This is a genomic window from Shewanella sp. MF05956, from assembly GCF_059758055.1.
The window spans coordinates 288,357-346,027 of the sequence record NZ_JCAYNV010000001.1; the positions used below are offsets into that span (position 1 = coordinate 288,357).

General features: G+C 42.9%; 46 protein-coding genes (2 of these 46 cut by a window edge). 15 read left to right on the forward strand and 31 right to left on the reverse strand.

Annotated features, from left to right (window positions below):
* The 4 genes from cysQ to AC19MX_RS01195 all read right to left on the reverse strand — a co-directional run.
* Positions 1-52 carry the beginning of a 3'(2'),5'-bisphosphate nucleotidase CysQ gene (gene cysQ / locus AC19MX_RS01180; RefSeq protein WP_432401392.1) on the reverse strand. It extends 749 nt beyond the left edge of the window, so the window shows 52 of its 801 coding nt (coding positions 1-52); the start codon lies at positions 50-52; its stop codon lies off the left edge, out of view.
* 310 nt (positions 53-362) lie between these two features.
* Positions 363-1,433, reverse strand: coding sequence for a glycoside hydrolase family 16 protein (locus tag AC19MX_RS01185; RefSeq protein WP_498296302.1), 1,071 nt, complete (start codon positions 1,431-1,433; stop codon positions 363-365).
* Between the two features lie 87 nt (positions 1,434-1,520).
* Positions 1,521-4,166: a glycoside hydrolase family 3 protein gene (locus AC19MX_RS01190; RefSeq protein WP_432401396.1), complete on the reverse strand. Its 2,646-nt coding sequence runs from the start codon at positions 4,164-4,166 to the stop codon at positions 1,521-1,523.
* Positions 4,167-4,175: 9 nt separating this feature from the next.
* Positions 4,176-5,489, reverse strand: coding sequence for a sugar MFS transporter (locus AC19MX_RS01195; RefSeq protein WP_432401398.1), 1,314 nt, complete (start codon positions 5,487-5,489; stop codon positions 4,176-4,178).
* A gap of 374 nt (positions 5,490-5,863) precedes the next feature.
* Here AC19MX_RS01195 and AC19MX_RS01200 point away from each other — a divergent pair, with 374 nt between their 5' ends.
* The 9 genes from AC19MX_RS01200 to AC19MX_RS01240 all read left to right on the forward strand — a co-directional run bounded on the left by AC19MX_RS01200 (position 5,864) and on the right by AC19MX_RS01240 (position 19,401).
* Positions 5,864-7,195 (forward strand): GH1 family beta-glucosidase, encoded by a 1,332-nt coding sequence (locus tag AC19MX_RS01200; protein WP_432401400.1) that lies wholly within the window; start codon positions 5,864-5,866, stop codon positions 7,193-7,195.
* A gap of 88 nt (positions 7,196-7,283) precedes the next feature.
* Positions 7,284-8,612: a glycoside-pentoside-hexuronide (GPH):cation symporter gene (locus AC19MX_RS01205; protein ID WP_432401402.1), complete on the forward strand. Its 1,329-nt coding sequence runs from the start codon at positions 7,284-7,286 to the stop codon at positions 8,610-8,612.
* Positions 8,613-8,678: 66 nt separating this feature from the next.
* A complete protein-coding gene (locus AC19MX_RS01210) occupies positions 8,679-9,680 on the forward strand; it encodes a LacI family DNA-binding transcriptional regulator (RefSeq protein ID WP_432401404.1) in 1,002 nt (333 codons plus the stop codon).
* A gap of 764 nt (positions 9,681-10,444) precedes the next feature.
* Entirely contained in the window at positions 10,445-13,351 is a 2,907-nt protein-coding gene (locus AC19MX_RS01215; RefSeq protein ID WP_432401406.1) for a TonB-dependent receptor, read from the forward strand.
* A gap of 310 nt (positions 13,352-13,661) precedes the next feature.
* A complete protein-coding gene (locus AC19MX_RS01220; protein WP_432401408.1) occupies positions 13,662-15,263 on the forward strand; it encodes a tryptophan halogenase family protein in 1,602 nt (533 codons plus the stop codon).
* A gap of 81 nt (positions 15,264-15,344) precedes the next feature.
* The gene (locus AC19MX_RS01225) at positions 15,345-16,067 is read left to right on the forward strand and encodes a SapC family protein (RefSeq protein WP_432401410.1); all 723 of its coding nucleotides are present in this window, start codon (positions 15,345-15,347) and stop codon (positions 16,065-16,067) included.
* Positions 16,068-16,139: 72 nt separating this feature from the next.
* Complete coding sequence (locus tag AC19MX_RS01230; protein ID WP_432401550.1) at positions 16,140-17,099, forward strand: cupin-like domain-containing protein; 960 nt, start codon at positions 16,140-16,142, stop codon at positions 17,097-17,099.
* A 44-nt stretch (positions 17,100-17,143) separates the two neighbouring features.
* The gene (locus AC19MX_RS01235) at positions 17,144-18,658 is read left to right on the forward strand and encodes a tryptophan halogenase family protein (protein ID WP_432401412.1); all 1,515 of its coding nucleotides are present in this window, start codon (positions 17,144-17,146) and stop codon (positions 18,656-18,658) included.
* Between the two features lie 2 nt (positions 18,659-18,660).
* Positions 18,661-19,401, forward strand: coding sequence for a DUF6445 family protein (locus tag AC19MX_RS01240; RefSeq protein ID WP_432401414.1), 741 nt, complete (start codon positions 18,661-18,663; stop codon positions 19,399-19,401).
* On the opposite strand, the gene AC19MX_RS01245 is transcribed toward AC19MX_RS01240, so the two are convergent.
* Positions 19,388-19,891, reverse strand: coding sequence for a DTW domain-containing protein (locus tag AC19MX_RS01245; RefSeq protein ID WP_432401416.1), 504 nt, complete (start codon positions 19,889-19,891; stop codon positions 19,388-19,390). The two genes, AC19MX_RS01240 and AC19MX_RS01245, sit on opposite strands and share 14 nt — an antisense overlap.
* Positions 19,892-20,093: 202 nt before the next feature.
* Between AC19MX_RS01245 and AC19MX_RS01250 the strand changes: the two genes are divergently transcribed.
* A complete protein-coding gene (locus AC19MX_RS01250) occupies positions 20,094-20,708 on the forward strand; it encodes a LysE family translocator (protein ID WP_432401418.1) in 615 nt (204 codons plus the stop codon).
* 8 nt (positions 20,709-20,716) lie between these two features.
* The gene (locus tag AC19MX_RS01255; protein WP_432401420.1) at positions 20,717-21,715 is read left to right on the forward strand and encodes an NADH:flavin oxidoreductase; all 999 of its coding nucleotides are present in this window, start codon (positions 20,717-20,719) and stop codon (positions 21,713-21,715) included.
* Here AC19MX_RS01255 and AC19MX_RS01260 read toward each other — a convergent pair.
* The 10 genes from AC19MX_RS01260 to AC19MX_RS01305 form a co-directional block, all read right to left on the reverse strand.
* Complete coding sequence (locus AC19MX_RS01260) at positions 21,712-22,059, reverse strand: hypothetical protein (RefSeq protein WP_432401422.1); 348 nt, start codon at positions 22,057-22,059, stop codon at positions 21,712-21,714. The genes AC19MX_RS01255 and AC19MX_RS01260 overlap by 4 nt on opposite strands.
* A 93-nt stretch (positions 22,060-22,152) precedes the next feature.
* Positions 22,153-25,359 carry a DEAD/DEAH box helicase gene (locus AC19MX_RS01265; RefSeq protein ID WP_432401424.1) on the reverse strand — a complete coding sequence of 1,069 codons (3,207 nt, stop codon included), beginning with the start codon at positions 25,357-25,359 and terminating at the stop codon, positions 22,153-22,155.
* A 424-nt stretch (positions 25,360-25,783) separates the two neighbouring features.
* Positions 25,784-26,122 carry a hypothetical protein gene (locus AC19MX_RS01270; RefSeq protein WP_432401426.1) on the reverse strand — a complete coding sequence of 113 codons (339 nt, stop codon included), beginning with the start codon at positions 26,120-26,122 and terminating at the stop codon, positions 25,784-25,786.
* A 186-nt stretch (positions 26,123-26,308) separates the two neighbouring features.
* Positions 26,309-27,412 (reverse strand): HupE/UreJ family protein, encoded by a 1,104-nt coding sequence (locus tag AC19MX_RS01275; protein ID WP_432401552.1) that lies wholly within the window; start codon positions 27,410-27,412, stop codon positions 26,309-26,311.
* Positions 27,413-27,460: 48 nt separating this feature from the next.
* Positions 27,461-28,561, reverse strand: coding sequence for a tetratricopeptide repeat protein (locus tag AC19MX_RS01280; protein ID WP_432401428.1), 1,101 nt, complete (start codon positions 28,559-28,561; stop codon positions 27,461-27,463).
* Positions 28,562-28,619: 58 nt separating this feature from the next.
* A complete protein-coding gene (locus AC19MX_RS01285; protein WP_432401430.1) occupies positions 28,620-29,135 on the reverse strand; it encodes an Ig-like domain-containing protein in 516 nt (171 codons plus the stop codon).
* A 10-nt stretch (positions 29,136-29,145) separates the two neighbouring features.
* Positions 29,146-30,735, reverse strand: coding sequence for a DUF4331 domain-containing protein (locus tag AC19MX_RS01290; RefSeq protein ID WP_432401432.1), 1,590 nt, complete (start codon positions 30,733-30,735; stop codon positions 29,146-29,148).
* 439 nt (positions 30,736-31,174) lie between these two features.
* Entirely contained in the window at positions 31,175-31,939 is a 765-nt protein-coding gene (locus tag AC19MX_RS01295; protein ID WP_432401434.1) for an anti-sigma factor, read from the reverse strand.
* The gene (locus tag AC19MX_RS01300) at positions 31,936-32,484 is read right to left on the reverse strand and encodes a sigma-70 family RNA polymerase sigma factor (protein ID WP_432401554.1); all 549 of its coding nucleotides are present in this window, start codon (positions 32,482-32,484) and stop codon (positions 31,936-31,938) included. Before AC19MX_RS01300 ends, AC19MX_RS01295 begins: the two co-directional genes overlap by 4 nt.
* Before the next feature lie 566 nt (positions 32,485-33,050).
* Complete coding sequence (locus tag AC19MX_RS01305) at positions 33,051-35,003, reverse strand: monovalent cation:proton antiporter family protein (protein ID WP_432401436.1); 1,953 nt, start codon at positions 35,001-35,003, stop codon at positions 33,051-33,053.
* 161 nt (positions 35,004-35,164) lie between these two features.
* Between AC19MX_RS01305 and dgcS the strand changes: the two genes are divergently transcribed.
* On the forward strand, positions 35,165-36,058 hold the full coding sequence (dgcS, locus tag AC19MX_RS01310; RefSeq protein ID WP_432401438.1) for a diguanylate cyclase DgcS: 894 nt from the start codon (positions 35,165-35,167) through the stop codon (positions 36,056-36,058).
* Between the two features lie 107 nt (positions 36,059-36,165).
* Here the strand turns inward: dgcS and AC19MX_RS01315 are convergent, their stop codons facing one another.
* Positions 36,166-37,620: a RimK family ATP-grasp domain-containing protein gene (locus tag AC19MX_RS01315; protein WP_432401440.1), complete on the reverse strand. Its 1,455-nt coding sequence runs from the start codon at positions 37,618-37,620 to the stop codon at positions 36,166-36,168.
* A gap of 73 nt (positions 37,621-37,693) precedes the next feature.
* On the opposite strand from AC19MX_RS01315, the gene AC19MX_RS01320 reads away from it, so the two are divergent.
* Positions 37,694-38,788: a peptidase C39 family protein gene (locus tag AC19MX_RS01320; protein ID WP_432401442.1), complete on the forward strand. Its 1,095-nt coding sequence runs from the start codon at positions 37,694-37,696 to the stop codon at positions 38,786-38,788.
* A gap of 167 nt (positions 38,789-38,955) precedes the next feature.
* Here the strand turns inward: AC19MX_RS01320 and AC19MX_RS01325 are convergent, their stop codons facing one another.
* The 3 genes from AC19MX_RS01325 to AC19MX_RS01335 all read right to left on the reverse strand — a co-directional run bounded on the left by AC19MX_RS01325 (position 38,956) and on the right by AC19MX_RS01335 (position 40,892).
* Positions 38,956-39,354: a hypothetical protein gene (locus AC19MX_RS01325; RefSeq protein ID WP_432401444.1), complete on the reverse strand. Its 399-nt coding sequence runs from the start codon at positions 39,352-39,354 to the stop codon at positions 38,956-38,958.
* A 579-nt stretch (positions 39,355-39,933) separates the two neighbouring features.
* Positions 39,934-40,125, reverse strand: coding sequence for a hypothetical protein (locus AC19MX_RS01330; protein ID WP_432401446.1), 192 nt, complete (start codon positions 40,123-40,125; stop codon positions 39,934-39,936).
* Positions 40,126-40,463: 338 nt separating this feature from the next.
* The gene (locus AC19MX_RS01335; protein ID WP_432401448.1) at positions 40,464-40,892 is read right to left on the reverse strand and encodes a LysM peptidoglycan-binding domain-containing protein; all 429 of its coding nucleotides are present in this window, start codon (positions 40,890-40,892) and stop codon (positions 40,464-40,466) included.
* Positions 40,893-41,807: 915 nt separating this feature from the next.
* Here AC19MX_RS01335 and AC19MX_RS01340 point away from each other — a divergent pair.
* Positions 41,808-41,951, forward strand: coding sequence for a hypothetical protein (locus AC19MX_RS01340; protein WP_432401450.1), 144 nt, complete (start codon positions 41,808-41,810; stop codon positions 41,949-41,951).
* Between the two features lie 248 nt (positions 41,952-42,199).
* Here AC19MX_RS01340 and AC19MX_RS01345 read toward each other — a convergent pair whose 3' ends face one another.
* Entirely contained in the window at positions 42,200-42,703 is a 504-nt protein-coding gene (locus tag AC19MX_RS01345; RefSeq protein WP_432401452.1) for a hypothetical protein, read from the reverse strand.
* A 12-nt stretch (positions 42,704-42,715) separates the two neighbouring features.
* Positions 42,716-43,804, reverse strand: coding sequence for a GmrSD restriction endonuclease domain-containing protein (locus tag AC19MX_RS01350; protein WP_432401454.1), 1,089 nt, complete (start codon positions 43,802-43,804; stop codon positions 42,716-42,718).
* A gap of 1,375 nt (positions 43,805-45,179) precedes the next feature.
* On the opposite strand from AC19MX_RS01350, the gene AC19MX_RS01355 reads away from it, so the two are divergent.
* The gene (locus AC19MX_RS01355; protein WP_432401456.1) at positions 45,180-46,013 is read left to right on the forward strand and encodes a methyltransferase domain-containing protein; all 834 of its coding nucleotides are present in this window, start codon (positions 45,180-45,182) and stop codon (positions 46,011-46,013) included.
* Between the two features lie 91 nt (positions 46,014-46,104).
* On the opposite strand, the gene AC19MX_RS01360 is transcribed toward AC19MX_RS01355, so the two are convergent.
* The 10 genes from AC19MX_RS01360 to bamA all read right to left on the reverse strand — a co-directional run.
* On the reverse strand, positions 46,105-47,694 hold the full coding sequence (locus AC19MX_RS01360) for a M28 family metallopeptidase (protein ID WP_432401458.1): 1,590 nt from the start codon (positions 47,692-47,694) through the stop codon (positions 46,105-46,107).
* A gap of 146 nt (positions 47,695-47,840) precedes the next feature.
* Complete coding sequence (gene tilS, locus AC19MX_RS01365; RefSeq protein WP_432401460.1) at positions 47,841-49,340, reverse strand: tRNA lysidine(34) synthetase TilS; 1,500 nt, start codon at positions 49,338-49,340, stop codon at positions 47,841-47,843.
* A 9-nt stretch (positions 49,341-49,349) separates the two neighbouring features.
* Positions 49,350-52,826, reverse strand: a complete 3,477-nt coding sequence (gene dnaE / locus AC19MX_RS01370; RefSeq protein WP_432401462.1) for a DNA polymerase III subunit alpha — start codon at positions 52,824-52,826, stop codon at positions 49,350-49,352.
* Between the two features lie 103 nt (positions 52,827-52,929).
* Positions 52,930-53,571, reverse strand: coding sequence for a ribonuclease HII (gene rnhB / locus AC19MX_RS01375; protein ID WP_432401464.1), 642 nt, complete (start codon positions 53,569-53,571; stop codon positions 52,930-52,932).
* Between the two features lie 5 nt (positions 53,572-53,576).
* The gene (gene lpxB, locus AC19MX_RS01380; RefSeq protein ID WP_432401466.1) at positions 53,577-54,725 is read right to left on the reverse strand and encodes a lipid-A-disaccharide synthase; all 1,149 of its coding nucleotides are present in this window, start codon (positions 54,723-54,725) and stop codon (positions 53,577-53,579) included.
* Positions 54,726-54,733: 8 nt separating this feature from the next.
* The gene (lpxA, locus tag AC19MX_RS01385; RefSeq protein ID WP_432401468.1) at positions 54,734-55,504 is read right to left on the reverse strand and encodes an acyl-ACP--UDP-N-acetylglucosamine O-acyltransferase; all 771 of its coding nucleotides are present in this window, start codon (positions 55,502-55,504) and stop codon (positions 54,734-54,736) included.
* Complete coding sequence (gene fabZ, locus AC19MX_RS01390) at positions 55,501-55,962, reverse strand: 3-hydroxyacyl-ACP dehydratase FabZ (protein ID WP_432401470.1); 462 nt, start codon at positions 55,960-55,962, stop codon at positions 55,501-55,503. The genes lpxA and fabZ overlap by 4 nt, the downstream gene beginning before the upstream one ends.
* A 30-nt stretch (positions 55,963-55,992) precedes the next feature.
* On the reverse strand, positions 55,993-57,018 hold the full coding sequence (gene lpxD, locus AC19MX_RS01395; RefSeq protein ID WP_432401473.1) for a UDP-3-O-(3-hydroxymyristoyl)glucosamine N-acyltransferase: 1,026 nt from the start codon (positions 57,016-57,018) through the stop codon (positions 55,993-55,995).
* A gap of 5 nt (positions 57,019-57,023) precedes the next feature.
* Complete coding sequence (locus AC19MX_RS01400; RefSeq protein ID WP_160053907.1) at positions 57,024-57,521, reverse strand: OmpH/Skp family outer membrane protein; 498 nt, start codon at positions 57,519-57,521, stop codon at positions 57,024-57,026.
* 64 nt (positions 57,522-57,585) lie between these two features.
* On the reverse strand, positions 57,586-57,671 hold the 3' end of the coding sequence (bamA, locus tag AC19MX_RS01405) for an outer membrane protein assembly factor BamA (RefSeq protein ID WP_432401475.1). The gene runs 2,398 nt beyond the window's last position; only the last 86 of its 2,484 coding nucleotides appear in the window; its start codon lies off the right edge, out of view; its stop codon occupies positions 57,586-57,588.

Consider the following 57,671-nt stretch of genomic DNA (forward strand, 5'->3'; position numbering starts at 1 on the left):
CAAGCACAACGATTTTTTGTAAATCTGCGGCTGTAAATGTAATGTTCGACAAATCAATTCCTTAAAAATTTATAGCGGTTCGATACCATTGATATACATTATGCCATCGTTCGCACTGTAAATTGATATATTCATTTCATCGTAGTTAATCCTAAAATTATTAACGCTTCTCTAGCCACTACAGCTCACTGATAGAACAAACTGTTACAACAATCTGTTACGAGAGTCTGTTACAACAATCTGATAACACTTTTTGGGTCTGCTGATACTAAGCTAAGCGCCACAAGCCTCAAAGCAAACAGTGCATCTTTGCATTCGTATTCAATGCTTTCTAAGAGAATGCTGCACATTGAAAAAGACGACTATTGCGTACTTTCAGTTAAGGTTTTACTGCTAACAATAACGGCATTTTTATTCATGGTTTCACATCCAGCGCCTGTGCTTGGCGATTGAGTACATTCATATACTCTGACGTAATCGACTAACATCGCTTGCGGAAACACCGCAGGGTCAATGCCTTTGTTATGCACATTCGCTGCCCAATCACCACCGACAGCAAGGTTTAATAACATGTAAAACCGCTGATTGAAGGGCGCATCATCTGGGGCGTTAACAAACTCGCCATTTTCATCGGCATATTGGCTATACCAGCCTGAGGATTGTTGCGTAGCAAAATGAACATCATCGACATACCAACGTATTTCACCTTGTTGCCATTCAATTGCATATACATGAAAGTCATCGGCTGGATTAATGCCATTAGGTAAGTGATATTCTTGCCCTGTATAGACATTATTAGGCCATTGTTTACCGTAGTGTAAGGTGCCATGAATAGCAGAAACAGGCGCTTCACCGTTGGCAACCACCTTGAGATTTACCGCTTCCATAATATCGATTTCGCCAGAACCCGCCCAGGGACCGTATACCCAATCGGTAGGAAGCATCCAAATAGCTGGCCAAGTTCCTTGCCCTTGAGGCAACTTCGCGCGAATTTCAAAACGGCCGTATTTCCAATCGCCTTTGTTTTTTGACACCAAACGTGCCGAGGTATAATCCAGTGTTTTCGATGTGTCATTGACATCATAACTCGGGTCAGCGCCATTGACCGCAGGGCCAGAAAAACGTTCTTTAATTGCTGTGATTGTCAGTAAGCCATCGGCCACAGAAGCGTTTTCAGTTCGGGCGGTATAACATTGTGCTTCATTATTTCCACCACCATAACAATCAACTGCAAAACTCCATTTATCAGCATTGACGTCATGTCCCTCAAACTCATCTTGCCATACCATTTTCCAGGCAGAAGAACCCAGACGGGTTGCACTATGAGTTTGGTTTTCAGTATCAACTGAATGACAACCCGAGAGAAAAAACGAGGCCAACGTTAAAGCCGTTACGCCTTGTAAAATTGAATGGTTGTTAGCAAAACGCTTCATTAGTTTACTCATGATGTTCAATACTTAACATAAGTTGAGCCAGACCGTACCTGTATATTTGAGGTCTGGTCTGGCTCTCTACACAGTTCACTTTTTACATTGAACCGTGTTTTCACTTGGCTGAGTATGGATCACCACATCACTGAAACTCACATCAACTTTATCGCTGGTCGCGAGATAGAACGGCATGGTGATTTTGCCAAAGTCCATTGGCTCGCTAGCAAAACACGCCAATGACACACTAACACTCTGCCACTCACCTAACTTGCTATTCACTTGCTGAGCAATATCGACCTGTTTACGGCAATCACCTTCACACGCCATGCCTAACCAAAGTGGCTTTTGCAATGATGATGTCGTCTTAATGCTTAACGTCAACGCTGAATCGCTGTTGCTGTAGGCTCTAAAGTCGCGTGGAAAGTTACTGATTAATCCAACGATCCCCTGCTCACTACCATTAAATGACACAAATCGAGCGTCTTCTTGTACGACACGGTCCATGGTGCGAATCGTTAACGCACTGTTTTGTGCGACGCTGCTCGACAAACCTTGGCGCTCTGCGCTATTGGCAATGTACATTGACCATGGTGACTTAACTGCACGCTCAAATAAGGCAAGATCAGAAGTGGTTTGTTCAGCAGATAAATTATCTTCAGACAAATTATCTAATGCCACTGCGCTACTGATATCAGATTGATAATTAAGGCCATAACCAAATGGGATAAGCGGTTTGTATTGTGCTTTAGCTTCAGCGGAGGCACTTGCTAACGGCACATTGACGGTTGTTTGCTGCGGTGTCGCAGGCCATGAAAATGATAATTTACCACCAAAGTCATGTTTGATTTTACCGTCTGCATCAGTGAATAACACATCTGCAATACCTTGACCTTCTGAACCAGGTAACCATGCTGCGACAAAGGCGTCCGATGCATTAAACTCGGCATTCACCCACATTGGGCGACCACTGATAAATACCGATACCACTGGAATACCTTGCGCTTTAAGCTGCTTTAGCAAGGCTAAATCGCGCTTGTCACCACGTTGATATTCAAGGTTATCAATATCACCATTGCCTTCTGCGTAAGGCTCTTCACCAAACACCACAATGGCCACATCTGGCTTTTGCTGTTCGGTCAATTCACCTGTTGCACTTAATATAGCCTGACCACCCGCCTGCTTAACCACTTGCTCAATACCTGAGTAAATTGACGTTGCGCCTGGGAAGTCGGCATTTTTATTGTCTGTACCCTGCCAGGTAATTGTCCAACCGCCAGACTGCTTACCGATATTGTCGGCTGCATCACCCGCAACCAAAACCGTTAACTTAGGTGAAAGCGGTAATACATTTTGATTGTTTTTCAATAACACCAATGATTCACGCACCGCTTGACGAGCAACATCTCGATGACTTGCTTGACCAATAAGCTCTGTTTTGCCCGATAACGGACGGTTAGCAGGGCTTGGCTTATCAAATAAACCGGCTCTTAATTTAACCCTTAAGATACGTGACACAGCATCGTCTAATCGAGCCTGGCTAATTTCGCCACTATTAACTTGCGCCACAGTGTTTTCAAATAATGGTTTCCACGCAGCCGTCGGCACCATAAAAATATCTAAGCCCGCATTCGCCGCCTGTGCGCACGACTCATTGGTACAACCTGGAATTTGTCCATGGCCATTCCAATCGCCCACCACAAAACCGTCAAAGCCCATGCGATCTTTTAATACATCAGTCAGTAAGTATTTATTGCCATGGTTTTTTTCACCGTGCCAGCTATTAAACGAGGCCATCACACTCTGTGCGCCTGCATTTAACCCACCAACATACCCTTGGGCATGCACATCAACGAGTGATTGCTCACTGGCGATGTTGTCGCCCTGGTCAATACCTTTTTCTGTGCCACCATCACCGATAAAATGCTTAACGGTTGACAGAACCCGTTGATCAGACAAAAAGTCGCCATTGACTGCGCCTTGTAAACCCTCAACAATAGCAAAAGCATAATCTCTTACAATACTTGGGTCTTCTGAATACCCCTCATAACTGCGGCCCCAGCGGTCATCCTGAACAACCGCAACGGTTGGTGCAAACACCCAATCAATGCCTGTTACCATGACTTCTTTGGCTGTAATCGCCGCAATCTGCTCAATTAATTTAGGATTATTGGCCGCACCCAACCCAATATTATGTGGAAATAACGTTGCCCCAATGACATTGTTGTGGCCATGCACTGCGTCAGTCCCCCACATCGTCGGGATATTGCTACCATCAACAGAGTCATCAACAGAGGCTTGATATAAGGTTTCAGCTAAAGCTATCCAGTCCGCTGGCGTGGCGTGCTTATCGTTATTAGGGTAAGACCCGCCACCATTAAGGTATGATCCAAAACCGTACTTGCGCATATCTTCAACGGTGATGTCGCGAATTTCAGGCTGGATCATCTGCGCCACTTTTTGCTCTACCGTCATCTTGCTCACCAAGGTGGCAATTTTAGCTTCGAGCTCAACATCTTTGGCAATAGCAGGTGTCAGTGCTGGCCATAAATCAATACCAGACTTAGCGACAACTTCAGCGGGTTTAGTGTCGACAACCGCTTTTACATCTTTGCTTTGTTCAACTTGTTTTGCATCACTGCACCCGCTTAGCGATAACAATACCGCCAAACTTAGCGTGCTTAATTTTGTCGTCATGGTTGTCGATTTAAAAGCGACAATCGGGTTATTCGTGTTCATGTAATTTCCTTATCCTTGCTGCTGTGCATTAAATGTTGGACGCGTTGCATTGCAGCCCACTAAACCGTAATAACCAATGAAACCATAACAAACTAGCGGCACAATAAATGCTAACTGAATGCCTAAACTGTCGGCTAAAACACCTTGTAAAAGCGGTAGTACAGCGCCGCCGACAATCGCTAAGCATAAAATACCTGAGCCTTGACTAGTATGTTGTTTTAAATCTTGTAACGCTAAACTGAAAATGGTTGGGAACATAATTGAGTTACATAACCCCACCAGCAATAATGCCCACATTGCCACACTGCCAACATTAAACATGGCGGCGACAATCAACACGCAAGCACACAGCGCGTTAAAGGCTAACACTTTACCCGCTTTAATTTTTTGCATAACACCCGCGCCAATAAAGCGGCCAACCATAGCACCACCAAAATAATAGGCGATATAATGCGCGGCTTGTGATTCAGATAAACCACCGATATCGTCTTGGGTTAAAAAGCTAATGAGAAAACTGCCAATGCCTACTTCGGCGCCGACATACACAAAAATCCCCACTGCGCCCAATACTAAATGCGGATACTTCCACGCGCTGCCGCCAGAATCTTTTTCAGTGCTTATCACTTTTTTGCCCAGTAACGGCAACTTTAACAACATAAAAATAAGCGCTAATACAAATAACGCACCAGCTAAAATTAAGTAAGGGGTTTGTACTGCACTGGCTTGTTGCTGCACCGATAACTGGCCAATGACCTCACCCACTTCGGTGATTTTCGCGTCATGTTCAACCGTCGATAAAATTAACCAGCTACCAAAGAAAGGAGCAACGGTTGTGCCCAATGAGTTAAATGCTTGAGTTAACGTTAAGCGAGAAGATGCCGTTTCAGCAGGGCCAAGAACACTCACATAAGGGTTAGCTGATACTTGTAAAATCGTAATACCAGATGCCAACACAAAAAAGGCGAACAAGAACATATTGTACGAGCCATAACTGGCTGACGGATAAAATAATAAACAGCCGACACAGGCAATAACCAGACCGGTAATAATCCCCTTTTGATAACCAATCTTACCCACTAATGCGCCCGCAGGAATCGACACAATAAAGTAAGCACCAAAAAAGCAAAACTGCACTAACATTGCTTGAGCATAATTAAGCTCAAACATATTTTTTAAGTAAGGAATTAAAATATCATTGAGGCAAGTTAAAAAGCCCCACATAAAAAACAACGAGGTTAACGCGACCAACGCAAAGCGAAAGTCTCCTAATTGATGAGTAGAATCACCGCCAGTGAATTCTGTTTGCTGTTGTGAAGTCGCCATGACATTCCCTATGTTATAAATCGTTATATTGGGTTGTTATCAATCGATATTATTGATTGCTACCACGCGGTAGCGACAAAATATGCCCATAAATCATTACCTCAGACCCTGGCCCAGTTAATGACTTCCCCTACAGACCTATTGTGAATAATTTGCAAAATCAATTATTGACCTTTGGATAATTAATCACTAATCTCAATGTAAGCGCTTTCATTTTTAACATATCGATAACTGATGTCAACGATTTTTAGCCAAACGAATAGAATTTTTCATCCTAGAGTCAATCGACATTAACCTGTTATCACGGGTGTTACAGCGCAAAAAACTTTCAATGATAAAGACTCAAACTCAATTAATGCGAAGTGAATAATTATATGAAAATAATGTTACCAACCAACTCGAAGATGCAGTCAACAGCATTCACCTATGGTGTAGCGACAGCTTCGTTTCAAATCGAAGGTGCAGCAGAGTCACGTTTAGCCTGTATTTGGGACACTTTTTGCGCCACGCCAGGCAAAGTACGTGATGGTTCAAATGGCGAGCAAGCTTGCGAGCACGTAAAGCTGTGGCGTGAAGATATTGATTTGATTGAGTCATTAGGCGTAGACGCTTATCGTCTGTCTATTTCATGGCCACGTGTACTGCACAAAGATGGCAGTTTAAATGCTCAAGGTGTGCAGTTTTATACTGATTTGTTAGACGAGTTAAATCGTCGCGGCATTAAACCGTTTGTGACCTTATACCACTGGGATTTACCACAACACATTGAAGACAATGGCGGCTGGTTAAACCGTGAAACAGCTTACCTATTTGCAGACTATGCCGACAAAATCACTCAAGCATTTGGCGACCGAGTATATTCTTATGCGACATTCAATGAGCCTTTTTGCAGTTCGTATCTAGGTTATGAAATTGGCGTACATGCACCTGGGTTAGCCAAAAAATCTTATGGTCGTCAATCGGCGCATCATTTATTGTTAGCCCATGGTTTGGCCATGAAAGTATTGCAAAAAAACAGTCCAAACACTGAAAACGGCATCGTACTTAATTTTACCCCTTGTTACAGTGCCACAGAGTCTGCCGAAGATGTACAAGCAGCCAGTAAAGCCGACCAGTATTTTAATCAGTGGTACATCAAACCATTGTTTGATCGCTGCTATCCAGAGATTATTAACGATTTTGCCCCTGAGGATATGCCAATAATCGAACAAGGCGACTTTGATATTATTGCGCAGCCTATCGACTTTTTAGGCATTAACTTTTATACCCGCGCCGTCTACAAAGCAGATGCAGTAACAGGCTTTAGCCAAATTGATATGGTTGATAATCCTAAAACCGATATTGGTTGGGAAATTTACCCACAATCATTCACTGATTTATTAGTCTCTTTGCATGCACTTTATCCATTACCGCCGATGTACATTACCGAAAATGGCGCCGCCATGGACGATAAATTGATTGACGGTAAGGTGGATGATCAAGACAGACTCGCTTATTATGATGCCCACTTAAATGCTGTGAATAACGCCATCGAACAAGGTGTTAATATTGTGGGTTACTTTGCCTGGAGCCTCATGGATAACTTTGAATGGGCCGAAGGTTATTTAAAACGTTTTGGCATTGTCTATGTTGATTATGACACCCAAAAGCGTACGCTAAAGTCGAGTGCGCATGCCTATAAAGACTTATTAGCTAACAGAAAATAACCTCCGACTGTTTAAGCCGTTCCTATGAACGGCTTTATTTTATTCAACGCATCATATTAAAAATATAACAACAATTATTGAGGCACGTATGATCAGTATTAAAGAGAAAATCGCTTACGGACTTGGGGACACAGCAAGTAACATCGTCTTCCAAACGGTGATGCTGTTTTTAACCTTTTTCTATACCGATATTTTCGGTATTTCACCTGCATTTGTCGGCACGATGTTTTTAGCCGTGCGTTTAATCGATGCGGTAACCGACCCACTCATGGGCGCACTCGCCGATAGAACCAATACCCGTTGGGGTAAATTCAGGCCGTATCTATTGTGGTTTGCCCTGCCCTTTGGCTTTATCAGTGTGCTGGCATTCACCACCCCTGATTTAACTGAAGACGGCAAAATGATTTATGCCTTTGTAACTTATACGGCATTAATGATGGTCTACACCGCGATTAACATTCCTTACTGTGCATTAGGCGGCGTATTAACGGCCGATCCTAAAGAGCGCGTATCGGTGCAGTCATACCGTTTTGTATTTGCTATGTTGGGCGGCTTACTGGTGTCTGGTTTAACCTTACCCCTGGTCGAATTTTTAGGGGAAGGAGACCAAGCTAAAGGTTACCAGCTAACCATTACCGCCATGAGCATTTTAGGCGTGGCGATGTTTTTAGTGTGTTTTTGGGGCACTAAAGAGCGTCTTCACCCACCCATCGATCAGCAATCGAGTTTTAAGAAAGACTTTGGCGACATGCTCAAAAATGATCAATGGCGCGTGCTTGCGGTTGCTTCCGTGTGTTTATTATCAGGCATGGTATTGCGCACTAGCTTGGCTATTTATTACGTTAAATATTACCTCAACATGCCAGATTCAATCACCTTATTTATCACCTTAGGTATGGTTGGTAACATCTTTGGCTGTATTTTGGCAGAGCCTTTGGCGAAACGTTTTTGTAAGGTCAAAGCTTATATCACCTTACAACTCCTTGCTGCAGCCATGTGTATCGTGAGTTACTTTGTCCCTAGCGATCAAGTCGTGCTCGCTTTCGGCATGTTTATTATTTGGGGCTTTACCTTCAACATGGCAACCCCATTATTGTGGGCAAAAATGGCCGACGTTGTCGATTATGGCCAATACAAAAACGGCGTGCGCATTACCGGGATGATTTATTCTTCGGTGATATTTTTCATCAAACTGGGTGTCGCCATTGGTGGTGCTGCTGCAGGCTGGTTGCTTGCCGGTTATGGCTATCAAGCCGATACCGTTCAAACTGAAGCAACGCAACAAGGTATTTTAATATCATTCACGCTTTTCCCTGCCATTGGCTCAATTTTGGTCGCCTTAGTGATGCGCTGGTATGTGTTAGACAATAAAAGAGTTGATGAAATCCATTTAGAATTAAATAGAGAAGTAAAATAAAAGCATGTTAGTCTTGGCGCACTATGCTCCAAGGCTAATTTGAATTCTTTAACGTGAAATGACGATATGGCAACGATTTACGATGTATCTGTAATGGCAGGTGTTTCTCTGGCGACAGTGTCGCGAGTGATGAACAACAACACCAAAGTCAGTGACAAAACCAAACAGAAAGTATTAGATGCAATGCAAAGCTTAGGCTATCGTCCCAATACGATTGCCCAGTCTTTAGCGTCTAATTGTTCCAATAGCGTTGGCGTGTTGGTATCGCAACTCGACGGTCCATTTTACGGTCCGATGATGACCGAAATTGAAACCGTGCTTCGTAGCGCCAACAAACACGTGATTATCGCCGCAGGCCACAGCGATGAAGCGCAAGAAAAAGACAGTGTTGAGTTTTTAATGAGTCGCGGCTGTGATGCACTGATTTTAGACATTGAAGCCGTGTCGGACGAATACCTCATTGAACTGAGTAAAGGTTCAACGCCCATCGTGTTTATTAACCGCTATATTGACTCCATTAAAGAGCGCTGCGTTTATCTTGAAAATGAACAAGGTGGCTTTATGGCGACCAATCATATTTTGTCACTTGGCCATAAAGACATTGCTTATATTTCAGGCCCGCTGTTTAAGCTCGACGTAAGAGATCGTTTAAAAGGTCATCAACGCGCGCTTAAGCAATACAACATTGATTTTGATGACAGTCTCTGCATTGAAAGCGATTTTAAAGAAGCCGGCGGCAGCGAGGCTATGGAACATTTGTTGTCGCTAAACAAACCCATTACCGCTGTTGTATGCGCAAACGATCAGATGGCATCTGGGGCGATATCGGTTTGCTTAGAACAGGGATTGCGTGTGCCTGAAGACATCTCATTTATCGGTTACGATAATATTCCATTCCCTCAATACATTTCGCCTAAGCTATCCACAGTCAGCAACCCTATTCACGAAATGGGTAAAATGGCCGCAAGGTGGGTATTGCAAAATGTCTATAATGACAAAGAAACCGTGGTTGAAAGCTCATTCTTACCGGAGTTATTTATTCGCACCTCCACCAAAGCAATTGATTAACCTGCATCGCTAGCGTAAAAATCGCGATCACTATGATCTAAATATCTAAAACCAGCATTTGCTGGTTTTTTATTTTCTTGAGCATCACTTTTCACAAATTCATTTGATTATACCAATTCCATTAATTATCTGGTCATTCAGCGGGAGTTCTGTGTCTTCTAGGCAAGTAATAGAATTGTAGGCATAGTTGTTCTACGTCAAAATGCTATTAAGCAGCATGGAGGACACAGAAACCCGCCTTACAGGAGACACTCAGACCGTTCATTTCTTTGTTGCATTGCCTTAAAAGGGAATAACCATTATTTCAACAATGCGCCTCAAACTGAACAATCTGAGTGGCTCTGATTGGTCACATAATTAATAGAATTGGTATTATAGCCAAAAAGGTTATTCTGATGATGCTACCAATGGCTATTTATCAGATTAATCAGCACTAAAACTGGTAACATTTCCATCAACAAAAGAAAGCGCTTACATTTTTACCTAAAAAACCGGTTGAAAAATAAAATAAATATAAACAATAAGTTAAATTGAATGAACACAATTCCCTAGCACGATGGTTAACGAAATGTAATAATTTAAACTTGTTTTTGTTGACTAAGGTCACAATTTACACTAGTTTTATGTAAGCGCTTACATTAGCTGTTTTATATGACAACAATTTATAAATAATGATTGCAGCGCCGATGGAGAATTACAAAAAACGATTTGCGCCCAACTCGCAATATTGAAAGAAATAAATCTAGTCAATGGGGATTTCCTAGATGAAAACAAGAACATTTAACAAAACCAAGCTTGCGACCAGTTTATCGCTTGTACTTGGTATGAGCAGTATCCTACCAGCTCATGCTGCAGATGAAGTCAGCGAAGAAAATATCGAAGTCATTTCGGTTACTGGTATTCGTGGCAGTTTAATTAAATCAATGGATGTGAAGCGTTCTTCAAGTGGCGTTGTAGATTCTATTTCTGCTGAAGATATTGGTAAATTTCCAGACACTAACCTAGCAGAGTCGCTACAACGTATTACCGGTGTATCGATTGACCGCTCTAACGGCGAAGGCAGTAAAGTGTCTGTGCGTGGTTTTGGCCCTGACTACAACTTGATCACCCTCAATGGTCGTCAAATGCCAGTCACTACTGGCACTCGCTCATTTGACTTTGCTAACATCGCATCTGAAAGTATCAGCGGTGTAGAAGTCCATAAAACCAGCCAAGCATCAGATTCTACCGGTGGTATCGGCTCAACTATCAATATTTTGACTCATAAGCCATTGAACTCGCCAGGTCTTAAAGCGACTGTTGGCGTTAAAGCCGTTGATGACAAATCAACTGATAACGGTTCAGTGACACCTGAGGTATCTGGCTTATATTCAAATACCTTTGCCGATGACACCTTTGGTATTTCATTGTCTGCAAGCTACCAAGATCGTGAAAGCGGTAACCAACAAGCACAAGTCGGTACCGGCTGGCGCACATTCCCAGGTACCGCAACTAATGCCAGTGAATGGGGCGGCGTAGCCAACGACAACACCCAGGTTAACCGTCCTGGCGATGATGATTTCTATTCAGTGCCACAAACTACTGTGTATCGTTTTGAAGAACAGCAACGTACTCGTACAAACGGCCAGCTAGTTCTGCAATACAGCCCTATCGACACCGTTACCGCGACTTTAGATTACACCTACATGCGCAACGATATCGACACTCAATCAAATGACGTATCAGCATGGTTTAACTTTGTTCCATCTGAAAACGTATGGTCTGATGGTCCTTATGCATCACCGCTTATTTATTCAGAAACCTACGACTCACCCGCTGACTTATCAATGGCCGCCGGCGATTATGGCGTACGTAACGAAAGTGGTTCATTAGGCTTCAACATCGAGTGGCAAGCAACAGATAACCTAAAGCTAACCTTTGATGCGCACAACTCAGTGGCAGAAAACAAACCCAACAACCTTTACGGTTCAAGCAACAATTTAAGTACAGCAGCGTTTATCCGTACTAGTGCTGCAACCGACTTTAGCGGTGACTTACCGGTACTTGCAGTGGGCGGCGGTAACGCTGTAACCGCGGCAGATATGATGGTAACCGGTTCAGTATTTACCAACTCACGTAACAAGTCTGAAATTGACCAGTATCAATTTGACGGCGAATACTACCTTGAAGATGCGGGCAGCATTGATTTTGGTATTGCGTTAACAAACGTCAACAACCACTCTCAAAGCGTTAACGTGCAACGTAACGATTGGGGTGGCGTAGGTTCTGCTGGTGATTTAGATGATGCCTGGTTCCCTGCTGATACCATTCAAGATAAATTTGATGCCAATGGCGGTGATTTCTCACTTGCTGATGGTAACTTCGATATCCTAAATACTATATTCATGTGGGATTTTGCCTCAGTACGTGATTACGCAGCAGCAAATTATGCCTCTTCTGTTAGTGGTGATTGTGGAAATGGCTTCTGCCCGTCAACTAACTATGCAGCTGAAACAGATCGTTATACTGAAGAAGAATCACAAGCGATTTACGTACAGTACAACTACGAAGATGAAATTTCTGGTATGCCGTATGACGTGCATTTCGGACTGCGTTATGAACAAACTGATGTCACCTCAACCGCTGCAGTTGCCGGTTATGATGGTGCGGATTGGATTGCCGAAACAGAGATTGCGTTATCACCTACTGGTGAGCAAGTCTTTGAAACTAAAACCGGTGATTATGACTATGTACTGCCAAGCTTTAACTTCAATATTGAAGTGGTAGAAGATGTCATGCTCCGCGCTGCATACAGTGAAACCATTGGTCGTCCTAGCTACACAGACATTCAGGGCGGCACAGTATTAGCCACACTGGCTAACCGGACTAACGGTGGTGGTTCAGCGGGTAACCCAACATTATTACCGCTAGAATCTGAAAACATCGACTTCTCGGCAGAGTGGTATTACGCGCCATCAAGCTACGTCTCTGTGGGATATTTCCGTAAAGACACACAAAACTTTATCAGTGTTGATCCAGTTGCAACCACTAATGGTATTTACAACCCAGCATCGGGCGATTTATACAAAGCGGCTGTTGCTGCAACAGGCACAACGGAAGCGGGTGCAGTACGCGATTATATTTTCGCAAACTTTGCTGATAATGCTGCAGTAGATGCAACCAACCAAATCATTAGCGGCAGTGCTGCCAACAATGATGAGTTGTTAAACTTTAATATCAACACTCCATTGAACAGTTCAGAAAACTCAGTCATTGACGGTTGGGAATTTGCAGCGCAGCACTTCTTCGGCGAAAGCGGAGTGGGTGTGATAGCAAACTACACATTAGTTAACAGTGATTTAGCGCTAGTCGGTATCAGTGATACCGCCAACGCTGTATTAGTGTACGAAAACTATGGCTTCCAGGCTCGTGTGGCTTACAACTGGCGTGACGAGTTCTTAAGTTCAACGAGTCAAGGTACTGGTTTATTCCCTCAGTACACTGAAGCTTACTCGCAAATTGATTTGTCAGTCAGTTATGACATCGAGCAAGTTGAAGGCTTAACCGTGTTTTTCGAAGGACTTAACATTACTGAAGAGTATGTTCGTGTACACGGACTGGCTGACGAGCAAGTGTTAAATCTAACCGAAACGGGCGCGCGCTATAGCATTGGTGCTCGTTACACTTTCTAAGTGATAACCCACTTGATGTTTTATCCCGTCTTACCTCAGTTTGAACGGAATACATCAAGGCTCTATTTAGGTCGTTGAGGTGCACAAACTTTGTCACCTCTTTTTATTGCAAGATATTGAGTAACAAGGACGTTACTATTTTTATTAGGGATTTGCTCGTTTTTATATTGAAATTAGCACCCAGCCCAATTAAAACAAATAATTGAAAAAGCTTACATTTTACAAAATTCTACTTATGATGTTTCTGATGCGAATAAAACATCATAGAATCGTTAAAATAACAATAACGCCCAAAGCGTAGGTAGAGATAATGCAAAAACCAATCACCCAAATAGTCATTGTTGGTGGCGGCACCGCCGGTTGGATCACCGCAGGATTACTGGCGGCTGAGCATAATGTCGACAAGGGCGTATTGGCTAACTCTCCTAAGCTCAACATCACCTTAATTGAATCGCCCGATGTAGCCACCATTGGTGTAGGTGAAGGTACCTGGCCTTCAATGCGCTCAACCTTGAGCAAAATAGGCATTGATGAAAATGACTTTATTCGTTGTTGTGATGCCAGCTTTAAACAAGGCTCTCGTTTTATCAATTGGCGCACAGATACCGCCACAGCACAATCAACACAATCGACACAAACAAACAGCTACTTGCACCCTTTTAGCCTGCCACATGGACATCAAGAACTCGATTTATGCCCATTTTGGTTACCTCACTCAGAGCAAGTGAGCTTTGCGCAGGCCGTCAGTAGCCAGGAAGTATTATCACAGCTCGGTTTAGCGCCAAAAACCATCTCATCAGCGCAATATCATTTTCAAAATAATTACGGTTATCACCTCAATGCAGGCAAATTCAGCCAGCTGTTAAGCGAACATTGCACCCAAAAGCTGGGTGTAAAACATATTCGCGATCATGTCTGCCAGATTATAAATAATGACCAAGGCGATATTGATAAACTGATAACCAAAGAGCATGGTGAAATTAGTGGCCAATTATTTATCGACTGTACTGGCGTTAAATCATTGCTATTGGGCGAGCATTTACAAGTCCCATTTTTATGCCAAAAATCCGTATTATTTAATGACAGCGCCTTAGCGATGCAAGTGCCTTATGAAGACACTACAACCGCGATTGCCTCTTGTACTCACTCAACTGCACAGCCAAATGGTTGGATTTGGGACATTGGTTTACCTACCCGTAAAGGGGTCGGTTATGTGTATTCATCAAGCCACTGTAATGACAGCCAAGCTGAGCAAGTGCTACGTGATTACTTAACAGCCAACGGCACCAGTAATGAACTCGCCTCAAAACTTGAGCCGCGAAAGCTCAATATTAGCCCGGGTTATCATGCTAAATGTTGGCAAAAAAATTGTATTGCCATTGGAATGGCCGCTGGATTTATCGAACCGTTAGAAGCCTCAGCTCTTGCGTTAATTGAATGGACTGCTACCACAATAGCACAGCAATTACCGCCCAACCGCCAGGTGATGGACACGATTGCAGAACGAGTCAACTTACGTTATCAGCAGCATTGGCAACAAATCATCGACTTTTTAAAGCTGCATTATGTCATTAGCCAGCGTGAAACTGATGCCTATTGGCGCGATCATCGTGACAGCAGCTCAATACCCGAACGTTTACAAGCACAACTGGAATTATGGCGTTACCAGGCGCCAAGCCAACATGATATTAGCTATAAAGAGGCGCTCTTCCCAGCCGCCAGTTTTCAATATGTGCTCTATGGTATGGGCTTTCAAACTCAGTTACCAAGCCATGTAAAACCGTCTATGCAACAGCTTGCACAACGACTGTTTACCGATAATCAACAACGCACTCAAGCATTAAGCAAAAGCTTACCGAGTAACCGGGCACTACTAGATAAAGTGGCTCAATATGGTTTTCCTAAGCTTTAATGAGATTGATTGACATAAATGACATCACGTACAAAAATCATAACAATATACTGTATTTGAACGAATAAAATAGGATTTAACATGAGCCAACATGTACTACTTAACAGCATCGATCATAAAGACTTAAAGGTGAACACCAGCCGTTCTGCCGCATTAGGTGACAACCTTTGGTATACCGTGACATTCCCGCAAGAGTTTCGCAGCATTCAGGCTCACTACCCTATTTTCTTTCACAAAGATGTCGCTACAGGTCAATTTTATTCGGTAGCCTTATTTGGGTTTGCACAAAATGAAAATCTGTTTTTAACAGAATCTGGCTGGAATGCCGCTTATGTGCCGCTCAGTGTGCGCCGCCAACCTTTTTTAATCGGCCAACAAACCGTACGTGAAGATGGCTTAGAGCGTCAACAACGGGTGATTCATGTAGATTTAGATCATCCGAGAGTCAGCCAAACTGAGGGCGAAGCGCTGTTTTTACCTTATGGCGGTAACACTCCGTTATTAGATGAAGTCGGCGAAATGTTGGAAATCATTCATCACGGACTTATCGACAGCCAGCGTTTCATTAACGTGTTAATTGAGCATGAGTTACTCGAGTCATTTACCTTAGACATCGAACTCGACAACGGCCAAAAACATCAAATGATTGGTTTTTACACCATTAACGAAAACACCTTAGCCACACTCCCCGCCGACACGTTAGCCACCTTGCATCAACAAGGTTACTTGCAAGCCATTTATATGGCGCTAGCATCACAGAGCACAGTCCGTGATTTGCTTAACCTTAAAAATGCTCAAGGCTAAGGAACCGCGCAGATGTCCAATGACACATTAACAGCCGTCGACTGCGTCAGCGATTGGACGTTAGCGCAAGTCATGACGCACATAGAAAAAGCCGACAAACCCATGGTATTTAAAGGGTTGTGTCGTCATTGGCCTTTAGTGCAGGCAGGGCTTGAATCGGCCGACAAGGCGTTAGATTACCTGCGCCAGTTTTATCAAGGTTATGCCGTTACCGCCTATCACTTAGCACCAGAGCAACTAGGCCGAGTGTTTTATAATCAGCAGCTTGATGGCTTTAATTACCAGGCTGGCCGGCTTGATTTCAATCAACTGTTAGCACGCTTACAACAAGAAAATGCCAGCGAAAATCCTGCCGGCATTTACATGGGTTCTACTGATATTCATCAATGCCTGCCAGGGCTTGGTGAACAAAACAGCCTTAATTTACAGCCTATCAATCCACTGACCAGTATTTGGCTAGGTAACAAAACTAAAGTGGCGGCCCATTTTGACTTTCCGCTAAATCTTGCCTGCAACGTAGTGGGTAAGCGCACTTTCACCCTGTTTCCACCAGATCAAATCAGTAACCTGTATGTTGGCCCAATGGAGTTTGCTCCTGGCGGGCAGGATATCAGCATGGTGGACTTTGATAACCCAGATTTTGAGCGTTTCCCCAAATTTCAACAGGCGTTAGATGCGGCGTTAACCGCTGAATTAACGCCCGGAGATGTATTATTTATTCCCAGTATGTGGTGGCACCATGTACGCGGCATTGACGATATCAATGTACTCATTACTCACTGGTGGCGTGATACGCCGGGTTACTTAGGTCGCCCTAATAACGCATTACAGCACAGCATGTTAAGCCTACGGTCCTTGCCAAAGGCGCAGCGCCTAGCGTGGAAAGCTATGTTCGACCATTACATCTTTGAACATGATGATGTAGACGACAGTTATATCCCAGATAACGCTAAAGGCATGCTAACTAAACCGTTAGATGACTTAAATGCCCGTAAGTTACGCGCAGATTTAATCAATAAATTAAAACGATAATGCTGACTACAGCAAAAACTAAGATATTAAACAGGATGCCCAAGATGAATAAATCAATCAAAAAAGTCGTCATTGCTGGCGGTGGCACTGCAGGTTGGATGGCCGCAGCCGCGTTTAGCAAGCTCATGGGCAAAAACCTAGATATTGTATTAGTTGAATCAGACGACATTGGCACTGTCGGTGTTGGCGAAGCCACCATCCCTACGTTACACATTTTCCATCGATTATTGGGTTTAAAAGAGCAAGATGTCATGGCCGCCACCAATGCCACGTTTAAACTGGGGATCCAATTCGAAAACTGGCATGACGTGAATAAAGATTATTTGCACTCGTTTGGATTTTTAGGCAAAGACTGCTGGGCTTGTGGTTTTCAGCATTTTTGGCTTAAAGGCAAGCAGCAAAATATGGTCAGTGAAATCGGCGATTATTGCACTGAGCATTTAGCCGCTCGTCAGGGACGCTTTGCGGTATTACCCAATCAAGATTACAACCACGCTTATCATATGGACGCCAGTTTATACGCCAAATTCTTACGCAAATTTGCCGAGCAACATGGTATGACACGCATCGAAGGTAAAATTGCTGATGTATTGCAGCATGATGATTCAGGCAATATTAAAGCGTTACAGCTTGAAAGTGGCGACATCATTGAAGGTGATTTATTTATCGACTGCACCGGTTTTAAAGCCTTACTGATTGAACAAACGTTAAATACCGGCTTTGAAGATTGGAGCCATTGGCTACCTTGCGACAGTGCAATAGCGGTTCAAACCGAAGCCGTGCAACAGCCTATTCCTTATACTCGCTCGATTGCCCGTGAGTCAGGTTGGCAATGGCGCATTCCGCTACAAACCCGTACCGGCAATGGTTTAGTGTTTTGCAGTAAATTTATGTCTGATGCCGACGCCACCGCGTTACTGCTCAATAACATTGAAGGGCAACCAATAAATCAACCGCGAGTGATTAAATTCAAAACTGGCACGCGTCGCCAACATTGGAACAAAAACTGTGTTGCAATTGGCTTATCAGCAGGCTTTTTAGAGCCTCTAGAATCCACCAGTATTCATATGATCCAGCGCAGTATCGTGCGTTTACTGCAACTGTTTCCGGCGCATGGCGTCATTCAAGCTGACGTCGATGAATTTAACCAACAAACCAAAATTGAAATGGACAATATTCGCGACTTTATTATTTTGCATTATAAAGTCACCGACCGTGAAGACAGCCGTTTTTGGCGTTACTGTAAAAACATGCCAATTCCCGCCTCATTGCAGCATCGTATTGATATGTTTAGTCAATCTGGCAAAGTCTATAAATACGGTAATGAGCTGTTTGGCGAAAGCTCGTGGATCCAGGTCATGATGGGGCAAGGTTTGATACCTAAAGAGTATCATCCGATTGTCGATTTAATGGAACCCGCTGAGTTGCAAAGCTTTTTAAATAACATTAAAGCCACGGTTAAACGCAAAGTAGATACCCTGCCCGCGCATCACGACTTTGTACAACACTATTGCATGTCAACGGCAATGCAAGTCAAAGATGATGCAAGGGTAAGCTAACGATGTCGTCGCAATCAGCCACTCAGCCTATAGTACAGGTCAATCACATTTCACCTCAGGTGCAGTTGATTGGCCAACAACAAACGCCGGTTATTGTGCTTGATAATTTTGCAGGTGATATCTCTGAGTTAATTGATATCGCAATTAATGACAGTCAATTTAACCAGGATAAAAGCTCGTTTTATCCTGGGCAGCGGACGGCACTGCCAAGACAATATATTATCGATGTGCTTGATGCGGTATTTCAGCTTATTTACGATGTGTATCGTATTCCAACAACTCGGCGCTTAAAGCCACAACAAGGGGTGTTTTCGTTAATCGATACCCAGGAAAAAGACCTAATACCACTGCAATGTTTGCCCCACTTTGATACACCTAATCCGTATTACTTTGCCATTTTGCATTATCTTAATGACGGTCCCCATGGCGACACCGGATTTTTTAAGCACAACACCAGCGGTTTCGAACGGATTAATAACGACAATATTGACTCATACTTTAGCCAAGCACAGCCTTTTGTTGATCAAATAACCCAATCAAGTCCGCGTTATTGTGTTGCCAGTAATGAGCATTACAGCTTGTATCACCAGGTAGAATATCGGCCAAATCGTGTGGTGATTTACCCCGGTAACTTACTGCATTCAACCCTAGTCAATCCAGATAAAGACATCGATGCTAACCCGAAAACCGGTCGCCTTACCGCTAATCTATTTATCGATTTTCAGTCAACTAGCGCTCAATAAACCCTTTTAAGCATTCAGTCAGTTGTTGCGCTAACCCAGCCTCTCCCGCTTTTTCAAGCAATAACGCCACGCATTCTGCGGTGCATAACCCGCCCTCAAGCTGATTTCGCCTTAACGGATAAATAGAGGCATGTGTTGGCTGTAATCCCACTTTAACTACGCTTTTAAGATATGGGCTTTGATTATACATTTTACGGGCTTCTTGCCAGGTGGCATCAAGCAACAGCAAATACTCGAAGGATTGAGCGGAGTCATTAGCGGTGATATTGACACTCGCTGTAGCGTCTAAATTTAATTGTGCCGAATCATCATCGGTTGGAAACACTAAGCCCACACATCCTCCCTCAATGGCCGCTAGTAATGCCGCATCAGGCAGCTTACGATGCCACTCAATCACACGAGCACGCTCGCCTAACACTTGCAGCACTAATTGGCCTGTGTTATTGGCACGAAGCAACTCTCTTGAGTGGGTTAATAAGATGAACTGCACAACAATCCTTAAAAAGTGCTATACGCATGAATAATCAAGCAATGTAACACATTTTGAAAGGCGCTATTAGACATAATGAATTACACAATTGATACTTTTTAGCACCATCCTAATGGCATTTTTATGACCCATTTACGCTATAATCGCCATCAATCGGCAGGTGTGCCATCCATCATAATAAAAACCGAACTGAAGAACATTAATGGCTTACCCACAGATTATCGCATTATTTTTTACCATGATTATTTTGGCCATTGTACCTGGCCCTGCGGTTTTTGCGGTGGTGTCTCGCTCATTTTCTAATGGCTTTTCTCATGGCGTCGCGATGACAATTGGAGTGCTACTTGGCGATTTTCTGTATATCTTATTAGCCCTGTTTGGATTGTCTGCCATAGCCAATCCAATGGGGCCTGCATTTGAACTGATAAAATATGCCAGCGCCTTATATTTGTGTTGGCTTGGCATCAGTATGCTTCGCGCGACAGCGCATGGCGTTCAACTCGTTGAGACGGCCAAAGTCAGCTTAACTAAAAATGTATTCACTGGCATTTTGATTACTTTAGGTAACCCTAAAGCGCTGATTTTCTATGTGAGTTTTTTTCCCGCATTTGTGCCAATGAACCAGGTCAGCTTTTTGGACGTCATCATTATTTTAACCATTGCCACTTGTGCTTTTGGTTCGGTAAATCTCGGTTATGCTTACCTGGCATCGAGTGCGAAGCGAGTGTTTACCTCAACAAAAGCTGCCAACATCATTAATCGCACCGCGGGCAGTATTATGTTGCTTGCAGGCATCTTGGTTGCCATTACCTTATAGGATTTTCAATGACTGCTTTACGTTTTACCCCCTTAACTTTAACCAGCGGATTAACCTTCAAAAATCGTTTAGTGGTACCGCCTATGGCATCACAAACGGCAGACGTTAATGGTTTGGCAACCGAAAAAACCTTTAGCCATTATCACAATTTAGCCCAATCGGGTGCAGGCCTTGTGATGGTTGAATATAGCCATGTGAATTTGGCAGGGCGAAGTGAAACAAACCAACTCGGTGCGTACGATGATGCGTGTTTACTAGGGTTAACCCAGATAGCCAGTACACTGCATAATGCTGGCGTTAAAACGGGCTTACAAATTACCCATTGCGGCGGTAAAGACAGTGCCGGTATTAGCAGTGATATCATGGGCCCTTCTGGTATTACCGTACCCGCATACGACCGTGTGTTGCCGACGCCTCGGACAATGACATTAGGTGATATCACGACTTGGCAACAAGACTTTGTGGCGGCAGCAATACGCGCCGATAAAGCCGGTTTTGATTTAGTTGAAATCCACTGTGCCCATGGTTATGGGATTAATCAGTGGTTATCGCCATTGACCAATCAACGTCAAGATAAATACGGTGGCAACCTTGAAAACCGCGCCAGAATATTAATTGAAATAGTGACTCAAATTAAACAAGTCGCACCAAGACTAGCCGTTATGACGCGTATTCCGGGCCAAGATGGATACCCAGGCGGCTTATCTCATGCAGACATGGCACAAGTGAGCCAATGGTTAGTGGCTGCTGGCGTTGAAATCCTTAATGTATCGTCAGGTATTGGTGGTTGGAATCGACCTAAAGATAAACGCGGCGAAGGCTTTTTAGTTGAAGATGCCGCGCCGTTAACAGGCACCACCACTGCGGCGGTTATTGGTGTCGGCGGCATTGAAAGCGTGGACTATATCGAAACGATTTTGGCCACCAAGCAAGTAGATTTAGTCGCAGTAGGCCGGGCGATTTTAGCGGGCCCAAGTGAGTTTGCTAACAAGGTGATGCAAGGCTAGTCATTATCTGGCGCATTGACCATCGGCGATATGATGCCTTTAAAAATCAGCGGGTAGCGTCTTACTCGCTGACCAACATCGTCACTCATCACCTGTTTGTAGAGCAATTCAATATCATCATTGTCTTCAAATACCAGTAGCAGTCTATCTATGGCGGTGTGTAAGCCTTTTTTCAAAAAGGGTTGCGCCTGAAATTCAGCAATGTTGTGTCTCACAATAGCGATTTTTTCAGGATGACGGCGCAGCTCAACAAACACTTGCTCAAAGTAATCCATGTGCAGCACAGGTGTAGCACGATTGCCACGTCTTGGCCTTGGTGCACCAGAACCTCGTTTAAAATACATTGCTGGCAATGCCGTAACCTCATATTAACTAACTGTTAAACCACTATAAATAAACATATATACACAGGGCAACGACCATATAAACAACGACCGTTAACTCAATAGCGCCAATAAATCTTCGGCGTTACCTTGCCATGGCCCTTGAGTACCATCCGATAAAATACTGTCTGCCAAACCTTGTTTATGCTGCTGCATTTCCTGGATTTTCTCTTCCACCGTACCTTGCGCAATTAACTTGTACACAAATACCGGATTGAGCTGGCCAATACGATGCGCGCGATCGGTTGCCTGACGTTCTGCAGCAGGATTCCACCAGGGGTCGAAATGAATAACGGTATCGGCAGCCGTTAAGTTAAGCCCCGTACCGCCCGCTTTTAAGCTGATGAGAAATACCGAGTTGTCGCCCTCTTGAAACGCATCTATTTGGGTTTGTCTGTCGCGCGTTTGACCGGTTAATTTACTGTAGCTTATTGCCATGGTTTTTAATTCATCTTCAATCAGCGCGAGCATACCTGTGAATTGACTGAAAATAAGGATTTTGCGACCCTCTTCAATCATCTCGGGCACATTTTGAATTAACCAGGTGAGTTTAGCGTTGTCTTTAACTTGCTGTGCTTGCTCAAGTTTAACAAGGCGGGGGTCGCAACAGGCCTGGCGTAATTTTAATAATGCATCTAAAAACTCAATATGACTGCTCGACACGCCTTTTTTAGCAAACAGTTCGCGCAGCTTTTTCTCCATCACTAGGCGGATAGACTCGTACAAGTTACGCTGATCTTTCTCAAGCTCAAGTGTTTGGATAATCTCGGTTTTTTCTGGCAGTTCAGACACCACTTCTTTTTTGGTGCGCCGCAACATAAACGGTGAAATACGCTTGCTCAGCAATACTGATTTTTCAATATCCGCTTGTTTCTCAATCGGACCACGAAACTCTTTATTAAAGTAACTGTGCTGACCTAATAACCCCGGTAAACAAAAATCCATTAACGATTTCAGCTCGCCCAAGTGGTTTTCAAGCGGCGTCCCAGACAAACACAAACGAAACTTACCCTTTAAGGTTTTGATCACCTGGGTAACTTTAGCCTGGGCGTTTTTAATCTGCTGTGCTTCATCCAAAATAATATGGTCAAACACATAATCACCGTAAATAGCTTCATCGCGCAGCATTAGCGGATACGTTGTCACCACGACATCAAAGTCATTAATTTGATCTAACAATGGCTGGCGCTTATTACCATGAATAACCACCACATTGAGCGACGGAGCAAACTTGTTGGCTTCTTTAAGCCAGTTGCCCACTAAGCTGGTTGGACACACAATTAAGCTGGTGCGATGTTCAGTCGCATCTTGTTTCGCTTTAAGTAAAAACGCTAAGGTTTGGATGGTTTTGCCTAAGCCCATGTCGTCGGCCAAAATCCCGCCCAGTTGGTACTCTTTTAAAAAGCATAGCCAATCAAAACCTTGTTTTTGATAGTCGCGTAATGTGGCGTTTAAGCCCGCAGGTAACTCAACTTCTGTTACCCCTTTGAATTCCGCTAATTTTGTCGCAAGATTGCGCACTCGTTCGCCATTAAGCAAACGTACATCGCTGGCAGATAAGTCATTAAGGATGTGGGCTCGGTTTCGCGGTATCGCAATATGATCGCCAGAGTGACGATTAAACAATTCTTGAATAATCGAAATCAATGGCTTAATGGTTTTGGCTTTAATTTTAATAAAGCCGCCATTTGGGCCAGGAAGAATTAACTCGTCGTCATCGGCTGGCTCACCGTTTTGTTGTAACCAACGAGCAACTAAGGCTAATAACGGTACATTTTGACCTTCAATATCGGCGCTCAGTGATAATGAAAACCAGCCAGACTCATCATCGTCGACCAAATCAACATCTAACTGAGCATCGACAATTTTTAAATCAAAATCATCTTCAAACTCAATTTCTACGCCCAATGCGGTTAACGCATCTAAACCGCTTTCCGTTAAATCAGACCATTCAAAAATCGATTCAGGTAATAAGCCAACACTTAAAAAATACTCAGGCTGCTTGCCATATTCGCTCGGAATAAACGTCACTAAACCGGCTTCAGTCAAGGCTTGTAATATGGCTAACTCTTGATCGACATGGCGATGCACTTGATATTGAACACTGCCCTTTTTAACCAGACTAATACGTTCTGGTTTCAGTGAAGCATTAAAACTGATATTGCCATAATGTTGCTCAACCCGAATGACCGGTTGCAGTATGGGATTATTAGCATAGATTTCACGGGTAAAAATCAGTTTCGTGTTAAGTGGGTCGTTAATTTCACAAAAATCGATTTCGCTAGGTACGGGCACGGTTTTAGGTGAAAAATGCTGCAACATTTTGTGGCTAATCTGGTCCACTTGCGCCAATGGCACAGGCGGCATATGTTGCAATAAACTGATTTTTTTCGCCGATAAATCGGTGTCGATTTTACCTAAACGCAAATAATCTAATTCAACATACAATGGCGGCTCAGTCGCAATAAACTCCCAGTTTTCAAGACCGGGCATGCGCATTTGCATTTGTGTGTGTTTTTTATCAAGCTCACACCAGATAAACTCTGGCGCGATAGATTTAGCCCAGGTTAACGGGGTACGATTTTCTTCCCAAAAACACACTTGATCCGCCAGCATTTTGACCAACGCAAGGTATGAAATCTCACCGTCGATGTAGATTTTAGAACCTTGATTATTAGACGAGAGTAATAAGCTAATGATTTGTTTATCGTCGGGGGCAATCCACCACGGCATACTGTAGCGAATGTCGGTTAACGCCAGCTTACTGCCTTTATTATATTGACCTTTTTTATTGAGCTTACTGCGTTTAAATTCGACAAAGATACCGTTAGGGTCGTTTGACAGCACATAAATAATGCGGTCTTTTTCTTCTTCCTCATCTTCAAACTCAGTCACCGTTTTTTGTTCATCAAGCTGGCGCAACCACTGGTGAATGCGTTGCTCTTCTACCGGTTTTTTATCCACCAACGCTAACATTGCGGCAGCAACGTGTTTGCAATTTGTGCGCACGGGACAAGTGCAGTGCGATCGCATCACTATTTTGTGGTTAACATTGACGAGGGTGATTTCTTGGCGGTATGGCTCTTCAGCAGAACCTTCAACATAGGCTTCTATATCATGATTATCACTGCTGGCGCTCACTTCTAATACTCGACCCTGGATCAAGTAGTTTTGTGCTTTTTGAATTTGCGTGGCCGAGAACAGTTTCGCAATCATCTCTAATGAAAGCTTAATGGGAAGATTAAACAGTTTCGCCGACATCAATATACCTAATAAAAACCGAGCAGAAAAATCATCACTGCTGATAAAAAGTTAACTTACCATTCTATGGAAGAAAGCATGCAATATCTAGCTTTTGCGTGTTGTTATGCGTTAATTAACCACGAATAAACGTAAATGCCGTTTGCATCTTGATACGTTGATGATAGAAATTCGGTTTACCCTTTGGCGCTCAATTCAATTATTTAACTGAGGGCAAGCTTAGAATGTGTTCACAAGAGGGCATGACTTTGCTGCTAAGGCGCAAAATACTGTGCCTTGTGAGTAGCGGTTTCGCAGGATTGGCTTGATATGAATAGCGCCAAGGAATAGCACTATTCACTGAAAATGGCGTGTAACCATCAGCCAAGATTAACTGGTGGTTCAGAGATGATCGGTTAAGCGTGACTCACCTCTTGGTAAGCTTTTAGTTAACCCACTGCTCAGCAATGATAATGATGCTTAAAAATATCAATGCTGGCGATAAAATGAATAGCGTTTTTAAGCGCGTAAGCTGCTGACGCATTTGTTGTAATTGCGGGTCGTCAATACTCGCGAGTTTACCTGAGTGAAACGATTCCATCACAAACAACGATGTATTGCGTTGCCCTCCTCCTGCACTGCGGCCAAGCGCCTCACAATGTTGATATTCATCTTGATAATGTTGTTGAATATATAAGTAAATACCATGAGTACATTGGTTGAGTTTATAAACCGCAAATATCGCGGCAATGAGCGTCACTATTGTCCCAATAATTGTAATCAATACGACTCCTACCTTTATTTCATTCAATATTAGCGCCACCAGCGTGCGAGTAAAACAGCAACTGCCGATGGCATTCTTATTTGACCTGATAGTGATTAATACTATGCTTGGCTCTTGAGACGATTTAAAACGAGCGCTTAACACTAACGCTAACGCTCAAGGTTAATCATTCAGGTTAATCATTGGTTAAAAACGCTCAACAGACCATTGAATCGCCATAATACCAATCGCGACAGAACCGACTTGCATTCCCCACACCCGATACCATCGTTGATGACGGCAAAAAACCAGTATGGGTAACACTACGGCTAAAATCGCTAACTGGCCCACTTCAACACCTAGGTTGAACGCTAAAATGGCCAGTAACTTTTGGTTTTCAGGTAATCCCAACTCACCGAGCACACCGGCAAACCCCATCCCATGAAGTAAACCAAAGCCAAATGTTATCCAGCCTAAACGCAATACAATAGGCCAAATATTATTAAGCGCTGCAAATAAGACCGATAAAGCAATGCCAAGTTCAACCCAATGGCTACTAAAATCTAAAATACCTAATGCTGTGGCCGTTAATGTTACCGAGTGAGCCAAGGTAAACGCAGTAATAATCCATGCGGTCTGTTTGATAATTTTTATTGGGCTTTCAATTGCCTGCCAGCTTTTTTGCTCACGAATAAGCACGCAAGTTAATAATAAGGCCAATAAAAATAAAATATGATCAGTACCTTTCCAAATATGAATCACACCTTGATAAACATATTCTGTGAAGGTGTCGTAGGTTGAGCTCTCAGCTAAATTAATCAGTAATGTACGGTTATCATTACTGATCACTCGGGTGTATTGATGCTCAGGCGTATCAATCGTCACAATCGATTTATGGTCAGTATCGACCTCAAAAAAAGCTTGATAATCGATTTTAAGCGCACCATCACCCTGGCATAGGCCATTAAATGATGCGACTAAATAACCTTCGTTAAAATGTTGGTCCACTTGCTGGGCGACATCAAACACCAATTCACAGTCTTGATTGCGGTTTATGATTAAATTTGATTGTAAATAGTGGGTCACCGCAAGCTGATTGCGTTGTAATTCGCCCCAGGTTAACTGACCATTTTGATTCTGGTCGATATCAATCACTTGATAAAGATCGAAAAAGCGTACTTGCCACGCGCCCTGCAATTGCCCTTGTTGATCTAAGTTTACCGACAAATAACTGGTACTCATTTGATGAGCAACGCTGGCATGACTGATAATCAACAAACCGATTAATGCGATACTTTTAGTTGCGGTCATTAACCACTTAGATAGGTTCACAGTGTATTCCTTTTTACTGGTTACGGCTTAAACCGTCTCTTTGGTTTGTTGTTTGAGCAATAAACGCGCTTCTTCAAGCAAAGTGCGATCATTAATTTGCCTTGCAATACGCCAGTTTACTTTGGCCCAGTACAGTGCTTTTGTTGGTTGCACATCGACATATAAATAATATTGTGCCAACTCCGAGGCGTGTAAGCTGTCTTGTCTTTGTTCACGCAGCTCGACACGTTGCGCAAAGGCCCATTGCCATTCAACAGATCCCTTAAGCACCTTTTCTGCCCTTGCTAAACGCAGCAAGAGTGCATCATCTTGTATAGGATTTCCGTTAACAATATCACCTAATGTATCAACAACTTGCTGATGTTGCTGTAAAGACATTTGCACATCGGCCCACAGGGCTAATAAGCTCACCGGCGCACGTTGTAAGTCGACCTGGTTTAAATACGCTAAGGCACTCTCAGCAAGATCTTGTCGCATGGCCATATCTGCTAATATTTGCACTATCCAATATTGTTCTTGTTCATTAATGGGTTGATATAAATTGTATAATCGCGCCAACTCTTTGTAGCTTTCTGGCAACTTACCATTTTGCCCTGCCACTTCTAACGCGCAGGTCGAAATGAGTAAAATATCGGCTTTACCGATTAACGCCAAGCAGGCTTCGCGCGCACCGACGACATCACCTTGCACTAAATGAATATTGGCTTTTAATAACCAGCTATTAACGGCTAACGGGTCTAAGGTAATTGAGCGTTCTAATGCCTTAATCGCTTTAGAAAATTGATGTTGATGCTGTAACACACGCGCATACAAGTAAAAGGTTTGCGCATCAGGACTTTGTTGACTCATTTTGGCTTGCAACAATGCTTTGGCACGGCCATAACGATAATCGGCCTCACCAGGATATTGCCCCTGCTCAATAAACTCGCTAATTTGAGCTAGGCTAACCTCTTGATTTGCATTATTTGCATAGGTGGGTGAATCGTCAAGTACCTTCCAGGTTGCAATGACTTCATCTTGCGATGCTGGCGTGTATGGCGCAGCCACACTGTTATTTGCAAACACGATACCCAGCCCCATCAAGGCGGTTAATGTTGTGCGTATTATCCGAGTTGCTACACCTTGCATATATTCTCCTTAGTGCCATCCATGGCTATTTTCGTCCTGTTTTACAGTTAATTGATGCTTAATCTAGTAATAGATCGTCATAGAAGTTAGCTTCACTGACATCATTACTGACATCGCGACCATTAAGTCGTAACGGCTCATCGTTAGCATCTTGTGAAAATGCCTGACGACTCAAACTTGAAAACTGCAACTGTTGTGCTTCAATCGTCACCATGACGGTGGCATTAACAGAGTCATTAATGCCGTCAGTCACGGCAATGGTAAAGCTATCTGTACCGGTGACCTCCGTGTTTGGCGTATACGTAAATTCGCCATTGGGTGTTAAGCTCACCATGCCCAAAGTCGGTTGTTGATTTAAGGTAAACCCTAAAACATCGCCGTCGCCGTCGCGGGCTGTAATTTTCGCCATCACTGCCGTTTCGGTTTCTGTGGTTAACATGATGTCGTCAACCTTTGGCGCTTTATTGACGGCATTTTTGTTATGGTCGTCTGAGTTACATCCAGCCAGCAAACCAGCGCTTAATAGGCTAGTTAACAGCAAGGATTTAGTGATAGATTTAGTCGATGTGTTCATTATTGACTCCTTATTTTGAACCCGACAATGGCGTCGCTAAGTAAGGGAAGTGATCCATCATCATGCTTGCATTAACCGGAGCACCATCGGTAAATGGCACGTTACCGACACTGGCATCATCTTTAGTACACAAGCCTAAGTCTGTGTCTGTTCCGTTAACAGGGATGGGATAACATAAACGTCCCATCACCACACGCAGCGCAATATCCACCACGTCATCACCTGGGCGACGACCATTTGGGAAACCGGCTAAATCATCGCCAGCAACACCAAATGCAGATTGCATTGCTTGTGGCTTAGCGGGAATACCGGTATTTAAACGCAGCATTTCTGATGGCGTCACGGTTTCAAGTTGGTTAACACCAGCAAAGCCGGTTAAAAAGGCGGTGACTAAATCTGTTCGTGGAAAGTTTGTTGGTGCTAGGGTTGCAATATTGGCACCCAGCGTTTGATTAACCGCATCTTTAAACAGAATGTTTAACAGCTCAGGTAAGCTTGGGTGAGTGACATAATCAGCAAATTGAGTATCATCTTTTGGATGCGCACTCGAGAAGGTGTCTTTGTCTTTTAAGCCAATCACCAACTCATTAACCAATGGATTACCTAAACGAGATACCTGAGTTAATGCACCACCGTTAACCTCCGTTTTACCGTTTTTAGCGTTCGGGTTTAAAATGCGTGCTTGCGGTAAGCTCGCAGTAGTCCACGCACCAATCGTGCCGTTACCCTGGGTGGTTAAACATGACTTGGGTACTTCAATCGACAATGCGGTGACGTTTTTATCTATCAAGTCATCGTTGTCACTTGATTGGGTAATACCGCCAGGGAATCCGCCCTGATCGCCCGCACCAGGAGCACTGTCGCCTTCAACAGGCACGTAGTTAACTAAATCAAAGGTTTTACCTAGGTTAACCACAAACGGGTCTTTACGTTGGCCAACAAACACTTTGGCAGGACTTTCACAGCCCTCTATAGCAAATTCATACACAAATTGGCTGGCGTAGTCGGCATAGGCCGCGGTATCACCAAAACTTTTATTACCGATATAATCAAGCGGCTTATTGAATGTGGTGCCACCAGCACTGTGACTTAATACCGTGGCATTACCGTCCATTTGCGCGCCTTTTACCAAACTCAATTGATAAGATTCAGTAAAGTTTGCAGCGCTTTGATCGCCTGCGCTAATGGCACCCACATTTTTAAGCGGCACGGCAACGCTGCGTTGATTACCGGCAGGCCCAACCGTCAAAGCAATACCTTGATTATTATTGGCGAGCTCGTTGGTAAATTGAAATTGGAAGGTTAAATCTTCTATCGCATCACCGTCATTATCAATGTGGATGCTGTATACCGCGGCGGGGTCCATTGCGTAATAGTTAGGTCCACCATAAGCATCTTGCAGGGGAATATAATTGGCGATTAACGTGACGTATTCTTCGCGTCCCGCTTCGTAACTGTTAAAGGCATAAAAATCGGTCGAGTCTAATGTTGGCATACGGGTAATGTTTGGTGCTTCTCGGTGGCTTGATGCTAAGGCGTTAGCGCCTAGTAAGCTGCTACAAACGAGACTTGCGATGAGCGATACTTTGAGTACTTGCATGACTATGTCCTTGTTGTTTTGAGTAGAGTCATGTCAATAAACGGATGAGATGCGATATTGGATGCAATAAATGAGATTTAATTTTTACACTTCAGAAAAATTACATTCAATATATTGATTATAAAAGAAATAAACTTTAAAAATAAAATGTGCACATTCCGCTTAATCATAAAAAAACGGCCTAAATAAATTTAGGCCGTTATAAAGTGATTAAACTCATCACTCAAAAGCAATGATACCGCTTACCTGTGACTTAGCAGTTGTTGCTGGGTATTTGTTGCTGAGTATTTGTTGCAGAGTATTTGTTGCTGAGTATTTGATATTTAGAACTTTATACTTCAACTTGATACTTCTACTTGGAACTATAAGCTGGAACAACAAGCGCTAACTGCACCTGTAACGACAAGCTTTAACTACAAATTTCAACTACAAATGTTAACTACAATATGGCTAACTCTGCGGTGTAGAGCACCTCTGTCGGCAAGCCATTTGGCGAACCATTTAACGGTTCTAAACTGACCGCTAATGCGACAATATCAACCTCATCAAATTGGCTGTTTTTAGGCAACGATAGTTGACCTGACTTTGGCAACAAGCCTAGTGATATCGGGTTTTCAACACCTTTAGCAATCATCCATAACTCATAATCTTTATTGGCCAGTGGCGTAAAGTTACTGGTTGAGCGCACTTCAATACTGCGTTCAGTCACTTCAATTAACCATAAGGCTTGCGATTCAGCGCCTTGCACTACGGCCATCTGCTGGGCAACGGGTAAATCAATGGATTGTTGTTTAACTAACACGACGGCCAAGATAATTGCAGCAGCGGTAGCAAACGATGCTGCCCCCTGCCATAAGCGAGTCTTAAATGATGACAATGACACCACATTTGACTGAGGTGATGTTGATGGCGCACTGGTTTGCACATCTGCAGTATCAGTTGCAGCACGCGTGTCGATATCGGCATTAGCCACGGTAAAACCAAGGCGTTGGCTGATGTGTTGCCACACAGCCTGTTCAGGTTCAACTGGGGTTAAACATTCGTTCATGCCATGTAAATGTTGCTCCCACAACCAGGTACTTTCACGCAGGCTGGGGATCTGCATCATCAAGGTTTGAAAGCGGCGACGAGCCTGGCCACGTAATGTGCCCAAAACGTATTCGGCGGCTAATGCATCTCGTAATTCGGGGTCGCGATAATTCATAATGCTAAACACCTCTGCAATTGTTGTAAGCCTCGACGGATCCAGCTTTTAATCGTGCCCAATGGTAAGTCTAAATGCCCAACCACTTCATGGTGGGTTAAGCCGTTGTAATAGGCTAAATGAATGGCTTGTTTTTGTTGAGGTTCAAGCTCACCCATACAATCATCAAGCTTGGTCTTAGTGATATCAGGCCCTTCATCTGCCCCCTCTCCTGACATAGGAGCCTCGAACATGGCTTCTTGGCCATCTTCAAATTGATCTTCTTTACGCACTTTGTGATATCGCAGCATGTCTAGTGCTCGGTAACGCACAATGCTAATCATCCACGTGAGTACCAGGCCTTTACCGTGTTGATACTCGGTCGCGTTATGCCATATTTTGACATAGGCTTCTTGCAAGGCTTCTTCGGCAAGTTCTCGCCTGCCGAGCATTTTTAAACTCACGGCAAATAACTGGCCAGACGTCTGTTTATACAGATTTGCAAAGGCTTGTTTATCGCCTGCGGCAGTTGCACTAAGCAACCCTAATAACGTGTCTTGTTCCATAGTCAACGATGCTTCCTATTGGTAGGTCTGCTGGCAAAAATAACGGCCCAATAAATTCAATACGTCGCAACAGCCCTTTTGGATGCATCATTTGAAAAATAAAATGTAGCAATCAAACTGAGCAATCAAACTGAGCAATCAAACTGAGCAATCAACCTCGGCGGCACAGTTGAAAATAGAAAGTTGAATACTGAAAGTTGAGCCATAAAAAAACACCCTCACTTTGCAATGAGGGTGTTTTCGTTTAAAAAATAACTGACATCTACACTTATACCCAATCAACTTGAAGATCCGTGTTTCAGAGCTTCACCGTGTTTTCAATACTAGGCGCGTTAATGCGGTAATGTAGGTACCTTATAAATTAGCGCAACAACGCTCTTGATTTAATAATCAGGGAAACACGGTGAAACTCCCAAAGGGCAAGTTTTACACGTGTTTATGCTGCGTTATTGATTTTGGAAAGGGAACGACCATTACCCGCAATCAATGCCTTGCCTAAACGCGTGTAAATTCTTGCTGAAATCGAGCATCTTCAGGTTGTTTGGGTATAAGATAAACAGTACAGATTAGCCTTGCAGTAAATACTCTTCGGCTTTTTCGATGCTGCGTGGTTTACCCACTAACATCAAAATATCATTACGCCTTAAAATCCAATCTAGCGGTGGAGGGTCCATTTCTTCTCCGCGGCGTCGCACAGCTCTTAATTCGACATCTAAAGTTTGCCACGGAATATCGGCAATGGTTTTCCCCACGGCACTGGCACCCGTGGCTAACGACACCGCATGCAATAAGTCGAGGGTGAAATCGGTTTCGGTGCCGGAAAAAAAGCCGTGTAAATACTGGTAATGGTTACGACGCTCCGATTCTAGGCGTTTAATAATCCGCGCTAATGGCACGCCGCATTTAAACAATACCTGCGACACCAACATTAAACTGCCCTCAAGCGACTCAGGAATAACTTGAGTCGCCCCTGCCTCTTTAAGCTCATGTAAGTTTGAATCATCGCGAGTGCGCACTAAAATTTTCACTTCGGGAGCGAGCTTTCTGGCTACTGCAAGACACTCTTCTGATTGCCTTGGCTCGCAAAATGTTACGACCACCAAACTGGCCTGACGAATGCCCATTTTCTTTAATAACGCCATACGGCAAGCATCGCCAAAATAGATATTCTCTCCAGCGGCTCGAGCTTCAGTTACACGTGTAGGATCGAGATCGAGCACGATATACGGCACAGCCTCAGTTTTTAAAAAGCGCGCTATGGTTTGCCCTACCCGGCCGTAACCTAAAATCAGCACTAAATCGCTGTCATCGCTAATGGGTAAATTAACCTCTAATGGTTCATTTTGCGGCTTTTTATGGCCTCCCGTAAGCTTTTTAGCAATATCAATACTGTGACGAATAAGCCACGGCGCTATCGACATTGAGATAACCGCAACTGCCACGAGAACCGTGCTGACTTCGTTTTCGAGTAATTGGTAATTCACTGCCAGTGCTAATAACACAAAACTGAACTCACCGACTTGAGCCAAGCTGATAGCGGTACTTAATGCAATTTTGCCGTTCTCGCCCACCAATTTCAGTATGCCATACACAATCAACGCTTTAGCCAACACCACACTGACTAAAATCAATAACACTTGCCACCAATATTGCATGACTAAGTTAAAGTCGAGCAGCATGCCTATCGAGATAAAAAACAGCCCCATAAGCAAATCACGAAATGGCCTAATATCGGCTTCTAATTGTCTACGGTATTGGCTTTCGCCCAATAACATGCCGGCAATAAATGCCCCTAATGCCATGGATAATCCTAGCCACTGGGTAAATGCACCGGTGACCAACGCCACAACCAAAGTAGACAGTACAAATAACTCGTTTGAACGTGAGCGCGCGACTTCATCGAAAATACGCGGCAATATCCATTTACCAAACGACATTAAGCCTAAAAACGCCAAAATACCGGTTAGCAAGCCCCACGCAATCGCATTAAAGCTCATTTGGGTGCCATCATTGGCGAGTAACGGCATTACTATGAGTAAAGGCACCACGGCTAAATCTTGAAATAACAACACACTGACCGACAACTCACCGTGGCGTCTGCGTAACCAATTTTGTTCATTTAGTAATTTGAGCACAATGGCGGTAGACGACAACGCAATAGCCGAACCAATCAGCACCGCAGCCACCAGATTTTGGCCCACTAGCATGGCAATACCACCGGCAACCAATGCGGTGACAATCATTTGCGCACTGCCTAGGCCAAATACAGTGCGGCGCATTGCCCATAATCGCGGCACCGAAAACTCAAGCCCGAGAGTGAACATCAGTAAAACCACGCCAAGCTCAGCCACCGACTGCATTTGCAATTGAGTAAACCAATGAAAACCGCTCGGGCCGCTCACCACACCGGTTAACAAGTAAGCCAAAATGGCCGGCAAACCAAGGCGGCGCAACAATGCAATCGCCACAATCGCAATCACAAGCATTGAAAGAATATGAATAAAAATGCTGTGTTCCATTACGGTCTGGGTTCCTTGTCAAAAAAATGTCGAAAGGGAAATAAATGCTGTACCTCTTCTACAGTAAATCATCAAACAACTAATAACTATAGAATTTTTTTCATGGGCACGATTATTGCTACTAACAAAGTAATTAGTTGTCACGTACTGGAGAAAATACAATGGATTTTGCACTCGCTACAGAGTTTTATCCTGAAGATTACTGGTACCGTTCAGACGCTTACTTGAATATGGATTCTGAACTGGATCTGATTCAAGTAATTCAACAGCTACATGGAAGTTTAGATCCTAGGACAGTTTTTGCCTGTTTCGGCAAAATTCTAGGACAACATTTGCCGATTAAAGGATTACAGTTGACCCTAGACAAACAAAAATTTGTTTGGGGACGTCATTACGGTATTGAACTGCAACGCACTGTTGCAGATAAACAAGACCAATTTAACCTGGTTTATCAGCTTGCTATGCCACTGAGCACAGCTCAAGCGCATACGTTAAGCCGGTTAGAAGCGATGTTTATTCAGCCATTAAGCAATGCACTGAAGTATCAAAGCATGTCTAAACAAGCCATGTTTGATTCGTTAACAGGTTTGGGCAATCGCTATTATTATAATCAGGCGGTTGGTACTGCTTTAGCTCGCGCTAATCGCTACCAAGGCCATGTGTCATTAGTGGTGATTGATCTGGACAAATTTAAGCAACTAAACGACATACATGGCCATAAAGCCGGCGATTATGTTTTAGTGGGCTTTGCCGAATTAATTAACGAAGCCATTCGTGATACCGACCAGGCATTTAGAATTGGCGGTGACGAATTTGTGATTATCACTCAAGGTGACACACTAGCGGCAGAGATAGTCTGCCAACGAATTATTGACATGATGCCAAAACATGCTCAATTAACCGAATACGACATAAAATGCAGCTTAGGGATTGCCGAGGCGATTCCAGAGCAACTTGCTGATAATCTATACGAACGGGCAGATAAAGCCATGTATGCAGCAAAAGCGGCTGGGCGTAATTGCTATCGCATCGATGTAGGTGAACAAGCAGGATAGATATGTAGCTTAAAGTCTCGCTAAGGTGCCAGCACCATGGCGTTGGTTTGAATAGACAACTAATTAATTGAAAAAGCCCTTATCCAGTGGAATAAGGGCTTTTTAGTTTATGACATCCCGCGTAGTTGAATACGCCTTAAAAACTCAGTCATCACCCTATCGTAAACTAAGTCTCCTAAAAACAAATCTTCAACGCCATGATCAATACTCGGATTATCGTTCACCTCAATCACAAACGCTTTGCCATCGATTTCTTTTAAGTCAACGCCATACAAACCAGCACCAATTAAATTAGATGCTTTAACCGCGGCATCAACAATATTATGCGGCACCATTTTTAAATCAATACAGTCAAAATCGCCACTGCTGACACGGCCACTTTGATGATGCTGATAAATTTGCCAATGGCCACGGCTCATAAAATAACGACACGCGTAAATAGGTTGGCGGTTTAATACGCCAATGCGCCAATCGTAATCGGTTGGCATAAAGGCTTGCGCTAAAATGAGCGCGCTGTGCTCAAAAATTTTTTCTGCTTGTTCAAGCAAGGTTTGGCGGTCTTTTACTTTCACCACCCCCAGCGAAAATGCCCCGTCGGGTACTTTTAACACTATGGGCAAACCAATGGCATTAATCACATCGTCAGCCCAGTTTTTATCCGACGCTTTAAAGATCACGCTTTTAGGCACCGGCACTTTATGCTTATAGAGTAACTCTGTTAAAAATACTTTATTGGTGCATTTCATTATGGATTCAGGGTCATCCATCACCACCAAACCGAGCTGCTCAGCTGCTTTTGCAAATCGATAAGTAAAGTTACTAATATTAGTTGTGGAGCGAATAAACAGCCCATCAAACTCACTTAAGCGAGCCAAATCGTGTTTACCGATTTGCACTAAATCCATGCCAATACGATTCGCCGCTTTGGTAAATAACTTCAATGCCGCTTTATCAGACGGCGGCATTTTTTCGTTTTCATCCACTAACATGGCGATTTCGTAACGATAGCGTTTTGACGGCTTAGGCAAGCGCCACACTTTTTGAGAGAACACTTCTAAATAGCGAGCAAACAAGTCTTGCTCAGGTTCGGTTAAGTCTTGAAATGCCGCAGGCTCAATAATATCCACCTGCCATTTACCCGACACTTTAAGCAAATTCACTTGCAAAATGGGCACGGTAAAACGTTCAAATATTTTGCGGGCAATTTTATCTAATGCAGGATTATCGCAGTAGCCAAAATACACCTTCATCGCAATGCTAGTCACATTGTCTGCCAGCTTATCAAGCCCTGCTTGAGGTAAACTAAAAAAACGGTCTTGCGACAAATCGTTAATGGTCATCACCCGAGGGATAACTCGATGTCCGCGGGCTTCAGCCATTAACGAGCAATAATAGCCGGTAGTGAGGTAGTCATAACTGCGGCATAAGTTAATCACTTGCATGGCGCTTTTATCCGAGTACGCCCCCATCTCTAAATAATCATGAACCGTGACCATATGATCACTGGGCAAATAAGGACGCCAATCATTGACATCATCGGTGACAATTAAAAACTGAGCCATAAATATCTATTGCCTCTTATGCGGTTTAGCGCGTAAATTAACCCACTAGTTGTTTGCCATTTCGAGCCGACTCATGCTGCTACGCCAAGCCAACCTCTCTGATTTACCCCAACTCAATACCATTGAAAACAATGCCTTTAGCGGCGATAAAATTAGCCCTCGGCAAATGAAACGTTTTATCAACTCGCCATTAGACAGTTTGTTCGTCGCAGAAATAGACGGCACACTCGCCGCTTATGCCTTAGTGCTGTTTAACCGAGGCACTAGGCTCGCCAGACTGTATTCAATTGCGGTTACGGCTGAGTTTAGAGGCCGTAACATTGCCTTTGAGCTGGTGAGTCGCTGCGAGCAAATCGTCGTCGAACGTGGCTTTATTACATTACGCCTCGAAGTGCGAAACGACAATATCGCTGCAAAAAATCTTTACTTAAAAATGGGTTATAAGGTCCTTAAAACCTTAGTGCACTATTACGATGATTTAGCCGATGGCGTGCGCATGCACAAACGCTTAGACACGCCAGGGCCAAGTAAAGTGATTAAGATGCCTTTGTATGTACAAACCACACCGTTTACCTGCGGCGCGGCGTGTTTGATGATGGCCATGAGTGCGGTAAAACCGCAATATAATCCCAGTAGAGTGGATGAGTTAAGTATTTGGCGTGAAGCCACCACCATATTTATGACCAGCGGTCATGGCGGTTGCAGCGTGCATGGCTTAGCTTTGGCGGCAATCAAGCGAGGCTTACAGATTGCCATTTACAGCCAGTCTTCATCGGTGCCATTTATCGATAGCGTGCGGGATAAAAACAAAAAAGCGGTCATCACCTTAGTACACAATGATTTTTGCCAACAGTTAGCTTCACAAGGCGTTATGGTCCATAACGCCTCGCCAACTATTACTCAATTAAAACACTGGACAGACCAAAAGTTTGTAGTGCTGTTGATGATCAGTACCTATCGTTTTAATGGCGAAAAAGGCCCACATTGGGTGGTATTGAGCGGTTACAACGAGCAGTTTATGTTTATCCACGATCCGTTTGTTGAGGCGCAAAAAGATGCCATTAACGCAGCTTACGTGCCCATCAGTCAGGCAGAGCTTGCGCAGGTCATGCAGTATGGTAAGCAGAAACAGGTTTCTTGTTTGGTAGTGGAATCATCTTTGGCTTAACAAGGTTAAGCTTTTTGATGGCCAACGGGCACTAACGTCATGGCGCTTCGCCCACACCAGAGTGAAGTGATAACGCCCTGAACGAAATGTGTTCACGATCTTGCCCTGGGGTGACTAATCAACTTGTCATTAGCGGTTTCTTAATGTACTTTTCACACGTTTAGTAACTATGTCATCCAATGATATACACTAACGCCTCCAAGTATAATCATTAGTAAGATTCCGCCTCTCGATAACTGATATACAGCCGAAACCATTGTCCCATTTCCATACCGACTCTTTGATAACAAGTTATAATAAAACTCGTTTACAGACTTCGCATAATATTTAAATATTAGGAAATAGCTTGTCGAAGCTATAAGCCAAGTACATTCCATTAATATAAAAGCAGTCGAGTCTTCAAATAGCGCTATAAAAATGAAGGGGGAAAGGAAAAATAATACTAACCATGCAATAGCATAATAAGTACACTTTTGTTTTAAAATATATCTCCATTCTTCATACTCAGTAATATTTTTAGCTCTTGCTTCTTTATACTCCTTTTTATGTCTACTTTTCTTACCCATTCAAAAAACAACCTTATATTTTAGTAATCCTATAACGACACATACTTATTTCACTCCTAAAGCGGCATTCTACAACTTCAACGCTCAAATCTAGGGAATCCCCAGATGATTCTTTTAAATTTCAGAATAGTAGACACGCATGGTGTTATCTGATCTAATCAATTTCGCCACTTATTCCTATAAGAAGGCTACTAAATATAACGCCATGTGTGCTCCTGTTAAACTTAAGCATATACTACACGATTTGCTTAAAAAACAATGCCCCAAAATTCTCTTATGGTTGCCATTGAGTCACTACTCGATAGAAATCAATCGTCACTCACTCAGCTTGATCGCAATATTACAGGTTCTGAATGATTAATCATGCTACTCATTTTATGATAATTAACATAACTGCTTTTAAGTTTAATTGCGGTAACCTTCTTCACTATTCAAATGTATAAATTGAATGGCAATTATCAACAAACTGAGCGCTAGATTGAAAATGGTGAGCTAGGCAGAAAATTAAACACTGCACTAGTGGCTTGATTGATATCAAGCTGGCAATCAGGTGATTGATTTAGTGTCAGACGTTAAGCCTTAAGCACACAACCAGCGATGGCTGTTTGATTCACCTTGTCTTAGCTTTCGCTCTAGATATTCGCAATATTCCGTTAATGCAGGTAAAGCCCCTACTGCACCTTTGAATAATGAATCAAACTCAGTAGTGATTTTTAGCCTGTTGTCAGCAGAAATATTGAGTCTATTGAGAAAACTATCGTGGGTAGCCATGTTTATGAATTTTACCTCTGTCTTAGAAGTGTAATCTTGCTACAAAAACATCATTAGCATACTCAGGATCAAAGATACTGATCATAAATGACACCCCCTACTTTTTATGAGTTTTTCAAACTCACCCTTCGGGTCGGCGTCGCATTGCTCCTTCGTTCGGCTGGGCGGTTTTTCATCAATCACTCTGTAGGTTGAGCTGAGGCACGAAGCCCAATAGATTGTTTTAGATATGAAAAAGTTGGGTTGCTTATCGTTAGACCAACCTATCTAGCGAATACAAAACACCCTCAAAAGGTGGGGGGTCTTTTAAAAATCTATAAATAAATGCTGAGTTAAAATTATAGAATTATCAATATCTGTCCAATACGTATGTTGTTTAGATGCTTAAGCTGATTCAATTTTGCAAGCGTCTTCACACTAACTCCAGTTCTTGCAGAAATAAGTGACAAACTATCACCAGAACGAACAGTATAAAATTGCTGTTTAGTCTTAGCAGGCTGTTTTACCACTATCTTTGTAACGACAACCTTCTTGGTTGGGGTACTTTTAACAACAACTATCTTGTTAGTACTCTTAACGTTCTTAGTAACAACTACTGTTTTCGTATTATTCTTACTAATGTTTTCATTTACCTTCTTGGTATAAGTAACTTCATTTTGTTGTTTATGGTTATTAGATAGGCTGTTGTTATCCGCTGATGCCACGCCTGCAACAGTTAAAGCCAAAACCGAAAGAGCTGTTACTAAAGTTAATTTTACATTTTTCATATTATTTACCCTTTATTAAATTTTTTGGTTTAAATTCGTTTGTTGCTTTTGTTCAAACGTTGAAAGTATTTTACACCAGATAAATGCAAACTTGTGTAGAGAGGAAGTAAAGAATAATTGACAATTATCGTGGATGGCCATGTTTTAAGTTACTTTGATTCAAGATATCTAAAATGAGTCTGTCAGTTTATATTTGTCTTCCCGGCAATGCTTTTGAGCCGGGATCCAGGTGTTTCATTTACTGTTTGTGTTTATGTACTTTTGTACTCATGGCCTGCGGCCACTAACGTCGTGGCGCTTCGCCCACACCAGACCAAGAGGAAATTAACGGCTATTCCCTCTTTACTCTTTATAAAAGAATTGGCCCAGCCGCCATATCAAAATTATCATTCTTAACTTAACAATAGCTGCGATAATTTCGCGACGTGGTTAGATCCAGCTTTTTACTCTATTTGGAATCGGCTCGGCCACCTCTTTATGGTGAAGAATGAAAATGCTAACGCTTCCGATGGTAAATCTGATGTGAATGGATTCACGAATGTCGCGGTGGCATGGATGCCAAAGAGCGACCTGTACCGCGAAAGCTAAGTTCATATCTGATAGGCAGGATGCCTGAATGCCTTGTAGCACCTGGATGTGCGTGAAAGGCCATGTGAGCTTCACGCATTCACTTATAAAGAGTCTTCAACGGCCTCAAGTTCAGAGTTGAATTTGAATATTTTCAAACAAGCACATTTTGAATAGAAGCAGGTTAGAAGTTATTTTTTTTATAAAAGTTTACCCTGCCCAGTTAATTTTTGGTTAATGAAGCAATGACTTATCACTATTATCACAATTATCACAATGCCAAATGCTATTAAGCTACATCGCCTGCACTTGATTTTATAAAGAATGACACCTTATTGGCGCGCATTAATGAATGCAATCAACAAAGTCGTTTACACCTTAAATGAGCCTGAAACTAACTGTGCACAAAGCACCTCTGACTTGAATAGTGCCATCTTAGGGTTAACCGATAAATGTCTCGGCTTTGGCTTCCTGCGTCGCTCTACCTCCTAAATCCATTTAGTCGTAGTACCCCTGATATTTCAAAGGAATGAAAAGCGTCAGGCAGCATTCTTTAATTTAAAAGAAATCGCACTAAGAGAGCCTCTATATGTGTTTGCTGTAAACGATGATTTGACAGCTAAATGACAGACGAAGTAGATGAATTTGTTGATTGATTTTTATTTGACTGCAAAAGCAGTCAAATAAGTTAGGCTCGCCTATTGACTGGCGGAAGGCTCATATGTGTTAGCAAGCATTTATTAGTAGCTAAGTTCTTTCAAATGTAGCTCTATGTCTTTTAATCCATCAAATACATGATTAAATAAATTTATAGTTATAGAAGGTGCATCTACCTGTCTAGTCACTCCTTTCAGATGGGTATGTGCCTCTCTATTTCTAGCGCTTTTTAAAGTACCAAGAGCTGATTCAAGTCGTGCTTTTTTTAATGGATCAAGTTTATCTTCCAATTTTTCAATATTTATAAGACCAACAACATAAGTAAGCATTTTCATAAAGTGCTTTTTGTATTCAAACCCATAGGTTGGTTTAATTATCTGGGTCGCGATATAGTTTTTATTTGCTTGACTCTTAAGTGAGCGATTAGCACACTTTTGAACTATATCGTCCATTGATTCTTCTATCCAACCACAAAGCTCTAACATAGCAAGCTTTGAGTAATATAATTTACTCTTAAGCGTTATAGCGTTGAGATATAGCTTATCTAATTGCTTTAAATTACTTTCAATGTACGAGCGAGCTATCATGATTTACCAATATTATGAAAAAATTTCTATAGAAGCAGATATACGAGCTTCGACTTTATCTTTCTTAGCAACACCACCGTTTAAATATTCAGTAGCTAAAGAGCTATGCTCTTTAAGTCTTAAGAAACGTGATGTTAAGTCTTCTTTTGATAACAGTTCTAAAGAATCAATATTAGCAGACACACCAGCCAATAAAGCTTCTAATGTAGAGATACCTACTCTTTCATCTCCCGGTAGAACTTTCGCTTCTATTAATTTAACTGTTCTTAAAAAATTGTCTTTTTTAGCTTGTAAGAAATCTTCACTAGGAGCCCTATTAACTCTCATATATTCATTTAAAAATTTAGATAAAATGCCTTTATATTTTAATAGGTCATCATTAAATGCAAAGTGCCTTAGGATCATTTCAACATATTTAAACCTAGAATCATCTTTATCTTTGAGCCTATTGATAGCTCTCCAATGAGTATTCTCATTTAATTCTTTTAATAGTGAATTCAAAGAGCCACTGAATATACAATTTCTTATTTCTTGATTATTTAGTTTTGTCCCGCCAGTGTTAAGCCTATGAAATATGGTAAATAAATATTCCATATGAGATTTTTTACTATGATCACATCTAAGAACAGTCACAGGGAGAGTGAGATTTTCTAATCTTTGATAAAGAATATGATCAACACTATCTTCGTCTTTAAAATGTGATACTTTTTTACCTGCTAACTTTTTATCAATATCATCAAGATCTGATAAACGCCATGATTTGTCATCTAAAAATCGAATAATTGCAGTCATCCGTTGAAGCCCATCAATTACCTGCCACTTTTGAGTTTTAAAATCTAAGCTAAAGCACATACTCGGTATGGGTAGTTGTTTTATAAGTGAATCAATAAATCTTGTTTGAGCGGGTGGGTTCCAAACAGAATCTCTTTGAAAATCAGGGGTTATATCTAAAATACCCTTATCATACATTCGGAATAAATCTGCACATGAACGTAGCTCATTATAGGCAATGATATCTGAGGGTGGTTGCTGATCAGATTCATCTTCAAAAAATGATTGCTCTTCTTCTTTTTCTAGTTCTGTTAAGTCATCTGTACTCATAAATTATCTCAATTAAATTGTATAAATAAATATTATTAACAGAATAACATTCAAACTTGATTCTGTAATTGATAAATGAACAGCTTTGCTTGCTAACGCTTATTGAAGGGCTCGCCCGATAATGTCGGCCCTTTAACTTATTGATTAATAACATCCTACATTTGCTAACTTATTGTTGTAAAGCAGTTTTATTTAGATCATCTGGCAAATAAAAACGAGGTTGCGCGTTAAAAGTGGACTCAATATTTAACAGCAAACAAAAAACACTTTAATTTCAATGCATTACAATCTTCGCAAATTATTATTCGTGCTACTTTAGTTTACTTATCACCGATTAAACTTAAAAATACGCCAAAAAACATTACAACTGTTTTTATGCACAGTGCACACCACATAAAAGTGGAGGACTAGCTACCACTGGATATCTATCCGACATTTGTAAGCTAGCTAAAATGCAGTCTGGAGCTGGGCAAAGCGCCACGACGTTAGTGGCCGCTGGTTATATTTGAAATACTCTTTGCTACATAAATGAGTTAACTAATTGACTTTCAGAGGTTCTAATTCAACTCTGAACTTGAGGACGTTGAAGACTCTTTATAAGTGAATGCGTGAAGCTCACATGGCCTTTCACGCACATCCATGTGCTACAAGGCACTCAGGCATCCTGCCTATCAGATGTGAGCTTAGCTTTCGCGGTACAGGTCGCTCTTTGGCATCCATGCCACCGCGACATTCGTGAATCCATTCACATCAGATGTACCATCGGAAGCGTTAGCATTTTCATTCTTCACCATAAAGAGGTGGCCGAGGCAGAATTCAAACGAAGCCACAAGCTGGATCATTTTCCGTCGCGACCTTTTCGCTGTTTGAAAATGTTGCCGGAACGGCAGGGGTGATCCAAGAGGGGATTGCTGTTGATCCCCTCTTGGCCAGTGCAAGGTGGAACCTTGCGATCTTACTTCAAACGAAGTTTGAAAAAGCCTGGTATGGGCGAAACGCCTACGACCTTAGTGGCCATAGGTACAATATGTACAAAAGTACAAAACAAACACCTGGATCCCGGCTCAAAAGCATTACCGGGAAGACGGTTAAATCAACCTGCGTAAATTGGCAACTTACAACCTTAATCTGGTGTGGGCGAAGCGCCACGACGTTAGTGGCCGCAGGCCATACATATGAGGCCATATGAGCCCATATATTTCAACCCATATGTATCAACCCATATGTATCAGCTAATAAACATCACCTCCGAAGCTTCCCTCGATAAAATTATCGTTATTATTTTTCAATTTTTTGACCTAACGTTATTTTTATTCCCTTTATATCAAGTCTACTAGGAATAGAATTCAATATCGGTGGATATAAGGTATTAATAATGCAAAGTTTAATCAATTGGCAATTGTTACATAAGCGCTTATCTAAAAAAAAGAGACCAGAAAGTGAGTTTCTATTAAATTGGGATGAGTTTGCCGAAATGTATGATGGAATGATCCGTCTTGAAGCACGTTTTAGCGAACAACAAGTCGCCTGCCTGCCTATTGAAGCAAGTGATACCGTGGTTGATATAGGTTCTGGCCCAGGTCGTTTATCGGTGCCATTAGCTCACAGAGCTCAACAAGTAACAGCGGTGGATGCCTTTCCTAATATGTTAGCCCGCTGTATGAAAAACGCTAAAAATGCAGGTGTTGATAATATCAAACCGCTGTTACAAGATTGGGAAGCTGAAGATGCTTTAGAACAAATAGGCATGCATGATATCGCCATCGCTTCTCGTTCTGTCGGTTTAGCCGATTTAAAAAAGCTCAATAAGATTGCCAGAAAATATGCCATTATCATCGCATTTGCTAATGCTCCGAGTTTAAAACAGATACATTTTGAGTTTCTAGAAGGTATGATCCCCAATGCTAAAAGAAGCAAAAAAACCAAGGACAGAGCATTTAGTTATAACATTACTTACAATATGCTTTACGACATGGGCGCTGAGCCAAATGTATTAATCCTTGATGATGGTTTTGAGGCTATCTATAACACCAAACAAGAAGCCTATGATGACTTAACGTTTATGGGCAATATTCAACCAGATGTTGAGCATCTATTTCACCAAAATATTGATAAACACCTTACCGCGACCGAAGATAATCGCTGGAAATTATTTTGCCCAACCCGTTCTTTTGTCATGTGGTGGAAAACCAGTGACATAGTGGAATAAACAACCCACTTAACCGCATGAATATTAACATTAATGACGATGAGACTAAAAAGGAGGCTTTCGCCTCCTCTCTTTATCCAACTAGCAAACACTACTTACCGTCTTGTGCTCGACGTTTTTTAAAGTCAGATTCTTCTAGCCATTTTGGCCAGTCGTTGTTGTTGGCCAGCTTTTCAATAATGTCACTGATTAAAGCGAGGTCTTGCTCGACTCCGCCTAAATTCCAGCTGGCATCATAATCGTCGGCAGCTTGATGGTATTTATGAGCAATGTAGTCTGGGTCAGTATCACCTAGGCTCATAAACATTAACCCTGGCACACCTTGTTGGGCTAAGGCAAAGTGGTCTGAACGGAACATTAAGCCGTTTTGTGGACGAGGATCTGCTTTTACAGTGCGCCCTTGCGCTTTGGCGGCATCATCTAAATAAGTTTCTAACTCTGACACGCCCTGGCCGTAACGCAGTATGTAATTAACACCTTTGCCAACGTTCATGCCGTCAATGTTTAAAAACGACACCAGTTGTTTAGTCGGGACTGGAGGATTGGCGGCAAAGTATTGCGCGCCAATGAGGCCTGTTTCTTCTGCGGTAAAGGCAGTAAACAAAATAGAGCGTTTAGGTGCTTTGTTTTGCGCTTTAAAATGTCGCGCTAACTGTAACACGCCTGCTACACCCGAGGCATTGTCGACAGCACCGTTATAAATGCGGGTTTTGCCATCTTGCACAGTTTTACCTAAATGATCCCAATGCGCATGCATGACGACCCATTCGTCGGCTTGGCTAGTACCAGGGATAAGCCCTGCTACGTTATAAGATGTAGCCAATTCGATTTGATTTTTTAGCGATAAGTTGGCTGTAAGTTTAAGCGGTATAGACTTAAAACCGGGCTTAGCGGCGGTGAGTTTCAGTGTGTCGTAATCAAGGCCCGCTGCGCTAAAGATTTTTTGCGCGGTTTGATGTTGAACCCAGCCCATAACACCGATGTGTGATTGGTTTTTATGGTCATCCACTAAAGTATATTTAGTATTGGTATTGCTGTTTTCAACCACATTCCAACCATAAGCAGCTGGGGCAGTTTCATGGACAATAAACACCGCTTTGGCGCCCTGCCTTGCAGCTTCTTCGTACTTGTAAGTCCAGCGACCATAGTAGGTCATGGCATTACCTTTAAAAATGTCAGGGTCTTGAGTCGCAAAACCTGGATCATTGACCAGCATAATTAACGTTTTACCTTTCACATCAATGTTAGCGTAGTCATTCCACTGGTATTCTGGTGCATTAATACCGTACCCCACAAACACCACATCACTGCCATCTAAGCTGACTTGAGGTTGAACTTGTTCAGTACGGGCGGTGAAATCAGTACCGTTGTTAAACACTAAATCGCCGACACTGAGTTGCATCGTTTGGTCGGCTGTTATTTTAGCCATAGGCACTGCTTGACGGTAGCTGTCACCAAAACCCGGTTGAAGCCCCATGGCTTTATAGGCTTTTTCTAAATATTCAACGGTCAGCTTTTCGCCATGAGATAACGGCCCACGGCCTTCAAATTCATCGCTTGCTAAGGTTTGCACATCTTGGCGGTAGGTTTTTTCATCAAATTGAAATGGCGTAGCGTTAACGCTTGGCAGTATAAACACACCACACACAGCTAATAAACGAAAGGTATTCACAGACAACATCCTTTGTTAAATATTAAGAAAAATAATTGTAAACATGGCTAGGTATTAGAGCGGACTTCGCCTTGTTAGAACGTTTCACGGCGATAAAGACTAGACTCACCAATATAGTCTGAAGCGATAATCAGTGCTACCGCTTTTGTCGCCCTTCATCGTGTGTTCAAAAGCGGTAAACTAAGCCCGGTTTGGCCTTGTGCTGCCAGGTAACGTTTGTCTATCCATAATCCTATTGCGGCAACTAACACATCATCGTAAAAAATTAATGGAATTTGCTGACGGCGCCAGGGTGGAATTTGACATTCCTGCCAGAGCTTTTTGAGCTCTCGAGGTTTGGTGCGTTGCGATGTGGCAAACTGTGGCTGGCATTTAATTGAACCTGCTGCGCCATATTTTATCATTACGTGTACATGAGTTGCAGGCAATGCAAGTAGTGGCATTGTTGATGCTGACACGTCTTGCTGTACACATTCTGCTTTATAGGACTGTATTTGCACACTAAATGATTGCTGCCCTACTTTGCCGCTGACTTGATTTAGCTTGCCTGCTAATACCGCCAGAATATCACGTTGCAATGCTGTGGCATCTTGAGGTTCAAGCGCTTGATGGGTTAACACATATGCGATATTCGCAAAGCGTTTAACCTGATAATCGCCCCATTGAATGGCCACATTGGCATCATCTTTTGCATCAAGCAGTTGTGACAATATTTGCTGCAATTGCGATTGCGATGGCAAACTCACACCACAATGCTGTAAATAACCGCGAAATAATAATGCCTGCCAGGCGGCACTCAATAGGCCAAATCCAGTGAGCTTAAACCCGCTTGATTCGGTGATTAATGCATTTGTATCGGTGGGTAGAGTTAACCACTGGGGTAAGCGATGACTCACTTCATCATCAATCACTTGTTGTTGATCCGCACACAATGCCGCGCTTCTTGCTGCGGTGGTGGCAATACTTGGCCAGCGTTGTTTTAAGCGAGGAATAATCTCTAAACGTAAAAAGTTACGGTCGTAACTGTCGTCTTGATTACTTTCATCTTCAATATGACGAACACCATATTGTACTGCAAATTGCTCTATTTGATCGCGGCTGATATCCAATAACGGTCTAAGTAACCACCCTTGTTTGTAAGCTTGTATCGCCCCCATTGCGGCTAGCCCTTTTGGGCCTTGCCCACGTTTTAACGCGAGTAATAAGGTTTCAAGTTGATCATCTTGGTGATGGGCGGTCAGTAAAATGTCACCCGGATTAAGATAACGGTCAAAAGCCTGATAGCGCGCATCACGCGCTTTGGCTTCTAAACTTTCTCTTGGACCTTTGTTAACGTTCACTCGCTCTATTTGTACAGGCAGTTGGTAATGATTAGCACGAGTGATGCAATGGTCAACCCACGTATTAGCATTAGGACTTAATCCATGATGTACATGAATAAGTAAACAAGCGATATGCGGGTGTTTTTGGGCAAAGGCACTTAAGCCAAACGCTAAGACTTCTGAGTCAACGCCGCCACTGTAAGCCAGCACTAACTTAGGAGCTTGCTCACTGTGTAGCAAACCTTGCTCATACAGTGGCAATATGGCCAGCTCTAATAACGTTAGCAGCTGTTTTGCTGTGAGTGAGTCAGGCATTAACGCTGTTTTTGTCATGATGTTAGCCTAATTAAAGGTGATTTTGACGTTATTAGACCCAAGCATACTTTCAAGCGATAACATAAGCTCATCACTTGGGTTTACCCGCCATTCATCGCCTAAGGTAATTCTGCCGCTGGCTTCTGGTTTAACATAATTAATCACCACTGGTACTGCGCCATTACGCCATGGCGTTAAGGTTTGCTCAAACGTTTCCAGCCATTCGGGGGTAACATCATTGCCTTGAACATTAATTTCAACTGCGCGAGCAAAGTGACTGCGAGCTTCGCCAATTTCGATAACATTACGGGCGTTCATGCGATTACCGCCAGAGAAGTCATCAAAACTGACATCGCCTTCACAAATGAGAATACGATCTTTTTCAAGCAAATGACCAAATTTTTCAAACGGCTCGGTAAATAACATAATTTCTAAACGCGCGCTTTTATCGTCTAACGTGACTAAGCCCATTTTTGAACCACGCTTGGTGATCATCACTCGGGTTGCCACCACTAACCCAGCCGCTTTAACGGTTTTACCGCGCTCAGTTGGGTGAATGTCTTTTAATCGACCATTGGTGTATTGCTTAAGCTCTTTTAAATACTGGTTAATGGGGTGTCCAGTTAAATACAAGCCTAAGGTTTCACGCTCGCCTTCTAGCCAAATTTTGTCTGGCCATGGGGTACATTGAATAAAGTTTTGCTTACTGTCTTCTGGCTCACTATTGAGTAAACCAAACATATCATTTTGACCAATTGCTTCGGCTTTAGCATGTTGCGCTGCGGCGCTAATGGCTTGGGGCAAGGTCGCCATCATGGAGGCACGATGCGGGCCTAGGGTGTCTAGTGCCCCAGCTAAAATGAGTTTTTCAATGACGCGTTTGTTGAGCTTTTTTAAATCGACACGGGCACAGAAATCGAACAAGTCGGTAAATGGACCGTCTTTACGGGCGGCTAAAATAGAATCGACTGGGCCTTCGCCCACGCCTTTAATCGCGCCGATACCGTAAACAATATTAAGATCGTCATCGACCGTAAACTTGAATAAGCCTTTGTTTACGTCGGGCGGAATTAACGGCAAGCCCATGCGCTCACACTCATCAACTAAGGTGACGATTTTGTCGGTGTTGTCCATGTCGGCAGACATTACCGCTGCCATGAATTGCGACGGGAAATGGGTTTTAAGCCACAATGTTTGGTACGACACCAGTGCATAAGCTGCTGAATGCGATTTGTTAAAACCGTAACCGGCAAACTTTTCAACCAAGTCGAAAATTTTCATCGACAGTTCGCCGTCGACACCGTTATTGATCGCGCCCTCTTTAAAGGTACCGCGCTGCTTGGCCATTTCTTCTGGCTTTTTCTTACCCATTGCACGACGGAGCATATCCGCGCCGCCTAGGGTGTAACCCGACAATACCTGAGCAATCTGCATGACCTGCTCTTGATACAAGATAATGCCGTAGGTCGGTGACAATAATTCTCTTAGCGATTCATGCTGATATTCAGCATCGGGGTATGACACTTCCTCACGGCCGTGCTTACGTTCGATAAAGTTATCAACCATGCCTGACTGCAAAGGACCTGGGCGGAAAAGAGCCACAAGTGCAATCATGTCTTCAAAGCAGTCAGGCTGTAGACGTTTAATCAGGTCTTTCATACCGCGAGATTCAAGCTGGAATACCGCGGTGGTTTCGTAACGTTGCAGTAATCTAAAACAAGCGGGATCGGCAAGTGGAATGGATTCTATGCGAACTGGCTCTTTGCCTTCTTTGACTTGGCGCGGATTGATCATCTGCAATGCCCAGTCAATAATGGTTAAGGTACGTAAGCCCAAGAAGTCGAACTTAACCAAACCTGCAGTTTCTACGTCATTTTTATCAAACTGAGTAACGGGGTTTAAGCCTTCTGCATCGCAATATAAAGGCGCAAAATCGGTAATTCGAGTCGGTGCGATAACCACACCACCGGCATGCTTACCCGCGTTACGGGTTACGCCTTCTAGGCGACGACACATGTCGATAAGTTCTTTTACATCTTCATCACCGGCATAGGCTTCTGGCAGCGCAGGTTCAACCTCAAAGGCTTTTGCCAATGTCATCCCAGGCTCTGCCGGGATCATCTTGGTTAAGCGCTCAACAAAGCCGTACGGATGACCTAATACGCGGCCTACATCGCGCACAACCGCTTTTGCCGCCATGGTACCAAAGGTAATAATCTGGGATACCGCTTCGCGGCCATACAGGTCGGCAACGTGATCAATTACCTCGTCACGTCGGTCCATACAAAAGTCGACGTCAAAGTCGGGCATCGATACACGTTCTGGGTTCAAGAATCGCTCGAACAGTAAATCGTATTCTAGTGGGTCTAAATCGGTAATTTTAAGTGCGTATGCCACTAATGACCCCGCACCAGAACCACGACCTGGACCAACGGGAATGCCTTGGTCTTTACCCCATTGAATAAACTCCATCACAATAAGGAAGTAACCAGGGAACCCCATTTGGTTAATCACTTTAAGTTCAATTTCGAGGCGTTCGTCATATTCGCCGCGTTTTTCGGCACGAACTTGTGGGTCTGGGAATAAAAATTCGAGACGCTCTTCTAAGCCTTTTTGTGACACGTTAACCAAGAAGTCTTCAATGGATAAGTCGCCGGTCGGGAAATTCGGTAAAAAGTATTCATTTAAGCGAATGGTGACATTACAGCGTTTCGCTATTTCAACACTGTTTTGAATGGCTGACGGAATGTCGGCAAACAGTGCGATCATTTCATCTTCTGTGCGCAGGTATTGTTGGTCACTGTAGGTTTTAGGACGGCGAGGATCAACCAAAGTAAAACCATCGTGAATGGCTACGCGGATTTCATGTGCTTCAAAATCATCTTGCTTTAAAAACACCACTTGATTGGTGGCAACAACAGGCAAATCTTTTTCTGATGCGAGCTCAACCGCCATGTGTAAATAGCGTTCTTCATGAGCTCGACCGGTTCGAATAAGCTCAAGATAATAGCGGTCTGCAAAATGCTGTTGATAAAATTCAATCAGTGAGTCGACCTGGTTTTGGTTACCCTTTAATAAGGCTTTACCCACATCGCCATCTTTAGCACCAGAGATAATAATTAAGCCACGATTAAACTTCACCAGCCAGTCTTGATCGATCACTACCCGACCATTAACTTGGCCACGTAAGTAGGCTTCACTGATGAGCTGGGTCAGGTTTTGATAACCTTCGTTGTCCATGGCAATAATCGTTAACGCACAAAACTCTTTTTCAAAACCCGGTGTTTGCACCCAAAAATCGGCGCCAATAATGGGTTTAATCCCTGCACCGTTACAAGCACCATAAAATTTAACTAGACCACAAAAGTTGTTTTGATCGGTTAATGCTATTGCAGCCATGCCCTGACTTTCAGCAGCAGCAATAATAGGTTTAACTTTAGCAACGCCATCAGACATTGAATAATCACTGTGGACGCGTAAATGAACAAAACGAGGATCGGACATAGATTAATTATTCTTCGAAAAAGATGAATGAAACAACACGAAAAAGCGGGATTTAGACTATCAAAATTCCCTAGTTTCGCCAATGAAAACTAGGGAATGATTATTAGTCTTGAAGCAACATACGTTCAGCAACGGGTTTAAAACTTTTACGATGTTCAGCTAAGACGCCATGTAAGGCTAAGGCTTCAAAATGCGCCTTGGTGGGATAGCCTTTATGCTTAGCAAAACCATACTGAGGATATTGATTATCTAAGGTTTCCATTTCAGCATCGCGGGTCACTTTAGCAATAATAGAAGCTGCGCTTATTGCAGCAACTAAACCATCACCTTTAATCACGGCATGGCTGGCAATACCAAAATCAGGCACACGGTTACCATCAACCAGCACACGTTGTGGTTTGATGCTCAACCCTGCGACCGCTCGCTGCATGGCTAACATCGTGGCATGCAAAATATTCAATTCATCGATTTCTGCAGGGCTGGCTCTGCCGACGCTAACACTGAGCGCATTTGTCATAATCTCTTGATATAAGGCATTGCGACGCTTTTCGCTGAGTTTTTTAGAATCGTTTAATCCGATAATAGGCTTGGTCGGATCTAAAATCACCGCCGCGGTGACCACATCGCCCACTAACGGCCCACGGCCGACTTCATCAACACCGGCAACCCTTCCTTGCGATATCAAATCAACTTGTTCTGGGGTGATATTTTTAATCACTACCGGTACAGTATCAAGCGTTATCATTAGGGTTATCCTGTTGTCAGTAGTGCGTCGACAGCGTCGGCTGCTCGCTCGCTGGCATTGCATTTAAGTAGCTGATGCAATTGCTCGAATCGGGCATTAAGCGGCGTAAAATCTTGGTTAAGCTGGTTAATCACAGCATCTGCAATTAATTGCGGCTGGCAATTCGCTTGCATCAACTCTGGCACAATAGTTTCATTTGCCAATAAATTAGGTAATGAGTAATTCTTTATTTGCATCATACGGATCGCAATCGCATACGTGATTGGACTGACGCGATAGGCCACTACCATAGGACGCTTAACTAGCATGGCCTCTAATGTAGCTGTGCCTGATGCTAATAAAATACAGTCGGCTGCTGCCATGACTTCACGCGAGTGACCATCAACAATATGAATTTCTAAATCAGGTGCATACTGTTGTAACGCGTCATTGAATTGTTGCTTACGCGCCTCATTCACCATTGGCGTCACAAACTTAATGTCAGGATAGGCTTGTTTAACGAGCAAGGCCGCTTTAACAAAAGGTTCAGCCAGTTGCGCTAATTCGCCACCACGAGAACCGGGCAATACTGCGAGGTATTCTGCTGCAGCATCTAAACCTAACTCTGCACGTGCGGCTAATTTGTCGCTTTGCATCGGAATATCGTCAGCCAAGGTATGGCCAACAAACGTACATGGGACTTGATGCTTATCGTAAAAGGCTTTTTCGAATGGCAATAGCGATAACACCATATTAGTGGCTTTCGCTATTTTAAAGATACGCTTTGGACGCCACGCCCACACGGATGGACTGACATAATGAACCGTTTTAATGCCTTTGGCTTTTAACTTAAGCTCAAGGCCAATATTAAAATCAGGTGCATCAATACCGATAAAGCAATCTGGTGCAAGTTCGGTTATTTGCTTTATCAAGCTTGAACGGATATGAAGCAGTCTTGGTAAACGCGATAACACCTCTACAAGCCCCATGACTGAAAGTTCTTCCATGGAAAAAAGACTTTCAAACCCGAGGGCTTGCATACGAGGACCACCAATACCAATAAAACGGGCATCTGGATGGCGTTGCTTAAGCGACTTTACTAAGCCGGCACCTAAAATATCGCCGGAGATTTCTCCGGCGACAATGGCAAATACTTTTTGAGAACGTTGAGTCATCATTTCTTCTATCGAATAATGCCGCGACCAGGTTGGTTAATGAATTCCATAAATGCTTTTACATTGTCATCTTTGTCAGCCAATTCACTGACTTCTGCGTTCGCTTCTTCAATGGTTAAGCTCTTACGGAATACCGCTTTGTAAGCATTTAAAATCGCTCGCTGGCTTTCTTTGGTAAAGCCACGGCGCTTTAAGCCTTCAAGGTTTAAGCCACGTGGTGCAGCAGGAGAACCTGCAGCCATTACAAATGGAGGAACATCTTGTAAAATTAGTGACGCCCCAGCAGTAAATGCATGATTACCAATGCGAACAAATTGATGTACGCCAGTCATGCCGCCAAGGATAACCCAATCGCCTACATGCACATGGCCAGCGATTGACGCATTGTTAGCCATAATCACATTGTTTCCCACAACACAGTCGTGAGCAATATGAACATAGGCCATAAATAAACAGTTAGACCCAATGCGAGTTTCGTGATTGTCTTGCGTCGTACCACGATGAATGGTGACAGACTCACGGATAATATTATTGTCGCCGATAATTAAGCGAGTTTGTTCGCCAGCATATTTTTTATCTTGGCATTCTTCACCGACTGAAGCGAACTGGAAAATCCGGTTACCTTTGCCAATAACAGTTGGACCTTTAACCACAACATGTGAACTAATCCATGTGTCGTCGCCAATCTCAACATTTTCGCCAATATACGTCCAAGGGCCAATCGTGACATTTTGACCAATTTTGGCACTGGGATGAACAAACGCTAATTTATCTATCACTTTTTAATCTCTCTACGTGCGCACATGATTTCGGCAGAACAAACCAGTTCACCATCAACACGAGCTTCACCAACAAACACACCAATACCACGGCGTTCTTTAATCATTTTAACGTGGAAATGTATTTGGTCACCCGGCTCAACAACACGTTTAAAACGCGCTTTATCGATACCTGCAAAATAATACAATACGTCAGGAGAAGGCTCTGTACTCATGGTTTTAAAAGCAAGTAAACCGGTAGCTTGTGCCATTGCTTCTAAAATTAATACACCAGGCATAACCGGTTGTATTGGGAAATGACCTTGGAAGAAAGGCTCATTAATCGTGACGTTTTTAATCGCATGCAATTGCTCGCCTACGGTAAAATCCAATACACGATCGATCAACAAAAATGGATATCTATGAGGTAGATATTTAAGGATCTCTTTAATATCCATGGTGTTTAATTGGTTTGACACACTACATTCCTTAATCAAGGCTGAATGGGTTTATTCTTCGCCTTTGGTGCTTTTCTCGAGGTGTTTTACTCGATTAAATAATTCATCTAATTGACGGAAACGAACAGTGTTTCGACGCCATAGCTTGTTTTCCATTGCAACCGTCGCAGAAGAATACACGCCTTTCTCACGGATAATACTGGTTACATTAGTGCCACCTGAAACATGGACACCATCAGCAATACTTAAATGGCCTGCAATGGCAGTATTACCGCCGATAATACAGTATTTACCAATCTCGGTACTACCCGCAATTGTCGTGCTACCTGCAATAGCAGTATTTTGACCAACAATCACGTTATGAGCAATTTGAATTTGGTTATCTATAATCACACCATCATGAATTTCAGTATGAGATAACGCGCCGCGATCGATACTGGTACAGGCACCAATTTCGACCCGATTGCCAATACGAACTCCGCCAGTTTGAGGGATCTTAACCCAGGTTCCGCGCTCATTAGCGTAACCAAAACCATCTGAACCAATTACTGTACCTGATTGCACAAGACAATGTTGTCCGATGTGCACATCATGATACACAGTAACGTTAGCCCAGAGACGAGAATCTGAACCAATAATGCTGTCTTCACCGATAACACAGCCAGGTCCAATTTGGACGTTCTCACCTAGAATTGCCCGCGCACCAATAACCACATTAGCCCCAATTGCTGCATCAGTACCTATGATGGCTGACGGGTCAATTTGAGCTGATGGGTTAATGCCTAACACTTGCTTAGGCGTGGTATCCAATAACTGCGCTACTCGAGCAAATGCCACATAAGGGTCGCTAATAATTAACGCATTGCCCTGATATAACTCTGCTTCTTTTTCGCTTAGCAATACCGCGCTAGCTTGAGTTGCCTCAAGCTGAGCACGGTACTTACTATTGGCTAAAAAAGAGAGTTGGCCTTGGACCGCATCTTCAAGAGTCGCAACACTGGTGATTTCCACTGTTGCATCGCCTTTAACCGTTGCCCCCAATTGCTGGCCAAGCTCTTTTAAAGTCACTTTTTGCATATTACTTATTTGCCTTTGCTTAAGGCTTCAACCACTTTACCGCTGATATCAGCTTCTGGCTTAACAAAAATTACCGCGCCACGTTGTAGCACTAGGTCGTAATTTTCTTTACCAGCAATGGTATTAATGGCTTTTTGAACTTGAACTAATAGTTTATTTTGCTCTTCACCTTGACGACGACGCATGTCTTCATCTAATGCTTTGCCTTTTAATTGGAATTCAGATTTTAAAGAATCCATTTTACGTACTAGTTCAGTTTTTTGTGTGTCGCTCATTAATGCGCCGTCACGTTGTTGCTTTTCTACCAAAGAACGCATTTCTTCCTGCATTTTTTGAACTTCAGCAACACGATCACCAAACTCAGCTTTTAATGATTTAGAAATTTGTTCGCGCTGTGGCAACTGCTCAAACACTTCACCCATGTCAACTACTGCAATTTTTTCTGCGTGAGCGAGCATAGGCGTAGCGATTAATGCCAATGTTACTAGTGCGCGATTTACCATCTTTTTCAAAGTAGACTCCTGTTAAATTTGTTGTTATCAGCAAAACCTGCCGAGTGTATTTGTTTTAGAACGTTTTGCCAATATTGAACGAGAAAATCTCTGTTTCATCGTCTTCATATTCTTTTATCGGCCAAGCTAAACTAAACACCA

Bases quoted from the DNA above. Each gene is read 5' to 3' on its own strand.
- AC19MX_RS01335 (WP_432401448.1), bottom strand. From the start codon at position 40,892: ATGAAAAATGTAAAATTAACTTTAGTAACAGCTCTTTCGGTTTTGGCT.
- AC19MX_RS01400 (WP_160053907.1), bottom strand. From the start codon at position 57,521: ATGGTAAATCGCGCACTAGTAACATTGGCATTAATCGCTACGCCTATG.
- tilS (WP_432401460.1), bottom strand. From the start codon at position 49,340: ATGACAAAAACAGCGTTAATGCCTGACTCACTCACAGCAAAACAGCTG.
- lpxB (WP_432401466.1), bottom strand. From the start codon at position 54,725: ATGACTCAACGTTCTCAAAAAGTATTTGCCATTGTCGCCGGAGAAATC.
- AC19MX_RS01300 (WP_432401554.1), bottom strand. From the start codon at position 32,484: ATGGAACAAGACACGTTATTAGGGTTGCTTAGTGCAACTGCCGCAGGC.
- AC19MX_RS01215 (WP_432401406.1), top strand. From the start codon at position 10,445: ATGAAAACAAGAACATTTAACAAAACCAAGCTTGCGACCAGTTTATCG.
- dnaE (WP_432401462.1), bottom strand. From the start codon at position 52,826: ATGTCCGATCCTCGTTTTGTTCATTTACGCGTCCACAGTGATTATTCA.
- AC19MX_RS01235 (WP_432401412.1), top strand. From the start codon at position 17,144: ATGAATAAATCAATCAAAAAAGTCGTCATTGCTGGCGGTGGCACTGCA.
- AC19MX_RS01320 (WP_432401442.1), top strand. From the start codon at position 37,694: ATGCTGCTACGCCAAGCCAACCTCTCTGATTTACCCCAACTCAATACC.
- dgcS (WP_432401438.1), top strand. From the start codon at position 35,165: ATGGATTTTGCACTCGCTACAGAGTTTTATCCTGAAGATTACTGGTAC.
- AC19MX_RS01220 (WP_432401408.1), top strand. From the start codon at position 13,662: ATGCAAAAACCAATCACCCAAATAGTCATTGTTGGTGGCGGCACCGCC.
- AC19MX_RS01275 (WP_432401552.1), bottom strand. From the start codon at position 27,412: ATGACCGCAACTAAAAGTATCGCATTAATCGGTTTGTTGATTATCAGT.
- AC19MX_RS01330 (WP_432401446.1), bottom strand. From the start codon at position 40,125: ATGGCTACCCACGATAGTTTTCTCAATAGACTCAATATTTCTGCTGAC.
- AC19MX_RS01250 (WP_432401418.1), top strand. From the start codon at position 20,094: ATGGCTTACCCACAGATTATCGCATTATTTTTTACCATGATTATTTTG.
- lpxD (WP_432401473.1), bottom strand. From the start codon at position 57,018: ATGCAAAAAGTGACTTTAAAAGAGCTTGGCCAGCAATTGGGGGCAACG.
- AC19MX_RS01205 (WP_432401402.1), top strand. From the start codon at position 7,284: ATGATCAGTATTAAAGAGAAAATCGCTTACGGACTTGGGGACACAGCA.
- AC19MX_RS01210 (WP_432401404.1), top strand. From the start codon at position 8,679: ATGGCAACGATTTACGATGTATCTGTAATGGCAGGTGTTTCTCTGGCG.
- AC19MX_RS01190 (WP_432401396.1), bottom strand. From the start codon at position 4,166: ATGAACACGAATAACCCGATTGTCGCTTTTAAATCGACAACCATGACG.
- AC19MX_RS01200 (WP_432401400.1), top strand. From the start codon at position 5,864: ATGAAAATAATGTTACCAACCAACTCGAAGATGCAGTCAACAGCATTC.
- AC19MX_RS01355 (WP_432401456.1), top strand. From the start codon at position 45,180: ATGCAAAGTTTAATCAATTGGCAATTGTTACATAAGCGCTTATCTAAA.
- AC19MX_RS01290 (WP_432401432.1), bottom strand. From the start codon at position 30,735: ATGCAAGTACTCAAAGTATCGCTCATCGCAAGTCTCGTTTGTAGCAGC.
- AC19MX_RS01230 (WP_432401550.1), top strand. From the start codon at position 16,140: ATGACGCACATAGAAAAAGCCGACAAACCCATGGTATTTAAAGGGTTG.
- AC19MX_RS01345 (WP_432401452.1), bottom strand. From the start codon at position 42,703: ATGATAGCTCGCTCGTACATTGAAAGTAATTTAAAGCAATTAGATAAG.
- AC19MX_RS01280 (WP_432401428.1), bottom strand. From the start codon at position 28,561: ATGCAAGGTGTAGCAACTCGGATAATACGCACAACATTAACCGCCTTG.
- AC19MX_RS01195 (WP_432401398.1), bottom strand. From the start codon at position 5,489: ATGGCGACTTCACAACAGCAAACAGAATTCACTGGCGGTGATTCTACT.
- AC19MX_RS01265 (WP_432401424.1), bottom strand. From the start codon at position 25,359: ATGTCGGCGAAACTGTTTAATCTTCCCATTAAGCTTTCATTAGAGATG.
- AC19MX_RS01350 (WP_432401454.1), bottom strand. From the start codon at position 43,804: ATGAGTACAGATGACTTAACAGAACTAGAAAAAGAAGAAGAGCAATCA.
- AC19MX_RS01305 (WP_432401436.1), bottom strand. From the start codon at position 35,003: ATGGAACACAGCATTTTTATTCATATTCTTTCAATGCTTGTGATTGCG.
- AC19MX_RS01285 (WP_432401430.1), bottom strand. From the start codon at position 29,135: ATGAACACATCGACTAAATCTATCACTAAATCCTTGCTGTTAACTAGC.
- AC19MX_RS01315 (WP_432401440.1), bottom strand. From the start codon at position 37,620: ATGGCTCAGTTTTTAATTGTCACCGATGATGTCAATGATTGGCGTCCT.
- AC19MX_RS01255 (WP_432401420.1), top strand. From the start codon at position 20,717: ATGACTGCTTTACGTTTTACCCCCTTAACTTTAACCAGCGGATTAACC.
- AC19MX_RS01240 (WP_432401414.1), top strand. From the start codon at position 18,661: ATGTCGTCGCAATCAGCCACTCAGCCTATAGTACAGGTCAATCACATT.
- AC19MX_RS01225 (WP_432401410.1), top strand. From the start codon at position 15,345: ATGAGCCAACATGTACTACTTAACAGCATCGATCATAAAGACTTAAAG.
- AC19MX_RS01260 (WP_432401422.1), bottom strand. From the start codon at position 22,059: ATGTATTTTAAACGAGGTTCTGGTGCACCAAGGCCAAGACGTGGCAAT.
- AC19MX_RS01340 (WP_432401450.1), top strand. From the start codon at position 41,808: ATGAATGCAATCAACAAAGTCGTTTACACCTTAAATGAGCCTGAAACT.
- AC19MX_RS01295 (WP_432401434.1), bottom strand. From the start codon at position 31,939: ATGAATTATCGCGACCCCGAATTACGAGATGCATTAGCCGCCGAATAC.
- AC19MX_RS01185 (WP_498296302.1), bottom strand. From the start codon at position 1,433: ATGAAGCGTTTTGCTAACAACCATTCAATTTTACAAGGCGTAACGGCT.
- rnhB (WP_432401464.1), bottom strand. From the start codon at position 53,571: ATGATAACGCTTGATACTGTACCGGTAGTGATTAAAAATATCACCCCA.
- AC19MX_RS01325 (WP_432401444.1), bottom strand. From the start codon at position 39,354: ATGGGTAAGAAAAGTAGACATAAAAAGGAGTATAAAGAAGCAAGAGCT.
- AC19MX_RS01360 (WP_432401458.1), bottom strand. From the start codon at position 47,694: ATGTTGTCTGTGAATACCTTTCGTTTATTAGCTGTGTGTGGTGTGTTT.